Origin of the sequence: Phenylobacterium sp. CCH9-H3, from assembly GCF_001557235.1 — a bacterium.
In the GTDB taxonomy this organism is placed as follows: Bacteria; Pseudomonadota; Alphaproteobacteria; order Caulobacterales; family Caulobacteraceae; genus Phenylobacterium.
In genome coordinates this window covers 1-54,741 of the sequence record NZ_LSJI01000057.1, presented here as the reverse complement: position 1 = coordinate 54,741, position 54,741 = coordinate 1, and the positions used below count along the sequence as shown (strand labels likewise).

Annotated in this window: 55 protein-coding genes and 1 pseudogene (1 of these 56 only partly in view); 34 read left to right on the top strand and 22 right to left on the bottom strand. The window is 71.0% G+C overall.

Features of this window, described 5'->3' with window-relative positions:
* The 3 genes in view from AX721_RS04980 to AX721_RS04970 are tightly spaced (at most 58 nt apart) and all read left to right on the top strand, a layout consistent with a single transcriptional unit that may run on beyond the window.
* On the top strand, positions 1-855 hold the 3' portion of the coding sequence (locus AX721_RS04980; protein WP_068874920.1) for a pitrilysin family protein. The gene continues 414 nt to the left of window position 1, outside the view; the window shows 855 of its 1,269 coding nt (coding positions 415-1,269); its start codon lies beyond the left edge, outside the window; its stop codon occupies positions 853-855.
* A 58-nt stretch (positions 856-913) separates the two neighbouring features.
* Positions 914-1,525: a GNAT family N-acetyltransferase gene (locus AX721_RS04975; protein WP_068874919.1), complete on the top strand. Its 612-nt coding sequence runs from the start codon at positions 914-916 to the stop codon at positions 1,523-1,525.
* Positions 1,526-1,563: 38 nt separating this feature from the next.
* Positions 1,564-3,222 carry a bifunctional diguanylate cyclase/phosphodiesterase gene (locus AX721_RS04970; RefSeq protein ID WP_068874918.1) on the top strand — a complete coding sequence of 553 codons (1,659 nt, stop codon included), beginning with the start codon at positions 1,564-1,566 and terminating at the stop codon, positions 3,220-3,222.
* 125 nt (positions 3,223-3,347) lie between these two features.
* Here the strand turns inward: AX721_RS04970 and AX721_RS04965 are convergent, their stop codons facing one another.
* Positions 3,348-3,911 carry a YqgE/AlgH family protein gene (locus AX721_RS04965; protein ID WP_068874917.1) on the bottom strand — a complete coding sequence of 188 codons (564 nt, stop codon included), beginning with the start codon at positions 3,909-3,911 and terminating at the stop codon, positions 3,348-3,350.
* A gap of 126 nt (positions 3,912-4,037) precedes the next feature.
* Here AX721_RS04965 and AX721_RS04960 point away from each other — a divergent pair, with 126 nt between their 5' ends.
* Entirely contained in the window at positions 4,038-4,520 is a 483-nt protein-coding gene (locus AX721_RS04960; protein ID WP_068874916.1) for a peroxiredoxin, read from the top strand.
* A gap of 57 nt (positions 4,521-4,577) precedes the next feature.
* Here the strand turns inward: AX721_RS04960 and AX721_RS04955 are convergent, their stop codons facing one another.
* A complete protein-coding gene (locus AX721_RS04955) occupies positions 4,578-5,606 on the bottom strand; it encodes a calcium-binding protein (protein ID WP_068874915.1) in 1,029 nt (342 codons plus the stop codon).
* A 168-nt stretch (positions 5,607-5,774) separates the two neighbouring features.
* Here AX721_RS04955 and AX721_RS04950 point away from each other — a divergent pair, with 168 nt between their 5' ends.
* Both AX721_RS04950 and AX721_RS04945 read left to right on the top strand, forming a co-directional pair.
* Positions 5,775-5,987, top strand: a complete 213-nt coding sequence (locus AX721_RS04950; protein WP_068874914.1) for a DUF4287 domain-containing protein — start codon at positions 5,775-5,777, stop codon at positions 5,985-5,987.
* Between the two features lie 55 nt (positions 5,988-6,042).
* Positions 6,043-6,411, top strand: coding sequence for a hypothetical protein (locus tag AX721_RS04945; RefSeq protein ID WP_068874913.1), 369 nt, complete (start codon positions 6,043-6,045; stop codon positions 6,409-6,411).
* Here the strand turns inward: AX721_RS04945 and plsY are convergent.
* The gene (plsY, locus tag AX721_RS04940; RefSeq protein ID WP_068874912.1) at positions 6,408-7,073 is read right to left on the bottom strand and encodes a glycerol-3-phosphate 1-O-acyltransferase PlsY; all 666 of its coding nucleotides are present in this window, start codon (positions 7,071-7,073) and stop codon (positions 6,408-6,410) included. The two genes, AX721_RS04945 and plsY, sit on opposite strands and share 4 nt — an antisense overlap.
* A 136-nt stretch (positions 7,074-7,209) precedes the next feature.
* On the opposite strand from plsY, the gene AX721_RS04935 reads away from it, so the two are divergent.
* Positions 7,210-7,602 (top strand): GFA family protein, encoded by a 393-nt coding sequence (locus tag AX721_RS04935; protein ID WP_068874911.1) that lies wholly within the window; start codon positions 7,210-7,212, stop codon positions 7,600-7,602.
* A gap of 10 nt (positions 7,603-7,612) precedes the next feature.
* Here the strand turns inward: AX721_RS04935 and AX721_RS04930 are convergent, their stop codons facing one another.
* Positions 7,613-8,245, bottom strand: coding sequence for a DNA-3-methyladenine glycosylase (locus AX721_RS04930; protein WP_197422466.1), 633 nt, complete (start codon positions 8,243-8,245; stop codon positions 7,613-7,615).
* Positions 8,246-8,261: 16 nt separating this feature from the next.
* On the opposite strand from AX721_RS04930, the gene AX721_RS04925 reads away from it, so the two are divergent.
* The gene (locus AX721_RS04925) at positions 8,262-9,443 is read left to right on the top strand and encodes an amidohydrolase family protein (RefSeq protein WP_068874910.1); all 1,182 of its coding nucleotides are present in this window, start codon (positions 8,262-8,264) and stop codon (positions 9,441-9,443) included.
* Here the strand turns inward: AX721_RS04925 and AX721_RS04920 are convergent.
* Together AX721_RS04920 and AX721_RS04915 are read right to left on the bottom strand one after the other, a co-directional pair.
* Entirely contained in the window at positions 9,440-11,305 is a 1,866-nt protein-coding gene (locus AX721_RS04920; RefSeq protein ID WP_082765338.1) for an ATP-binding protein, read from the bottom strand. The genes AX721_RS04925 and AX721_RS04920 overlap by 4 nt on opposite strands.
* Before the next feature lie 96 nt (positions 11,306-11,401).
* Positions 11,402-13,147, bottom strand: a complete 1,746-nt coding sequence (locus tag AX721_RS04915; protein ID WP_068874908.1) for an acyl-CoA dehydrogenase — start codon at positions 13,145-13,147, stop codon at positions 11,402-11,404.
* Positions 13,148-13,200: 53 nt separating this feature from the next.
* Here AX721_RS04915 and AX721_RS04910 point away from each other — a divergent pair, with 53 nt between their 5' ends.
* The 3 genes from AX721_RS04910 to AX721_RS04900 are packed head-to-tail and all read left to right on the top strand — an operon-like array spanning position 13,201 to position 16,228.
* Positions 13,201-13,875, top strand: a complete 675-nt coding sequence (locus AX721_RS04910; protein WP_068874907.1) for a YceI family protein — start codon at positions 13,201-13,203, stop codon at positions 13,873-13,875.
* Positions 13,872-14,795, top strand: coding sequence for an L-threonylcarbamoyladenylate synthase (locus AX721_RS04905; protein WP_068874906.1), 924 nt, complete (start codon positions 13,872-13,874; stop codon positions 14,793-14,795). The genes AX721_RS04910 and AX721_RS04905 overlap by 4 nt, the downstream gene beginning before the upstream one ends.
* A 23-nt stretch (positions 14,796-14,818) precedes the next feature.
* Positions 14,819-16,228 carry an FAD-binding oxidoreductase gene (locus AX721_RS04900; protein ID WP_068874905.1) on the top strand — a complete coding sequence of 470 codons (1,410 nt, stop codon included), beginning with the start codon at positions 14,819-14,821 and terminating at the stop codon, positions 16,226-16,228.
* Here the strand turns inward: AX721_RS04900 and AX721_RS04895 are convergent.
* Positions 16,225-18,081, bottom strand: coding sequence for a CHASE3 domain-containing protein (locus AX721_RS04895; RefSeq protein WP_068874904.1), 1,857 nt, complete (start codon positions 18,079-18,081; stop codon positions 16,225-16,227). The genes AX721_RS04900 and AX721_RS04895 overlap by 4 nt on opposite strands.
* Before the next feature lie 86 nt (positions 18,082-18,167).
* On the opposite strand from AX721_RS04895, the gene yaaA reads away from it, so the two are divergent.
* Complete coding sequence (gene yaaA, locus AX721_RS04890) at positions 18,168-18,965, top strand: peroxide stress protein YaaA (RefSeq protein ID WP_068874903.1); 798 nt, start codon at positions 18,168-18,170, stop codon at positions 18,963-18,965.
* On the opposite strand, the gene AX721_RS04885 is transcribed toward yaaA, so the two are convergent.
* On the bottom strand, positions 18,956-19,804 hold the full coding sequence (locus AX721_RS04885; protein WP_068874902.1) for a pyridoxamine 5'-phosphate oxidase family protein: 849 nt from the start codon (positions 19,802-19,804) through the stop codon (positions 18,956-18,958). The two genes, yaaA and AX721_RS04885, sit on opposite strands and share 10 nt — an antisense overlap.
* Positions 19,805-19,808: 4 nt before the next feature.
* Entirely contained in the window at positions 19,809-20,423 is a 615-nt protein-coding gene (locus tag AX721_RS04880) for a glutathione S-transferase family protein (protein WP_068874901.1), read from the bottom strand.
* Between the two features lie 75 nt (positions 20,424-20,498).
* Here AX721_RS04880 and AX721_RS04875 point away from each other — a divergent pair, with 75 nt between their 5' ends.
* Together AX721_RS04875 and AX721_RS04870 are read left to right on the top strand one after the other, a co-directional pair.
* A complete protein-coding gene (locus AX721_RS04875) occupies positions 20,499-21,398 on the top strand; it encodes a LysR substrate-binding domain-containing protein (protein ID WP_068874900.1) in 900 nt (299 codons plus the stop codon).
* A 72-nt stretch (positions 21,399-21,470) separates the two neighbouring features.
* Positions 21,471-22,454 carry a nitronate monooxygenase family protein gene (locus AX721_RS04870; protein WP_068874899.1) on the top strand — a complete coding sequence of 328 codons (984 nt, stop codon included), beginning with the start codon at positions 21,471-21,473 and terminating at the stop codon, positions 22,452-22,454.
* On the opposite strand, the gene AX721_RS04865 is transcribed toward AX721_RS04870, so the two are convergent.
* Positions 22,451-23,008, bottom strand: coding sequence for a hypothetical protein (locus AX721_RS04865; protein WP_068874898.1), 558 nt, complete (start codon positions 23,006-23,008; stop codon positions 22,451-22,453). The two genes, AX721_RS04870 and AX721_RS04865, sit on opposite strands and share 4 nt — an antisense overlap.
* A gap of 115 nt (positions 23,009-23,123) precedes the next feature.
* Between AX721_RS04865 and AX721_RS04860 the strand changes: the two genes are divergently transcribed.
* The 4 genes from AX721_RS04860 to AX721_RS04845 all read left to right on the top strand — a co-directional run bounded on the left by AX721_RS04860 (position 23,124) and on the right by AX721_RS04845 (position 26,450).
* Complete coding sequence (locus AX721_RS04860) at positions 23,124-24,092, top strand: SPFH domain-containing protein (protein ID WP_197422468.1); 969 nt, start codon at positions 23,124-23,126, stop codon at positions 24,090-24,092.
* 3 nt (positions 24,093-24,095) lie between these two features.
* Positions 24,096-24,554 carry an NfeD family protein gene (locus AX721_RS04855; RefSeq protein ID WP_068874896.1) on the top strand — a complete coding sequence of 153 codons (459 nt, stop codon included), beginning with the start codon at positions 24,096-24,098 and terminating at the stop codon, positions 24,552-24,554.
* A 169-nt stretch (positions 24,555-24,723) separates the two neighbouring features.
* Complete coding sequence (locus tag AX721_RS04850; RefSeq protein WP_156467013.1) at positions 24,724-26,040, top strand: hypothetical protein; 1,317 nt, start codon at positions 24,724-24,726, stop codon at positions 26,038-26,040.
* 116 nt (positions 26,041-26,156) lie between these two features.
* Positions 26,157-26,450: a DUF1330 domain-containing protein gene (locus AX721_RS04845; protein WP_068874894.1), complete on the top strand. Its 294-nt coding sequence runs from the start codon at positions 26,157-26,159 to the stop codon at positions 26,448-26,450.
* Here the strand turns inward: AX721_RS04845 and AX721_RS04840 are convergent.
* The 6 genes from AX721_RS04840 to AX721_RS04815 all read right to left on the bottom strand — a co-directional run bounded on the left by AX721_RS04840 (position 26,447) and on the right by AX721_RS04815 (position 32,359).
* Positions 26,447-27,988: an acetolactate synthase large subunit gene (locus AX721_RS04840; RefSeq protein ID WP_068874893.1), complete on the bottom strand. Its 1,542-nt coding sequence runs from the start codon at positions 27,986-27,988 to the stop codon at positions 26,447-26,449. The two genes, AX721_RS04845 and AX721_RS04840, sit on opposite strands and share 4 nt — an antisense overlap.
* Positions 27,989-29,764 carry a feruloyl-CoA synthase gene (locus tag AX721_RS04835; protein WP_068874892.1) on the bottom strand — a complete coding sequence of 592 codons (1,776 nt, stop codon included), beginning with the start codon at positions 29,762-29,764 and terminating at the stop codon, positions 27,989-27,991.
* 104 nt (positions 29,765-29,868) lie between these two features.
* Positions 29,869-30,354 carry a BLUF domain-containing protein gene (locus tag AX721_RS04830; protein WP_068874891.1) on the bottom strand — a complete coding sequence of 162 codons (486 nt, stop codon included), beginning with the start codon at positions 30,352-30,354 and terminating at the stop codon, positions 29,869-29,871.
* A gap of 67 nt (positions 30,355-30,421) precedes the next feature.
* Positions 30,422-31,639: an RNA polymerase sigma factor gene (locus AX721_RS04825; RefSeq protein WP_068874890.1), complete on the bottom strand. Its 1,218-nt coding sequence runs from the start codon at positions 31,637-31,639 to the stop codon at positions 30,422-30,424.
* Between the two features lie 3 nt (positions 31,640-31,642).
* Positions 31,643-31,903, bottom strand: a complete 261-nt coding sequence (locus AX721_RS04820) for a YciI family protein (RefSeq protein WP_197422465.1) — start codon at positions 31,901-31,903, stop codon at positions 31,643-31,645.
* A gap of 102 nt (positions 31,904-32,005) precedes the next feature.
* Positions 32,006-32,359 carry a YciI family protein gene (locus AX721_RS04815; protein WP_068874889.1) on the bottom strand — a complete coding sequence of 118 codons (354 nt, stop codon included), beginning with the start codon at positions 32,357-32,359 and terminating at the stop codon, positions 32,006-32,008.
* Positions 32,360-32,454: 95 nt separating this feature from the next.
* On the opposite strand from AX721_RS04815, the gene AX721_RS04810 reads away from it, so the two are divergent.
* Positions 32,455-33,813, top strand: coding sequence for a serine hydrolase (locus tag AX721_RS04810; RefSeq protein ID WP_068874888.1), 1,359 nt, complete (start codon positions 32,455-32,457; stop codon positions 33,811-33,813).
* A 4-nt stretch (positions 33,814-33,817) separates the two neighbouring features.
* Here AX721_RS04810 and AX721_RS04805 read toward each other — a convergent pair whose 3' ends face one another.
* Both AX721_RS04805 and AX721_RS04800 read right to left on the bottom strand, forming a co-directional pair.
* Entirely contained in the window at positions 33,818-35,161 is a 1,344-nt protein-coding gene (locus AX721_RS04805) for a dihydroorotase (RefSeq protein ID WP_068874887.1), read from the bottom strand.
* Positions 35,154-36,125 carry a glycosyltransferase family 9 protein gene (locus AX721_RS04800; RefSeq protein ID WP_068874886.1) on the bottom strand — a complete coding sequence of 324 codons (972 nt, stop codon included), beginning with the start codon at positions 36,123-36,125 and terminating at the stop codon, positions 35,154-35,156. The genes AX721_RS04805 and AX721_RS04800 overlap by 8 nt, the downstream gene beginning before the upstream one ends.
* A 61-nt stretch (positions 36,126-36,186) precedes the next feature.
* Here AX721_RS04800 and AX721_RS04795 point away from each other — a divergent pair, with 61 nt between their 5' ends.
* Entirely contained in the window at positions 36,187-37,020 is an 834-nt protein-coding gene (locus AX721_RS04795) for a folate-binding protein YgfZ (RefSeq protein ID WP_068874926.1), read from the top strand.
* 60 nt (positions 37,021-37,080) lie between these two features.
* Here the strand turns inward: AX721_RS04795 and AX721_RS04790 are convergent, their stop codons facing one another.
* Positions 37,081-37,959 carry an alpha/beta fold hydrolase gene (locus AX721_RS04790; protein WP_068874885.1) on the bottom strand — a complete coding sequence of 293 codons (879 nt, stop codon included), beginning with the start codon at positions 37,957-37,959 and terminating at the stop codon, positions 37,081-37,083.
* A gap of 52 nt (positions 37,960-38,011) precedes the next feature.
* Here AX721_RS04790 and AX721_RS04785 point away from each other — a divergent pair, with 52 nt between their 5' ends.
* The 5 genes from AX721_RS04785 (at position 38,012) to AX721_RS04765 (ending at position 44,086) form a co-directional block, all read left to right on the top strand.
* Positions 38,012-38,602 carry a DNA-3-methyladenine glycosylase I gene (locus AX721_RS04785; protein ID WP_068874884.1) on the top strand — a complete coding sequence of 197 codons (591 nt, stop codon included), beginning with the start codon at positions 38,012-38,014 and terminating at the stop codon, positions 38,600-38,602.
* On the top strand, positions 38,602-39,267 hold the full coding sequence (locus tag AX721_RS04780; protein ID WP_068874883.1) for a ribonuclease HII: 666 nt from the start codon (positions 38,602-38,604) through the stop codon (positions 39,265-39,267). The genes AX721_RS04785 and AX721_RS04780 overlap by 1 nt, the downstream gene beginning before the upstream one ends.
* A gap of 200 nt (positions 39,268-39,467) precedes the next feature.
* Entirely contained in the window at positions 39,468-41,663 is a 2,196-nt protein-coding gene (locus AX721_RS04775) for an ATP-binding protein (RefSeq protein WP_197422464.1), read from the top strand.
* 82 nt (positions 41,664-41,745) lie between these two features.
* On the top strand, positions 41,746-42,825 hold the full coding sequence (locus AX721_RS04770) for a site-specific DNA-methyltransferase (RefSeq protein ID WP_068874881.1): 1,080 nt from the start codon (positions 41,746-41,748) through the stop codon (positions 42,823-42,825).
* Between the two features lie 112 nt (positions 42,826-42,937).
* A complete protein-coding gene (locus AX721_RS04765; RefSeq protein WP_068874880.1) occupies positions 42,938-44,086 on the top strand; it encodes an MFS transporter in 1,149 nt (382 codons plus the stop codon).
* Here AX721_RS04765 and mutY read toward each other — a convergent pair.
* Positions 44,083-45,129 carry an A/G-specific adenine glycosylase gene (gene mutY, locus AX721_RS04760; RefSeq protein WP_231733172.1) on the bottom strand — a complete coding sequence of 349 codons (1,047 nt, stop codon included), beginning with the start codon at positions 45,127-45,129 and terminating at the stop codon, positions 44,083-44,085. The two genes, AX721_RS04765 and mutY, sit on opposite strands and share 4 nt — an antisense overlap.
* A 44-nt stretch (positions 45,130-45,173) precedes the next feature.
* On the opposite strand from mutY, the gene AX721_RS04755 reads away from it, so the two are divergent.
* The 9 genes from AX721_RS04755 to AX721_RS04715 all read left to right on the top strand — a co-directional run bounded on the left by AX721_RS04755 (position 45,174) and on the right by AX721_RS04715 (position 53,327).
* Positions 45,174-45,713 (top strand): DUF721 domain-containing protein, encoded by a 540-nt coding sequence (locus tag AX721_RS04755; protein WP_068874878.1) that lies wholly within the window; start codon positions 45,174-45,176, stop codon positions 45,711-45,713.
* 117 nt (positions 45,714-45,830) lie between these two features.
* The gene (locus tag AX721_RS04750) at positions 45,831-46,457 is read left to right on the top strand and encodes a DsbA family protein (protein ID WP_068874877.1); all 627 of its coding nucleotides are present in this window, start codon (positions 45,831-45,833) and stop codon (positions 46,455-46,457) included.
* Position 46,458: 1 nt separating this feature from the next.
* Complete coding sequence (locus tag AX721_RS04745) at positions 46,459-47,088, top strand: DsbA family protein (RefSeq protein WP_068874876.1); 630 nt, start codon at positions 46,459-46,461, stop codon at positions 47,086-47,088.
* 6 nt (positions 47,089-47,094) lie between these two features.
* The gene (smc, locus tag AX721_RS04740) at positions 47,095-50,538 is read left to right on the top strand and encodes a chromosome segregation protein SMC (RefSeq protein ID WP_068874875.1); all 3,444 of its coding nucleotides are present in this window, start codon (positions 47,095-47,097) and stop codon (positions 50,536-50,538) included.
* Between the two features lie 164 nt (positions 50,539-50,702).
* Positions 50,703-51,056 (top strand): hypothetical protein, encoded by a 354-nt coding sequence (locus AX721_RS04735; RefSeq protein WP_068874874.1) that lies wholly within the window; start codon positions 50,703-50,705, stop codon positions 51,054-51,056.
* Positions 51,057-51,072: 16 nt separating this feature from the next.
* The gene (locus tag AX721_RS04730; RefSeq protein ID WP_068874873.1) at positions 51,073-51,858 is read left to right on the top strand and encodes a F0F1 ATP synthase subunit A; all 786 of its coding nucleotides are present in this window, start codon (positions 51,073-51,075) and stop codon (positions 51,856-51,858) included.
* A 50-nt stretch (positions 51,859-51,908) separates the two neighbouring features.
* A complete protein-coding gene (locus AX721_RS04725; protein ID WP_068874872.1) occupies positions 51,909-52,133 on the top strand; it encodes a F0F1 ATP synthase subunit C in 225 nt (74 codons plus the stop codon).
* Positions 52,134-52,206: 73 nt separating this feature from the next.
* Positions 52,207-52,824: an ATP synthase F0 subunit B' gene (locus AX721_RS04720; protein ID WP_068874871.1), complete on the top strand. Its 618-nt coding sequence runs from the start codon at positions 52,207-52,209 to the stop codon at positions 52,822-52,824.
* Complete coding sequence (locus tag AX721_RS04715) at positions 52,824-53,327, top strand: F0F1 ATP synthase subunit B (RefSeq protein ID WP_068874870.1); 504 nt, start codon at positions 52,824-52,826, stop codon at positions 53,325-53,327. Before AX721_RS04720 ends, AX721_RS04715 begins: the two co-directional genes overlap by 1 nt.
* Before the next feature lie 217 nt (positions 53,328-53,544).
* Here AX721_RS04715 and AX721_RS04710 read toward each other — a convergent pair whose 3' ends face one another.
* Together AX721_RS04710 and AX721_RS04705 are read right to left on the bottom strand one after the other, a co-directional pair.
* Complete coding sequence (locus AX721_RS04710) at positions 53,545-53,925, bottom strand: PGPGW domain-containing protein (protein WP_068874869.1); 381 nt, start codon at positions 53,923-53,925, stop codon at positions 53,545-53,547.
* A 215-nt stretch (positions 53,926-54,140) separates the two neighbouring features.
* Positions 54,141-54,741: pseudogene (locus AX721_RS04705) on the bottom strand (aminomethyl-transferring glycine dehydrogenase subunit GcvPB); the annotation flags it as partial.

Genomic DNA, 54,741 nt, shown 5'->3' with positions numbered 1-54,741 from the left:
CTGGTGTTCGAACTGGCCCAGGCCGCCGCCTTCGCCGGACAGCCGCTGGGCCGGCCGATCCTGGGCACCGTGCAATCGATCAAGGCGGCCACGCCACAGACCCTGGGGGCCTGGCGCAGCGCTCTGTATGCGCCCGAGACGCTGGTGGTCAGCGCCGCCGGGGCGGTGGACGAGGACGACCTGCTGCGGCTGGCCGAGCGCGACTTCGGCGGGGCCGCGGGCGAGGGGCTGGCGGCGGCCGAGCCGGCGGCGTTCGCCGGGGGGACCACCACCGTGGCCAAGCGCCTGGAGCAGGCGAACCTGGTGTTCCTGCTGCCGGCGGTGGGCGTGAAGGACCCCGACTACTTCGCCCTGCGCCTGCTGGCCGAGATCCTGGGCGGCGGCATGGCTTCGCGGCTGTTCCAGGAAGCGCGCGAGGCGCGGGGCCTGGCCTACGCCATCGACGCCTATTCCGAGACCTATGCCGACACCGGCATCCTGGGCGTGTTCGCGGGCTGCGACGCCAAGGACGCCGGTGAGCTCGCCGAGGTGACGGCTCAACAGATCCGCCTGCTGGCCGATCCGGTCGGCGACGTCGAGCTTTCGCGGGCCAAGGCCCAGCTCAAGGGCTCGATGTTCATGGGCCGGGAGTCGGCGCTGGCGCGCGCCGAACAGGCCGCCGGCCAAGTGCTGCTGTTCGGCGAGACGCTGGACCCGGAGGCCGTGGCCGCCGAAGTCGACGCCGTGACGGCCAGGCAGATCGCCGATCTGACGGCCAAGATCCTGACCCCTGGCCGATCGGCCACCGCCATCCTGGGGCCAAAGGCCTCGCTGCCGGCGGCGGAGCGGTTCGAACAGGTCCTGTTCGGCGCGTGAGCGGAGCCGAAAGCCGCGCCTCTTGACCACGCGCCGAATTGCGCGAGGCTCGGCGTCCATGGCCCTGCTGGACTGGATCGCGCCGGAAAGCGGCCTTCGCGTCGAAGGCCAGGGAGTCTGGCTGCGTCCGCCGCGCGCCGGCGACTTCGCCGAGTGGCGCGAGCTGCGCGCCCAGAGCCGGGGTTTCCTGCAGCCGTGGGAGCCCACCTGGCCGGCCGACGACCTCTCCCGCGCCGCCTTCCGCCGCCGCCTGCTGGCCTACGCCCGCGACCGGGAGATCGGGCTGGCCTATCCCTTCTTCATCTTCCGCAGTTCCGACGACGCCTTGACCGGCGGCATCACCCTGTCGAACGTCCGGCGCGGCGTGGCCCAGATGGGGTCGGTGGGCTACTGGTGCGGCCGGCCGTTTGTTCGACAAGGGCTCACCCTGGCCGCCGTCCGGGCGCTGTCGGAGTTCGCCTTCCGGACCCTGGGCCTCCACCGCCTGGAGGCGGCGTGCATCCCCGACAACCAGCCATCCCGGACCCTGCTCAGGAAAGCGGGGTTCCAGGAGGAGGGATTCGCACAGGCTTATCTTAAAATTAACGGCGATTGGCGAGATCATGTTCTGTTCGGCCTGGTGACCCCCTATCGGGATCGCGAGGGGCCGGACGAGGGGGTGTCGGTCTAGGCCCGCGCCCCGAAACACGGACTCGAATTCGGGACGGAATGGCCAACGACCGTTGGATGTGGGACGCGACGGCCACGCTCGAGGCGCTCGGGGCGGCGGAGGTCGCGCTGTGGGTCTGGGAGCCGGAGAAGGACCGCTTGCGCCTGACCGGGGCCACCCGCGCCCTCGGCCTCGGCCCGCTTGCGCCCGACTGTTCGTCCGCCGCCCTCCGCGCTCTCGCCCTGCCCCAGGACCGCGCCATCGCCGAGGACATCCTGCGCCAGCAGGCGCCGGGCGGTGAGGTGGCCGTCCGCCTGCGCCTGCGCGGCGGCAGCCCCTGCATCTGGCGGGGCGTGTGGCTGGAGGAGGGCGTCCGCGCCGCGGGCGTGGTGGCCGCCGAGGTGCGGTTCGCCGCCTCGGGCCTCGACCACCTGACGGGCCTGGCCGACCGCAAGAGCTTCATCACCCTGGCCCGAGAGCGGCTGCAGGCGCCGGGTCAGTACGAACTGATCGTCGCCGACCTGGACCGGCTGCGCCGCCTGAACGAGGCCCTGGGCCACGAGCGCGCCGACCTGGTGCTGGCCGCGCTGGGCTCGCGCCTGGCCGCCGCCTTCCCGCCCGGCGCCCTCCTGGCCCGCATCGGCGAGGACGAGTTCGCCGCCCTGGCCCCCGTCACCGCCTCGCCGGGCGCCGAGACCCTGCGCCGCGCCCTGGAGCAGCCGCTGCGCGTGGCCGGATTCGACATCCACCCGACCCTCTCCATCGGCGCCGTCGAGGCGCCGGGCGGCGAGGAGGCGCCGGAGGCCGCCGAGCTGCTGCGCCGCGCCGAGCTCGCGGTGGAGGCGGCCAAGAGCAACGGCCGCGGCGGCGCGGCCGCCTATGGCCGCAGCCTGGAGACCGACGGCCTGTCGCGGCTGGCGCTGGAGGGCGACCTCAAGGGGGCCCTGCGCCGGGGCGAGCTGACGCCCTTCTACCAGCCCATCGTGCGCCTCTCGACCGGCGCCCTGTCCGGCTTCGAGGCCCTGGTCCGCTGGCGCCACCCGCGCCGGGGCCTGTTGATGCCCGAGCAATTCCTGCCGCTCTGCGACGAGATGGGCCTGATGCCCGAGCTGGGCGCCATGATGATGCGCGAGGCGTCCCGCCAGCTCGGGACCTGGCGCAAGCGCCACCGGGCCGCCGGCGAGCTGACCGTGGCGGTGAACCTGTCCACCGGCGAGCTGGAACGTCCCGATCTGGTGTCGGACGTGGAGCACATCCGCCGCGAGACCGACCTGCCGCCCGGCGCGCTGAAGCTGGAGGTCACCGAGAGCGACGTCATGCGCGACCCGGACAAGGCCGCCGTGATCCTGCGCTCGCTGCGCGCGGCGGGCGCGGCCCTGGCTTTGGACGATTTCGGCACCGGCTTCTCGTCGCTGAGCTACCTGACCCGCCTGCCGTTCGACACCCTGAAGATCGACCGCTACTTCGTGCGCACCATGGCCACCAACGAGGGGTCGGCCAAGATCGTCTCCTCGGTGGTGAAGCTCGGCCAGGACCTGGACATGGAAGTGGTGGCCGAGGGCGTCGAGAACGCCGGCATGGCGCGCCACCTGCTGTCGCTGGGCTGCGACTACGGCCAGGGCTTCGGCTATGCGCCGGCGCTGTCGGCCCAGGAAGCCGAAGTCTATCTCAATGAGAGCTACGTCGACGGCGCAGCGCCGGTGAAGGCGAGGGGCTAGCTCCAATTGCTCCCGCTCGGGGGAGCTGTCGGCGAATGCCGACTGTGGGGGGCCTCAACGGCCGTGGATAACCCCCTCCACCGCGCCGCGGTCCCCTCCCCCAAAGGGGGGAGGAACTTTGAGTCTCAGGCCTGCCCGGCCTCGGCGCTCAGGAACTGCGGGTCGATGCCCAGCTTGCCCAGGGCGCGGGCCCACTTGGTGTCGTAGTCGTCGTCGAAGACCAGGGCCTCGTCGGCCTCGACGGTCAGCCACACGTTCTGCCGAATCTCCTTTTCCAGCTGGCCGGCGCCCCATCCGGCGTAGCCCAGGGTCAGGATCGCGCGCCGCGGCTGGGGCGCGCGCCGGCCCATGGCCTCCAGCACCTCCCGGGTGGTGGTGAGCGACAGGCCCCCGCCCAGGTCGAGGCTGTGCTCGGCGTGGTAGTCATCGGTGTGGACCACGAAGCCGCGCTCCATCTCCACCGGGCCGCCCAGCAGCACGAGGTCCTCGTCGAGGTCGGCGTCACTCTCGATCTCGAGCCGCTCCAGCAGGTCGGGCACCGTCAGGCCTTCGATCGGCCGGTTCACCGCGATTCCCATCGCGTGGTCGTGATCATGGGCGCACAGCAGCACCAGCGACCGCTCGAACCGCGGGTCGCCGATCCCCGGCATGGCGATGAGCATCTGCCCCGAGAGGAAACCACCTTCCATCGCTCCACAGATTCTGCCGGATGATGGCGACATCAAGGGGGGAAACACCTATCTGCGGAAATCGAGGTTACCGCAGGGCCTCGTTCCCGTTATCTGCACATCGAAACCGCTCAAGGGAGACCTCCGATGACGATCAAGGTTGGCGATAAGCTGCCCAACGTGACCCTGACCCAGGCCACGGCCGAGGGGCCGAAGCCCGTCCAGACCGAGGACTTCTTCAAGGGCAAGACCGTGGCGCTGTTCGCCGTGCCGGGCGCCTTCACGCCGACCTGCTCGGCCAAGCACCTGCCGGGCTTCAAGCAGCACGCGCCGGACCTGAAGGCCAAGGGCGTCGATGAGATCGCCTGCCTGTCGGTCAACGACGCCTTCGTCATGCGCGCCTGGGGCGAGGACCAGGCGGTGGGCGAGGACATCGTCATGCTCGGCGACGGCAACGGCGCCTTCACCGACGCCGTTGGCCTGGCCATGGACGGCAGCAAGTTCGGCATGGGCAAGCGCTCGCAGCGCTATTCCATGATCGTCAAGGACGGCGTGGTCAGCGAGCTGAACGTCGAGGAGGGCGGCGAGTTCAAGGTCTCCTCCGCCGACTACATGCTGGCCCAGCTCTAAGCGGGGCGGGTCCGACCGTAGCGGGCGTCGGCGCTATCTTTCGCCGGCGCCCGCGGACTACGCGCCGAAGATCCAGCCGGCGCCGAGGCTTGAAAGCTGGACGTTGAGCAGCACCAACTTGCCGCCGCCCACCATGTCGACGTGGACGTCGGCTCCCTGCTGGCTGGTGGTGTACTGCGTACCCGGATCCAGTTGCACCCGGTCGCCCTGGGCGCGGTTGAAGTCGGTGACCACGTCGAGGTCGGCCGCGCCGAAGGTGTGGAAGATGTCCGCGCCCGCGCCGCCGGTCACCCGGTCGCCGCCGCGGTCACCGGACAGGTAGTCATCGCCGCCGCCGCCGCTGATGAGGTCGTCCTGCTGCCCGCCGCGGACGATGTCGTTCCCCTCGCCGCCGTTCAGCGTGTCGTTTCCGAGGTTGCCGTAGACGAGGTCCGCGCCGAGGTCGCCGGACAGGGAGTCGTTATCCTTGCCACCCACGACCCAGTCGTCGCCAGAACCGCCGCCGGCCGTGTCGTTCCCGACGTTGCCGTTGATGTCGTCGAACCCTTGGGTCCCGAAGATCTCGTCGTTGCCCTCGTCGCCGCGGAGATAGGCGGCGTGGTTGGGCGAGACCACGGAGAGGTCGCCGCCGAGGATCCGATCGTCCCCCGCGCCGCCATAGATCGTGTCGGAGCCACCGATCCCATTGATGGTGTCGGCGCCGTCGTAGCCACGCAGCAGGTCCGAGGTCACTTCACCCCGGACCGAGTCGGCCCCGGAGAGGACGTAGGCGAGCGCCCCGGGCGTATTCGCGGCATAGAGATACTGATTGGCCAGGGTCGCCGTGATGTTGATCCCGTTCAGACCGATCGAGCTGGCGATGAAGCGGTCCGGACCCGGCTGGTACTCAACGAACGAGATGCCGGTGATCGTGCCGCCATTCAGCTGAGACGCGCCGTCGTAGGTGAGGTTCGAACCGTTGAGCCCCACGAGGAGGAGCCCCCCGGACAGCTGAAGGCGGCTCGACGTCGCGTCGTCGATGCCCAGCCCGAACAGCCGCTCGAGGCGGAAGAGATCGATATTGCCCTTGATGAATGCTTCGGCCACCTGAGCGCCCCCCAACGCAAAAGTGCGACCGGAGGTAGCCGACGCTGCCGTCAAGGCAAAGCTTGAATTCGACTCCCCGGTCCTGCGATGCGGAAAAAACCTCGGCGCGCGTGTCGGGCGGGTCACGGGCCGTTCGTCATCAGAAGAGACAACAAGGAGGATCGCGCCGTGGCGGAGGAGCGGATCAAGGGACCCCAGTCCTACTTTCCCTCGATCGAGAAGACCTACGGTCGTCCGATCTCGGAGTGGCAGGCGCTGGTTCGCCAGCGGTGTCCGGCGAAGCACATGGAGCTGGTCACCATGCTGAAAAGCGAACACGGCATGGGACACGGTCACGCCAACGCCATCGTCGCGCACACGCTGGCGGAAGACCGCGGGTGAAGGGCGAGCGAAGCGCGGGAGCGGGACTGTCGTGCTCAGCACAGAGGGGGACGTGATGGCGAACGACGGTCACTACCTGGCGGTCTTCACCAGCGACAAGAACGGCCCGCGGTGGCGGGACTGGTACGCCATGACCGACGAGGAGCGGCAGCGGACGGACGAGGTGGGGCTGGCGGCGCTGGCGGCCTGGGACGAGGCGCACCGCGACGCGATCGTCTATCCGGGTGGACCGCTGGGGCCGACCAAGCGCACCACGGCCGAGGGCGTGACGGACGTGGTCAACCTGCTGACGGTGTTCGTGGTCGTGCGCGCGCCGTCGCACGAGGCGGCGGCGAAGCTGTTCGAAGGCCATCCGCACTTCACGATCTTTCCGTGCGACGGGGTGGAGGTGATGCCGCTGCTGGGCCCGAAGCCGCGGGACTAAGCGCGCGGCGCCTGGCCCAGGCGCGGCTCCGTTCCGGCGAGCAGGCGCTGGATGTTCGCGCGGTGGCGGGCGACGACGTAGAGGGCGCCGGCGATCACCAGCAGCCGATAGGCGAGGGGGTGGTCCAGGCCGACGACGAGGGCGACGGCGGCGACGGCGGCGAGCATCGAGCTCAGGGACGCGATCCGCGAGATCGCCAGCGCCACGGCGAAGACCGCGGCGGCGCCCAGGCCGACGGGCCAGGACATGGCCAGGAGGACGCCAAGGCCCGCAGCGGCGGACTTGCCGCCGGTGAAGTTCAGCCAGACCGAGCGACTGTGGCCCAGCACCACGAGCAGGCCGGCCGCGCAGACCATCCAGGTCGCCCAGGCCTGCGGATCGAGCCCCGCCGGAGGCGCGGCGGACGGCGACGCCTGGAGCCACGACTGGATCCCGCGGACGAGGGCGATCGCCGCCGCGCCCTTCAGCACGTCGACCAGGAGAACCAGCAGGCCTGGTCCCTTGCCCAGGACCCTCAGGGCGTTCGTGGCCCCGACGGACCGGGAGCCAAGCTCGCGGATGTCGATGCCCTTGAGCGTCCGGCCGGCCAGATAGGCGGTGGGAATGGAGCCGAGGAAGTAGGCCAAGACCATGCCGACCAGGTTCGCGGTCCAGAAGATCATGCCGGCCTCTCCGCACCCGGGCAGTCATCGCCCCCCGGGGGCCAGCCGCCGTGGACTCTCGCACAGGCTGCCCAGCGGGGGGCAACCCGGCAACCCCGAACCGCGTTCGAGGGAGCCGCAAGGAAGGAGATACGGCTTGGAACGCTTTACCGGCGGGTGCCTCTGCGGCGATGTGCGGCTGGTGGCGACGGGGCGGCCGAACCGGGTTGCCATCTGCCACTGCCTGGACTGTCGCAAGCATCACGGCGCTCTGTTCTATGCCGCCGCGATCTTTCCGAAGGATGCCGTGACGATCGAGGGTGAGACGCGCGACTACGCGGGCCGGCGCTTCTGCCCCCGCTGCGGCTCGTCGGTCTTCGCCGTGTTCGAGGACGAGATCGAGGCGCACCTGGGAGCCCTGGATGCGCCCGACCAGCTGACGCCAAGCTACGAAAGCTGGACCACCCGCCGCGAGGCGTGGCTGCCGCGGTTTCCGCAGACGCGTTGCTATGAACGCAACCGGGGCGACGGCGGAGACCCTGAGGGCTGACGGCCGCGGCTCACGTCCGGTCGCGGCGCTTCCGCGCCGAATCCGCGCCCGGTGGAAACGGCCGGCTGAGGAAGCGGGAGCCCGCTTCGCCGAAGCGCCAGGGGACGTCGGCGGCCTTGGTGATGCCGATGCGCGGGCCGGCGACGACACGGGACGCGCGGCCGGGACGGAGCTCGAAGGGCGGCCGGTCCAGAGCCAGGCCGTTGTGCTCGCGGGTGACGGCGAGGGCGGCGCAGAGCTTGCCGGGGCCGGAGCAGAGCGCGCGGGGATCGCCCAGGCCGCGGCGCTGGGCCATGACGTCCAGGCCGGCCGTGGGCTCGACGGCCCGGATCAGCACCGCCCCGCCCGGCGCCTGCGACCAGCAGACGAAGTTCATGCACCAGTGGATGCCGTACGAGCGGTAGACGTAGAGGTGGGCCGGCGGCCCGAACATCACCGCGTTGCGGGGCGTGGGACCTGCATAGCTGTGCGAGGCGGGATCCTCGTGGTGGTAGGCCTCGGTCTCCACGATCCGCCCGCCCACGCCATCCACGAACACCGACCAGCCGATCAGGTCGACCGCCACCTCGGCCGGGTGGCGGGTCCAGAAGCCTTGACGGTCGGCGTTCGAAGGGTCGGAATGTTCGGCAACAAACGAGCTCATCTTGGGAGGATGCGCCATGGCTTATGTCGAGGGCCAGACCGTTCACGACGCCGACAGCCACATCATGGAGCTGCCGGGCACGATCAACCGCTACCTCGACCCGCGGTTCCGCCAGGCGTTCATCGACAAGACCGGGCGCAAGGACGTGCTGCCCGAGTGGTTCGCCAAGGCGGCCGAGAAGGCGCGGGACCCGGAGTTCCGGGCCGGCGCCGAGGCCAACATCCTGCTGCGCAAGAATTACGAGGCGCTGGGCGCGTTCGATGCCGCCGACCGGCCGGCGACGCTGGACTACCTGGGCTTCGCGAGCCAGCTGGTGTTCACCACCGCCTGCCTGTCGAACTTCGGGCTGGAGCAGATGGGCGAGGTCGAACTGGCTGTCGAAGCGGCCCGCGCCCACAATCGGATGATGACCGAGTTCTGCGCGGTGGACCGGCGGCTGCTGGCCACCGGCTACGTGCCGCTGGTCGACCGGGCGCGGGCGCCGCAGATCGCGCGGGAGGCCATCGAGCTCGGCGCCAAGGGGCTGGTGGTTCCCTCGCGCCATCCGCCGGGCTTCTCGCCCAGCCACCGGGAGCTGGACCCGCTGTGGGCCGTGGCGCAGGAGGCGGGGCTGCCGATCCTGTTCCACGTCGGCGGCGAGGAGAAGATGCACAAGGACTACCTGGAGAACGGGCTGCCCTTCGTGAAGGACTTCCACGGCGGGGACGAGAACTTCACCTCCCTGACCTTCATGGCGATCCCCCTGAGCATCTGGCAGACTCTGTCGGCGCTGGTGATCGACGGCGTGTTCGACCGGTTCCCGAGGCTGAAGTTCGGAGCCATCGAACTGGGCGCGTCGTGGCTGCCCAGCCTGATGAAGTTCCTGGACTCCGGCTGCGCGGCGTTCGGCCGGGAGGAGCGGCTGCAGACGCTCTCCGACACGCCCAGCGCCATCCTGCGCCGCCAGCTGCGGGTCACGCCCTATCCGCACGAGGACGTGGCGTGGATCATGGCCAACGCGGGGACCGAGATGGTGCTGTTCTCGTCCGACTTCCCGCACATCGAGGGCGGGCGCAATCCACTGAAGCGGTTCAATGACAGCCTGGCCAGCGTGGACGCGGCGGGCCGGCGGGCGTTCTACCGCGACAACTTCATCGACCTGATGGGCCGGGGCCTGGACCCCGTCCTCCACGATCTGCCGGCCTTGCAGGCCGCTTAGGCGACGCGGGAGATCTCGACCGGTCCGGCGCTGACCGCGCGGACGATGGCGCCGAGCAGCTCCTGGAGCTGGATCGGCTTGGCGGCGTGTTCGGTGAAGCCCTGGTCGAGGTAGCTCTGGCGTCCGCCCGAGGTGACGTCGGCGGTCAGGGCGATGACCGGGACCGCCTGGTTGGGGCCGGGGGCCAGGCGAAGGGTCTGCAGGACATCGAGGCCGGTCAGGCCGGGCATCTGGATGTCGGTCAGCACGAGGTCGAAGCGCTCGTCGTTCAGCGCCCGCAGCGCCTCGGCGCCGGACGTGGCCTTGGCGACGGTGTGGCCGAGGCTGGTGAGGAGCTGGTCGAGCACCAGGAGGTTCACGTCGTTGTCGTCGACCGCGAGAATGCGGAGCGTCTCGACGGCGAAGGCCTGCGGCTCGTTGGTGTCGGGCGTGGCGGGATAGGCGGCGTCTTCGACCACTTCCAGCGGCAGCTCGAGGTGGAAGGTCGATCCGCGGCCGAGCTCGCTCTCCACCCAGACGCGGCCGTTCATCAGCTCGACCAGCTGCTTGACGATCGCGAGGCCCAGGCCGGTGCCGGTGAAGCGCCGCGCCTCGGACTCGTCGGCCTGGGAGAAGCGGTCGAAGAGCTGGGGCAGATGCTGGGGCGCGATGCCAGGGCCCGTGTCGCGAACCGCCAGGTGCAGGCGCACCGTGTCGTCGTCCCAGACGGCCGCCTCGGCGATCACCTGGACCGAGCCGGCGTCGGTGAACTTCAGCGCATTGCCGACCAGGTTGAACAGGACCTGGCGCAGGCGCAGGGCGTCGACGAACACCATCTGGGGCACGTCGGCGCCGAGCCGCAGCTGCAGCGCCACGCCGCGCTCGTCGGCCCGGGGGGCCCAGAAGCTCACCAGCCGATGGAGCAGGTCGTGCAGATCCTCGGCCGCCGGGACGATCTCGAGCTTGCCGGCGTCGATCTTGGAGACGTCCAGGATGTCGTTGAGGATCGAGAGCAGGTACTCGCCGCTGTCGATCAGCACGTCCAGCCGGCCGGACTGGACCGGGTCGACGGCGTCGCGCTTCATGAGCTGGGCCATGCCGAGGACACCGTTCATCGGCGTGCGGATCTCGTGGCTCATGGTGGCGAGGAAGTTGGACTTGGCGCGGTTGGCGGTGCGTGCGGCCTCGCGCGCGGCGTCGGCGGCGGTTCGCTCCGCCACCGCCTGGTCCCGCGCGGCGGCCAACTCGTCCACCAGCTCCACATTGCCGAGGAAGGCGGCATGCCAGGTGGAGATGGCGCGGTTGGTCCGTTCCGCGATCAGGGTCAGGATGACGGCCAGCACCAGGAAGCCGCTGCCGACGGCCGCCGCCGTGGGCAGGTCGAAGCGCAGGAAGATCATCGCCGCGATCTGGAGCAGGACCGGTCCGGCCAGGCTCCACAACACCGTGCGCGAGAGGGCGCCGGCGCCGGTGGCCACGAGCAGCAGCGTCATGAGCTGGAGGCCGTAGAGCAGGTGCTCGGGCGGCCCGCCGTTCCACGCCATGGCCATGGTCGGGGCGGTGTAGAAGACGACCCGCGCCACGCACAGCGCGCCGAGCTTGCGGAAGCCGCGCTTCTCGTCGGCCGTCGCGCTCTGCCTGAGCCAGCGGCGGACCAGGATCTGCTGGACGGTGTCGATGGCGCAGCTGCTGGCCAGCATCACGCCCGCCAGCATGGGATGGCCCAGGAACCAGATCCCCGCGGCGGCCACCAGGTTGAAGGCGAAGTGGATGGGAAGCGGCAGCCACAGGCCGCCGACGGTCAGCTGATAGGCCGTGTAGCGCGCGTCGACGACGCCGTCCGCCACGGCTGGCGCACCGCTCCGAGACTTGGCCTTCGACATTACGCCCCTACCCTTTCGCGGGACCCTAGGACCCAAAGGTAAACTGTCCGAGAATCGGCGTTATCTCAACCCTAAGGCGAGTTGGCCGCCTCGGCTCTACCCAGCGAGGGCCGCGGCTGTGATCGTGGCCATATCCTCTGCGCCCTCCTCGGCGATGGCGTCGGCCAGGCCCGGCGCCAGGGCGAGCACCTGGCTCGCATAGAGCCGGGCCAGCGCCCCCTTGCTGGCGAGCCAGGGATCGTCGGATCCGGCCGCCGCCAGGGCCTGGCGGCCCAGAATCCAGCCCCCCACGACGTCGCCGGCCAGCTTCAGGAACGGCGTGGCGGCGGTGAGGGCGGCGGCGTTGGCGGCGCCCAGGACGCCGTCCGTGGCCCGCTCCAGCGCTGCGATCCCCGCCGCGAGGCGGCGGCCGACCGTTGCGAGCTCCGCCGTTTCGGTGAGCAGTTCGGCGGTAAGCGCCATCTCGGCGCAGAGCGCCTTGAGGGTCGCGCCGCCATTGAGCCGCACCTTGCGGCCGATCAGGTCGAGGGCCTGGATGGCGTTGGTGCCCTCGTAGATCGGGGCGATGCGCGCGTCGCGGTAGTGCTGAGCCGCGCCGGTCTCCTCGATGAAGCCCATGCCGCCGTGGATCTGCACGCCCAGCGAGGCGCACTCCACACCCACGTCGGTGGACCAGGCCTTGGCGATCGGGGTGAGCAGCTCCTGGCGCGCCTTGGCCGCGGCGCGCTCCTCGTCCGTCTCGGCGAGGCGGGCGACATCGGCGAGGACGCCGGTGGTGAGGCAGATGCCGCGCGCCGCCTCGATCTTGGCCTTCATCAGCATCAGGGTGCGCCGCACGTCGGGGTGGCCATAGATCGCCCCGTCCGCGTCCCAGGTGGTGCGGCCCTGCTTGCGCTCCTGGCTGAACGCCAGCGCCTGCTGGAAGGCGCGTTCCGCGATGCCGACCCCCTGTACGCCCACCTGCAGGCGGGCCGCGTTCATCATGACGAACATGTGGGCCAGGCCCTGGCCCAGCTCGCCGACCAGTTCGGCCTGGGCGCCCTCGTACAGCATCACGCAGGTGGGCGAGGCGTGGATGCCCAGCTTGTGCTCGATGGATCCGGGGCGGAAATCGTTGCGGCCGCCGAGCGAGCCGTCGTCCTTCACCTCGAACTTGTTGGCCAGGAAGAGGCTGATGCCCTTCACCCCGGGCGGCGCGTCGGGCGTGCGGGCCAGCACCAGGTGGCAGATGTTGTCCGCTGCGTCGTGGTCGCCCCAGGTGATGAAGATCTTCTGGCCGGTGAGGCGATAGCCGCCCTTGCCGTCGGGCTCGGCGCGGGTGGTCAGGGCGGCGAGGTCGGACCCCGCCTGCGGCTCGGTCAGGACCATGGCGCCGGTCCACTCGCCGGAGACCATCTTCGGCAGGATCAGGCGCTTCTGGCGTTCGGTGCCGTGCAGGGCGAGGGCTTCGATGGCGCCCTGGGTGAGCATCGGGCACAGGCCGAAGGCCATGTTCGCGGCGTGCACCATCTCGAACACGGCCAGTTCCATGGCCTTGGACAGGCCCTGGCCGCCGTGCTCAGGCTCGGCCGAGAGCGAGTTCCAGCCCTGCTCGACGAAGTGGCGATAGGCGTCGGCGAAACCCGTGGCGGCGGTGACCTTGCCGTTCTCGTAGCGGGCCCCTTCCAGGTCGCCCTTGCGGTTCAGCGGCGCGAGCTCGTTGTCGGCGAAGGCGGCCGCGGCTTCCAGCACCGCCTGGACCGTGTCGTCGTCGAGATCGGGGAAGGCGCGGGCCAGCAGCTGCGGATGGCCGACGGTCTTGAGCGCGAAAGCCAGGTCTCGGACGGGAGCGCGGAAGGTCATGCGGGCGGCCTCTCGAAAAAGCTGCGCCGGGTTCTAGAGGTTCGGCGCGCGGGATGCGACAGTCTTCCGGCCGCCAAGCCGCGCCCGCGCGCGGATGGCCGATCCGGGAAGGGGCCCGCCTGCCGAGCCGCGCCGCCATCGTCTGCGCCCTGGCCACCCTCATCCTGCTGGCGCCGGCCTCGCGCGTCGTCGCCGAGCCCAGCCGCGACCCGGCCCGCGCGCCGGCGGGCGGCTATGTCCTGGATCCGCGGCGTTCGAGCCTGACGGTGAAGCTCGCCTATCTGGGCGGCCTTACCCGCAGCACGGTGCGCTTCACGCGACTCTCCGGCGGCTTCGCGTATGATCCCGCCACCTGGCGCAGCACGCGGGTCAGCATCGCCGTCGATCCGGCCTCGGCCGAGTCGGTGGATAGGGTCGCGGGACGCCGGGTGAAGAGCGCGCTGGAGCCCGAGAAGCATCCCGTCATCCGGTTCACCTCGAACGGCGTCGCTGGCGGCGCCGACGGGCGTGGGCGTCTTGAGGGCGACCTCACGCTGCACGGGGTCACCCGCCCGATCCTGCTGGACATCGTCTTCGACGGCGTGGGGGCGGAGCCGCGGTTGCGGTTCTCCGGCGGCGGACGCATCAAGCGCTCGGACTTTGGCGTGACGGCCGCTAGACCCTTCGTCGGCGACATGCTGGACCTCGCGTTCGAAGTCGAGTTCGTCAGGAAGCAGGCGGGACCGTGAGCGATCGGCAGGCGGAGGTGGAAGCGGCGGCCAGCGCCATTCGCGGCGGCGGCCTGGTGCTGATGCCCACGGAGACCGTCTATGGCCTGGCGGCCGACGCGGCCAACGCGCGGGCGGTGGCGGCGGTCTACGAGGCCAAGGGACGGCCCAGCTTCAACCCGCTCATCGCCCACGTGGCCGACCTGGAGATGGCGCGCCGGATCGCCCGTTTCGATGCCCGGGCCGAGGCGCTGGCGCGGCGGTTCTGGCCCGGCCCGCTGACCCTGGTGCTGCCCGTGATCGACACCCAGGCGGTGTGCGACCTGGCGCGGGCGGGGCTGGACACGGTGGCCGTCCGCGCGCCGGGACATCCGCTGGCCCATGCGCTGATCGAGGCGGTGGGCGGGCCGGTCGTGGCGCCCTCGGCGAACCGGTCCGGGCGTCCCAGTCCCACCACCTTCGCCGACGCCGTCGAGGAGACCGGCGCCGCCGCGGCCGCGGCGCTGGACGGCGGACCGTGCGGGATCGGACTTGAGTCCACGGTCGTGGCCCTGCTGGACCAGCCGCGGCTCCTGCGCCCGGGGGCGGTGACGCGGGCCGAGATCGAGGCGGTGGTCGGGGCTCTGGCCGAGGCGGAGGCCGATGCGAAGCGCTCGCCCGGCCGGCTGACGCGGCACTATGCGCCCAACGCGCCGGTGCGGCTGGATGCGGCGAGGCCCGCCCCTGGCGAGGCCTGGCTGTCGTTCGGCCCGGGCGCGCCGGGCCCGTTCAACCTCAGCCCGAGCGGCGACCTGCGCGAGGCGGCTGCGAACCTCTTCGCCTATCTCCGCGCCGCCGACCGCACCGGGCCGGCGGGGATCGCGGTGGCGCCGATCCCGCACGAAGGCCTGGGCGAGGCGATCAACGACCGCCTGAAGCGCGCGGCGGGCTTTGTCGGCTAGGCCCGCGGGGCTAGATTGACCCCATGACCGCCCCCGTCCCCGCCGATGTGATCTCGCGCCTGAAGGCGGTGCTGGGCGCCGGCGGCTGGAGCGAGGACGCTGAGCGCATCGCGCCGAAGCTGGTGGAATGGCGCGACCGCTGGGTGGGCCAGACGCCGTTCCTGGCCTTGCCGAAGACCACGGCCGACGTGGCCGCGGTGGTGGGGATCTGCTTCGAGGCGGGTCAGGCGATCACGATCCAGGGCGGCAACACCGGGCTGGTCGGCGGCCAGATTCCGCAGGGCGAGGTGCTGCTGTCCACCGAACGGATGAAGGGCGTCCGCGAGGTCGACCCCTTCGACGACGCCCTCACGGCCGAGGCGGGGGTTACGCTGGCGGAGGTGCATGCGGCGGCGGCCGGAGTGGGGCGGCGCTTTCCGCTCGGGCTGGCGTCAGAGGGCTCGGCGACCGTGGGCGGCGTGGTCTCCACCAACGCCGGGGGGACCCAGGTGCTGCGGTACGGCATGGCCCGAAACCTGGTGCTGGGCCTGGAGGCGGTGCTGCCGAACGGCGAGGTCTGGAACGGCCTGAAGCGTCTGCGCAAGGACAACACCGGCTATGACCTGAAGCAGTTGCTGATCGGGGCGGAGGGTACGCTGGGCGTGGTGACGGCGGCGGCGCTCAAGCTGTACCCGGTCATGGCGTCCCGGGCCGTGGCGATGATCGGCGTCGGCAGTCCGGAGGACGCCATCCGCCTGCTCGCCCGGGCCAAGGACGAGACCGGCGGCGCCGTGGAGGCCTTCGAGCTGATGGGGCGCCTGGGCCTCGACTTCGCGCTGCGCAACATCGCCGGCACGCGCGACCCGCTGGCCGAGCCGCATCCCTGGTACGTCCTGGCCGAGTTCTCGTCGGGAGAGCCGGGTTCGGCGGAGGCGGCCATGGAGCGGTTCCTGGCCGAGGGGCTGGAGGCGGGCCTGGTCCGCGACGCCGTGGTGGCCCAGAGCGATGTCCAGGCGAAGGCGCTGTGGGCGATCCGCGAGAACCAGTCGCCCGCTCAGAAGCCCGAAGGCGCGACCTGGAAGCACGACATCGCGGTGCCGGTGAGCCGGGTGGCGGCGTTCCTCGCCGAAGCGACGGCGGCCATGCAGGCCTTCGCCCCCGGCGCGCGGATCGCCGCTTTCGGCCACGTAGGGGACGGCAACATCCACTACGACGTCCTGCGGCCCGATGGCGGCTCGGACGCCGAGCACGCCGCGCGGCGCGACCAGGGCTCGCGCATCGTCCATGACCTCGTGGCTTCGATGGGCGGTTCGATCAGCGCCGAACACGGGCTGGGCGCCATGAAGACCGCCGAGGGCGCGCGTTACAAGAGCGAGGTCGAACTCGCGGCCCAGCGCGCCATCCGCCACGCGCTGGACCCCAAGCGCATCCTGAATCCGCGGGTGCTGTTCTAGCTGTCCAGCACCTGGCGGACCTTCAGCGCCACCTGCTCGATGGTGAAGGGCTTGGCGATGAAGGCGACGTCGGCGTCCAGCATGCCGTTGTGGACGATGGCGTTGCGCGTGTAGCCGGTGGTGTAGAGCACCTTCAGGCCCGGGCGCTCCGCCCTGGCCTTGTCGGCGAGCCGCCGGCCGTCGAGGTCGGGCATCACCACGTCGGTGAACAGGAGGTCGACGCGAGGCTGGAGGGCGAGAACCGTCAGCGCCTGGGCCGCGTCCGAGGCCTGGACCACCGTGTAGCCGAGCTCGCGCAGGGCATCGACACTGAGGTGGCGGACGCGCTCGTCATCCTCCACCACCAGGATGATCTCCTCGGGCCTGCCGTGCGGCAGCTCGCCGACGGGGCGCGGCTGGCCATCGGTGGCGTCCAGTTCGCCGGTGTTGCGGGGCAGGTAGATCTTGATCGTCGTCCCCACGCCGGCCTCGGAATAGATCTTCACGTGGCCTTGGCTCTGCTTGACGAAGCCGTGGACCTGGCTGAGGCCGAGGCCGGTGCCGCGGCCGACGCCCTTGGTGGTGTAGAACGGTTCGAAGGCGCGCTCGACCACCTCTGGGGGCATGCCGGTGCCGGTGTCGCTCACCGAGATCATCACATACTGGCCGGGATGCACCTCCTGGTGGGCGGCGGCATAGGCGTCGTCGAGGTGCGCGTTCGAGGTCTCGATGGTCAGCCGGCCGCCTTCGGGCATCGCGTCGCGGGCGTTGACGCACAGGTTGACGATGGCGTTCTCGAGCTGCGCCGGATCGGCGAAGGTGCGCCAGAGGCCGCCCGCCAGGACCGTCTCCACCCGCAGGTTCTCGCCGATGGTCCGGCGGAGCAGCTCGGACATGCCGCCTACCAGCTTGTTGACGTCCAGCACCCGCGGTTCCAGCGGCTGCAACCGGGAGAAGGCCAGGAGGCGGGCGGTGAGCTGGGCGGCGCGACCGGCGCCTTCCAGGGCGCTGTCGATGCAGGCCTCGGCCTTGGCGACATCCTTGGAGAGGCGCCGCTTGGCGAGGTCCAGCGAGCCGATGACGATGGCCAGCATGTTGTTGAAGTCGTGGGCGATGCCGCCGGTGAGCTGGCCGATCGCCTGCATCTTCTGGAACTGGCGGACCTGGGCCTCCGCCGCCTCGCGGCTTTCGCTCTCGACCCGCAGGTTGGCGTTCGCGACCTCCAAGGCACGGGCGGACTCAAGCGCGCCCCGCAGGCGCCGGCGCCCGTCCGCGAACGCGAAGGCGCCTAGCGCCACGACGGCGAGGCCGCTGACGAGGAGGGCGATGCGCAGGCGCAGCCCTTCCATCCGCAGTTGTTCGGAGCGGGCCGCCAGCAGGCGCTCTTCCGCGGCCCGCATCTGGACCATCAGTTCGCGAAGCTGCTCCATCACGAACCGCCCTTCGTCGAAGCGGTCGGCGAGCTGGGCAGGCGGCGTGCCGGCCTGGAAGCGGGCCAGGTTTTCGCCCAGGTATGTGAGGCGGCGGCGGGCGAGGGCCCTGAACCGGGCGATCCGCTGCGCCTGGGCCGGATTGTCGCCGAGCATGCGCTGGAGTTCGGCGATGTCGCCGTCCAGCCGCGCGCGGGCCAGCTCGTAGGGCTTCAGGAATTCGGTCCGGCCGCTGAGAATGTAGCCCCGCTGGCCGGTCTCGGCCTCCTGGACGAGGGAGGCGGCGTCGGCAAGACGCTTCTCGACCTCCAGGGTGTGGCGGACGAGGCTGGCAGCCTGTTCCTGCCGTGCGGTCAGCCAAACGGCGCCGAGGACCGACAGGGTCAGCATCGTGAAGCCGATCAACAATGCGATCAGCGGCTTATCTGTCCGAACAGCGCCCATGCAGCACTCATGGCCGAGCCTCAGCAGGCGATCAAGCCCGGCGCGCCCGCCTTGGCGCCGCGGCCAAGTCGCGGCAAAGGACGCCGATGCTGATCGTGCTCTCTCCGGCCAAGGCGCTGAACTTCGACGCGCCGCCCGCTTCCGCGCCCCTGACCCTGCCGCAGATGGCCGAGCAGACGGCCGAACTGGCGAAGACCACGAGGAAGCTGCGAGTCGTCGACCTGAAGCGGATGATGTCGCTGTCCGACGCCCTCGCGAAGCTGAACCGCGAGCGGTTCCAGGCCTTCGACCCCGAGAGCGAGGAGGGCCTGCAGGCGGCCTTCGCCTTCAACGGCGACGTCTACCTGGGGCTGAAGGCGCGGGAGCTCGACCGCAAGGCCCTGGGCTGGGCGCAGGACCACGTGCGGATCCTGTCCGGGCTCTATGGCGTGCTGCGGCCGCTGGACGCGATCCAGCCCTATCGGCTGGAGATGGGTGTGCGCATCAAGACCCGGCGCGGGCAGAGCCTCTACGACTTCTGGGGGTCGCGGATCGCTGAGGCGCTGGACGAGGCGGCGGCCGGCCACAGGGACGGGACGATCGTGAACTGCGCCAGCAGTGAATACTTCGGCGCCGTGGACCGGACCGCGCTCAAGGCTCCGGTGCTCTCGTGCCGCTTCCTGGAAGAAAAGGACGGCGAGGCCCGGATCATCTCGTTCTTCGCCAAGCGGGCGCGGGGCGCCCTGGCGAGATACGCCATCGACAACCGGATCGAGCGGTCGGCGGACCTCAAGGGATTCGACATGGACGGCTACCGGTTCCAGCCGCACCTGTCGTCGGACCAGGAGTTCACCTTCCTGCGGCCCCAGCCTCCGCCGCCCGTGCGCGGCAAGGCTCAGGCGTAGAGGCCGGCGGGCCCGCGCCAGCCGCCGGTGACCGTGAAGCGCCAGGTCCGCTCGGCGCCCGGCAAATCGTGCTCGCTCCAGGCCACCTCGGCGGTCCCCTGCAGGTGCAGCAGCTCGCCAGCCGCGAAGTCCACGAACAGCAGGGCCGCCCGCGGCTCGAGCAGCAGGTTGCCCAGGGTGTTGAAATAGCGGTTCCCCCGATAGTCGGGGATGGTCAGGATGTCGCCCGCCACCTGGACGAAACCCGGCGGCCCGCCGCGGTGCGAGACGTCGACGCCGCCGTTCTCCACGCCCGGCCCGCTGGTGGTCGCCACGAAGAAGGTGTCCGCGGCCGCGATCTGCTTGCGGGCCCGCGCATCCAGGCCGGCCAGGGGTTCGGCCTCGATGGCCACGCGGCGGTCGGCCATTACGTGGCGGGGGTGGATATACTGGGGGCAGTTGCCGAAGCTCTGGCGCACCCGGACCGTCAGGCCCTGGTCGTCGGCCTGCTCGACCACGCCGTTGGCGCGGTTGCGGCGGCGCGTGTCGGGCTGGATGCCCAGCAGGCCGACGGGCGCGCCCGGCTCCATCCGCCGGCCCGCGGGATCGGCGCTGCGTGCGGCGATGGCCAGCGTCGTGGGGTCCGGGCTTGAGACGAAGCCGGGGCGGCCGGTGAGCAGCGTGGCCATCGGGGCGCCGTCCGCGTCCAGGGTCGCGGCGACCATGAACGGCAGGCTGGCGAAGAACTCCCGGTGCTGGTCGGGCATGAAGCTGCGGATGCCCGCCCCGCCCGGGATGTGGTCGGCGCCCGAGAGCGTCTGGGCGCGAAGCTCGCCGACGTGCCAGGGGGTGTCGTCCATGGCCTTAGGCCGGAACCGGCGAACGGGGCATGGCGGCGACGCCCGGGAGCGCCTCGAACCGTGCGATCCAGGCCCGGACGGCGGGATAGGGCGCCAGGTCCACGCCGCCTTCCGGCGCGCAGGCCACGTAGGGGTAACAGGCCACGTCCGCCAGGGTCGGGCGGTCGCCGGCGAGCCAGTCGGCTCCGGTGAGCGCCCCATCCATGAAGCCGAGTAGGCGGGCGGCGACGGCGTGGGCGTCGGCCAGGTCGGTCTTCAGGCCGAACAGGTGCACGGCGCGCGCATTGGCCGGGCCGAAGCGGACCTCGCCCGCCGAGATCGAAAGCCAGCGCTGGACCCTCGCGGCCTCGACAGGCGTCTCCGGCAGCCAGGCGCCCGAGGGATCGTAGCGCTTGGCCAGGTAGACGAGGATGGCGTTGGAATCGGCCAGCACCACGTCGCCGTCCTCCAGGACCGGGATCTGACCCAGGGGGTTCAGGCGGCGGAAGGCGTCGGTGTCGCGCTGGTCGCGCCCGGCTTCCACCGTCGCATAAGGGAGGCCCAGCAGGCCCAGGAAGACGCCCACCTTGTGGACGTGGCCGGAGAGGTGGACGCCGTGCAGGCGGATCTGACTGGTCATGAACGCAAGCTAGGCGTTGCGATCTGCATGCAGAAGCGGGCAAGATCGCAAGTCAGAATTGCGGAAAATGGAATAATGGATCGGCTGGACGAGCTGGCGGTGTTCGTCGCCGTTCTGGAGACGGGGAGCCTTGCGGCCGCGGCGCGCCGACTGCGGCGCTCGCCGGCCGCGGTGACGCGGACCCTGGCGGCGCTGGAGGGCCGGATCGGGGCGCGCCTGGTGGAGCGGACGACGCGCCGGCTCGCGGTGACCGAGGCCGGGCGGCGGCTGGCCGTCGAGGCGCGCGCGGTCCTGGCGGCGTATGAGGCGGCGATGAGCGGCGAGGACGACGGCCCGCTCCGCGGAACGTTGCGGATCAGCGCGCCGCTGGTGTTCGGCCGCCGCCATGTGGCGCCGCTGCTGGCCCGGTTCCTGGACGCCCATCCGCAGGTCGCCGCCGAGCTGGTGCTGAACGACCGCAACCTCGACGTGATCGACGCGGGCCTGGACGTGGCGGTGCGGATCGGCGCCCTGGCCGACTCCAGCCTGGTCGCGCGCCGGGTCGGGGAGGTGCGCCGGGTGGTGGCAGCCTCGCCGGCCTATCTCGCACGCCGGGGGACGCCGGCCGGACCGGCCGACCTCGCCGAGCACGACATCGTCTATTCCAGCACCCAGCCGGGGCCGACCGAATGGCGTTTCGACGGGCCGGGCGGGAGTCAGACGGTGCGCCTGCGCCCGCGGCTGATGATCAACGCCATCGAGCCGGTGGTCGCCGCGGCGGTCGAGGGGCGGGGCGTGACGCGGGTCTTCTCGTACCAGGTGGCCGACGAACTGGCGGACGGGCGGCTGGTCCGGCTGCTGGCGGCCCACGAGCCGGCGCCGATCCCGGTCCAGCTGGTCACCGTGAGCGCGCGGCTGGCGCCGACGCGGGTGCGGGCGTTCCTGGACTTCGCCGCGGAGGGTCTGTCGCGCCTGCCGGTGATCCGCCCGGCCTGACCTCGCGTCACGGTTTCCAACGATAACCTGGGGCGCCATGCTCCCGCGCAACGAACGACGGGAGGATGTCCGATGGCCCTGCACACCAAGCTCTGCGACCTGCTGGGGGTGAAGCACCCGATCATGCTGGCGGGCATGGGCGGGGTCTCGTACGCCGAGCTGGCGGCGGCGGTCTCGAACGCCGGCGGCTATGGCGTGCTGGGCATGGCCGGCCGCGGGCCGGACTTCATCCGCGAGCAGATGCGGCAGGTGAAGACGCTCACCGACAAGCCGTTCGGGGTCGACCTGCTGGCGGCCTCGCCCGAGAGCCTGACAGCGTCGGTGGACGTGATCATCGAGGAGGGCGCCTCCAGCTTCGTCGCCGGCCTGGGCGTGCCGATGCCGATCCTGGAGAAGCTGAAGAAGGCCGGCCTCAAGGTCATGGTGGTCTGCGGGGCGGTAAAGCATGCGGTGAAGGCGGAGCAGGCCGGCTGCGACGCGGTGATCTGCCAGGGCGGCGAGGGCGGCGGCCACACCGGCCTGGTCGGCACCATGCCGCTGGTGGCCCAGGCGGTGGAGCAGGTGAAGATCCCGGTGGTGGCCGCGGGCGGCCTCTATGACGGGCGGGGGCTGGCGGCGGCGCTGAGCCTGGGCGCCGTGGGCGTCTGGATGGGCACCCGGTTCATCGCTTCGGCCGAGGCGCACGCGGGCCAGATGTACCGCGACGTGATCGTGGAGGCCTCCGACGAGGACACCATTCGCACCCGCAGCTATTCGGGCAAGCCGATGCGCGTGAAGAAGAACCCCTACGTCGAGGACTGGGAGACCCGTCCGGGCGAGATCCAGCCGTTCCCGCAGCAGGCGATGCTCTCGACCCGCGAGGGGGTGATGGGCGGCATCGGCGGCCAGATCGAGGGCCTGGACATCGACCGCTCGTGCTTCGCCATGGGCCAGTCGGCGGGCGGGGTCCGGGACGTCCTGCCGGCGGCGGAGATCGTGGCGCGGATCATGGCCGAAGCCGAAGCCGCCATCGACCGCGTCTCGGCGATCCGGCGCGGCGCGGCGGTTCCAGCCTAAGCCGCCTCGGCTAGGTAGGCGACCGGATCGCGCAGGAAGCCCCGGGCCTCGCCCAGACAGCCCTGCCAGGCGGCGAGATGGGTGACGGCGCTGTCGCGGGTGTCGGACTTCACCAGCATGGCGGCATAGATGGCGTGCGCCTTGCCGGCCTTGTCCTGGTAGATGCGGCAGAAGACCGAGGTCTGGTTGAAGCCGTTGATCTGGGCCAGGGTCGGCGAGCCGCCGTCCAGCAGGCTGTCGAACAGCGCCGCCTGGCAGGCGCGCCCTTGCGGATTGCAGCCGGCGAACTGCAGCGAGAAGTTCGCCGCCGTGGAGGTGACGGTGACGAACACCGAATCCTCTTCCTTGCGGCCGGTCTGCACCTTGGCGCCAGCCTCGCCCAGGATCGCCATCAGGCCCTGCGGGTTCTGCGCGTCGTAGGTCGCGGCAGGCTTCGGCGCGGGCCTGGCGGGCGCGGGCTTTGCGGCGGGGGTCTTGGCCGCGGGCGCCTTGGGGGCCGGGGCGGCGGCGAGGCAGGCGAGGGCGGCCGGGACGAGCAGCAGGTGTCGGATCATGGCGGACCGCTAACAGACCCTCGATCTTGGCGCGAGCATGTCCGTCCGGTTTCCGTGGCGGCGGGCCGCAACCCCCGATAAGCTCACGACGGTCTCTGGGGAGGGCAGGATGGATATCGGGCTGATCGTCGCACTGGTGTTCCTGGCGCTGGCGGTGGTGGTGGCGCTGGGCGCCATCAAGATCGTGCCGCAAGGGCGCGAGTACACCGTCGAACAGTTTGGCCGCTACACGCGGACTCTCAAGCCGGGCATCAGCTTCCTGACGCCGTTCGTCGAGGGCGTCGGCCGGCGGGTCAATATGATGGAGCAGGTCCTGGACGTGCCGCGCCAGGAGGTGATCACCAAGGACAATGTGATGGTCCAGGTGGACGCCATCGTATTCATCCAGGTGATGGACGCCAGCCAGGCGGCCTACCGGGTGGACAACCTGAACTACGCCATCTCGCAGCTCACCATGACCAACCTGCGGACGGTGGTGGGCTCGATGGAGCTGGACGAGGTGCTGAGCCAGCGGGACCTGATCAACACCCGCCTGCTGGACGTCATCGACCAGGCCACGACGCCCTGGGGGGTGAAGGTGGCGCGGATCGAGATCAAGGACCTGACGCCGCCGCCGGACATCACCAACGCCATGGCCCGCCAGATGAAGGCCGAGCGCGAGCGGCGCGCCGTGATCACCGAGGCCGACGGCGAGAAGTCGGCCGCCATCGCCCGCGCCGAGGGGCAGAAGCAGTCGGCGATCCTGGAGGCCGAAGGCCGCAAGGAGGCCGCGTTCCGCGACGCCGAGGCGCGCGAACGCTCGGCGCAGGCCGAGGCCAAGGCCACCGAGCTGGTCTCGGACGCCATCGCCGCCGGCGACGTCAACGCCATCAACTACTTCGTCGCTCAGAAGTACGTGGAAGCTTTCGGCAAGCTGGCGGAGAGCCCGCAGCAGAAGACGGTAATCGTCCCGGCCGAGATGGGCGCCCTGGTGGGCACCGTGGGCGGGATCGGCGAGCTGGTGAAGGCGATCGGCGCCGATGGTCCGCCACCGCCGCGCGCGCCGGCCCGGGGCCGCGGGTCGGTTCCTCCGACGGGGGCCTGAGGCGTGGACGCGGTCACGGGCCTGCTGGCGGAACAACCGTTCTGGATCTGGGCCGGCCTCGCCGCCGCGATCCTGGCGGTGGAAGTCTTGACCGGCTCGGGATGGCTGCTGTGGGCCTCCGCGTCGGCCGCGGCCACCGCGGCGGTGGTCGGTCTCGCGAACATCAGCGTGCCCACCGCCCTGCTGGTCTTCGCCCTCCTGACCATCGTCTCGACCCTGCTGGCGCGGCGCTACCTTCCGCGTCAGGTGGTTGGGCCGGCGGGCGACATCAACGACAATGTCGCGCGGCTGGTGGGCGACGAGGGCTCGGCGGTGACGGCCTTCGTGCGCGGCGCCGGCCGGGTCTTCATCGACGGCAAGGAATGGGCGGCCGAACTGGACGACGGCGAGGCGCTGGAGGCCGGAGCGAGCGTCAAGGTGGTGGGCGTGGAAGGCGCCCGCCTCCGCGTGCGCCGCATCTGAGGCCAAGGCCGCTCCCGGGGCGTCGCCGAACGCTGTGCTGTCAAGCTAAGCCATTGGAAACAAGCCATAGTTCGGCCCGGTTCGCCGGGCAGCTTGACCCCGGCGACATGGCCGCGTTTATGTGCCGCAAAATAACGACCCCCCGGTCACGACCCAGGAGAAGACACAGGTGAAGACGCCTAAAGCAATCGGGCTGGCGATGGCGATGGTCGCCGCGCTGCTGGTCCCGGCGGCGGCCATCTCGCAAGGCAAGAAGCCGGCCGCGATCCCTGAGGCCGCCCGCAAGGCCGGCAAGGCCCAGGCGCCGGAGGTGGTGCAGGCCGCGGGCCTCTCCTGCCAGGTCGACGACGCCCGCCTGATCGGCGAGGACAAGAAGAGCAAGACCTCCTACTACGAAGTCTCGTGCGGCGCGGGCCAGATGGGCTACGTCCTGCAGAAGCCGGCCGAAGGCGCGATCATCGCCTACAGCTGCATCGAGGCGAACACGCCGCCGGCCCCCGGCCAGGCGCCGTCGGCCCCCTGCATCCTGCCCGGCAACTCGGACCCCAAGGCGGTCCTGCAGCCCCTGCTGAAGGCCGCCGGCGCCGACTGCATTCCCGAGCAGGCGCGCGGGATCGGCCAGACCAAGACCAACACCTACATGGAAGTCGCCTGCCAGGGCGGCCAGGGCTACATCGTGCTGGCGAGCGTGCCGTTCGACAGCGCGAAGCCCGCTCAGGCCCAGAACTGCCTGATGTACGACGACGCCGAAACCAACATCAAATGCACGCTGAGCGACAAGGCGACCCGGATCGCGGTCGTCGACAAGTATGCCGGCATGGCCAACAACGGCTGCGCCGTGAAGGACCGCCGCTTCGTGGGCGTGTCGAAGGACAACTCGACGTTCTACGAAGCCTCGTGCCAGGACGGTAAGGGCTATATCTACAAGGTCGCCGCCGCGGGCACGCTGACCGAGACCTACGAGTGCGCCAAGGCCACCCAGATCCTGGGCGGCTGCACCCTGACGGACGCCCGCCAGGCCCAGAGCGAGCAGGCCGGCCTCTACACCAAGCTGGTGACCAGCGCCGGCGGCAAGTGCGACGTCGACAAGTACGCCCTGTTCCCCTCCAAGCCAGGCGAGGAAGTCGTCGAGCTGGTCTGCAAGGACGGCTCGGGCGCCATCCTGATCTCGAAGGCCGGCCAGAAGGGCCAGGCGCTGGACTGCGCCCGCGCCCCGATCGCCGGCTACAAGTGCTCGCTGACCAAGCCGGAGGCGGCCTACGCCCTGCTGACCGCCGACCTCAAGAAGTTCAACTTCAACTCCTGCGACGTCTCGAACAGCCGCGTCGTCGGCAAGACCGAGAAGGGCACGACCTATGTGGAAGTGGCCTGCGCCGACAAGCTGAAGGGCTATATGATCGAGTACCAGGACACGCCTGCCGTCACCGCCGTCCAGGCGATCGGCTGCGCGTTCGCCGGCAACTGCAAGCTGCCCGGCAACACCTAGGCGTTTCGGCCAAGGCCGGAATCACGAAGGCCCGCGGAGCGATCCGCGGGCCTTTTGCTTGCCGAACCTTGGGGCAGGGCCGCGAGGTTGGCGCGCGCATTCGAAGGAGAGACCCGATGCCGGCCTATGTGATCTTCATCAAGAACAAGACCACCGACCCCGAAGAGCTCAAGACCTACGGCCAGAAGGCCGCCGGCGCCCGGGGGGACCATCAGATCACGCCGCTGGCGTTCTACGGCCCCCTGGAGGTGCTGGAGGGCGACGCGGCCGAGGGCGTGGTCCTGCTGCAGTTCCCGGACAAGGCCGCGGCCCGTGCCTGGTACGACAGCCCGGCTTACCAGGACGCCAAGCAGCATCGCCTGAAAGGCGCGGACTATCGCGTCATCCTGGCCGAAGGCCTTGGCGGCTAGATCTTCGCCTCGATGAACATCGGGCCGCGCTGGCCCATGGCGCCGGCGAAGGCCTTTTCGAACTCCTCGGCGGTGGCGCAGCTCACCGCCGGGAGACCGAGGCCCTTGGCCACCGCCACGAAGTCGATGTTGGGATCGCCCAGGTCCAGCAGCTTGCGGGCCGAGGGTCCGGCCTCGCCCGCGCCCGTGCGCTGCATCTCGATGTTCAGGATGCGGTAGGTGTAGTTGGCGAACACCACCACGGTGATGTCGAGGTTCTCGCGCGCCATCGTCCAGAGCGCCTGCACCGTATACATCGCCGAGCCATCGCCGTTCAGGCTGAGCACCTTGCGGTCGGGCGCGGCCACGGCGGCGCCGATGGCGAGCGGCAGACCGATGCCGATAGCGCCGCCGGTCAGGGCCAGCAGGTCGTGCGGGCGAGCGGTGGCGGTGTTGGCGGCGATGCCGGCGCCGGACGTCACGGCGTCGTCGCAGATGATCGCGCCCTCGGGCATGTGGCGGGCGATGGACGCGCCGATCGTGTAGGCGGTCTGCTTGCCGGTCGGGGCCGCATCCGGCAGGACGAGAGCCTGGCTTGGCCCTTCCTTGGGCGCGCCCAGCGCATCGGCCAGGGCGGCCAGGCCCGCGACCGCATCCTCGCCGCGCTCGGCCAGGGTCAGGGTCTCACAGCCCTCGGGGACCAGCACGCTGGGGCGGTTGGGATAGGCGAAGAACGCCACCGGCATGGTCGTGCCGGCGTAGACCATCAGGTCCACGCCCTCGAGCTCGGCCAGGGCCATCTCGCCGAAATACTGCATCTTCTTCGGCAGGAAGCCGCCAGCGCCCCGCGGCTGGCGCGCGACGAAGGTGTCGGAATAGATGGTGACGCCGGCCGCCTCCAGACGCGCGGCCTGCTTCAGCGCGTCTGCGCGGACGGCCTGGCCGCCCAGCAGGACGACCGGCTTCTTCGCCCCCTTGATGGCCTTAGCCGCGGCGTCGACCGCCGATGCCGCGGGCGCGGACCGCGCGGGCTTCTGCGCGATCACGGGCTCGCCCTGGGCCGGCAGCCAGGCGGCGTCGGCGGGCAGGATCAGGCTGACCGGGCCGCCGGGCGGGCCGTAGCTGGCGGCGACCGCCTCGGCGGCCAGGCTGGCCACCGTCTCGGGCGTGTCGGCCGACTTGGCCCAGATGGAGTTCGGCTTCACCAGGGTGGCGATGTCGGAGTTCAGCGGCGCATCGTACTGGCGGTGATAGGTGGCGTGGTCGCCGATCACGTTGACGATGGGGGTGAAGGCCCGCCGGGCATTGTGCAGGTTGGCGACGCCATTGCCGTAGCCGGGGCCCAGGTGCAGCAGGGTGCAGGCCGGCTTGTCCGCGATCCGGCCGTAGCCGTCGGCGGCGCCGGTGGCCACGCCCTCGAACTGGCACAGCACCGGGCGCATGGCCGGCACGCCGTCCAGGGCGGCCACGAACTGCATCTCGGACGTGCCGGGGTTGGCGAAGCAGGCGGTGACGTCGTTGGCCACCAGGGTCGAGATCAGGGCGTCGGCGCCGTTCATCTAGAATTCCATCACGTCGGAGGGAGCGGGGTCGGCGAAGAGCCGGTCTATGGCCCCGGCCCGGTGGGTGCGGGCGAGGCTCTGGGCGATGTAGCCCTTGTCGGTGATCTCGCCCGAACTGGCGTCGGGCGCGTCCGGCAGCACCAGGGCGCGGGCCACGCGGCCGCCGGAGCCCTTGGCGCGAGCGTTGAACGCCGCGAGGCCCGCGCGCACGGCGTCCTCGATCTCGGCCCGCGGGCGAGTGGGGTTGGGATAGAGCAGCAGGCCCACCGCGTCGCGGTTCTCGCCGCAGACCACCGCGTCGGTCACGGCGTCGCCGATCGCCCCCACGGCACCGATCCGCAGCTCGCCCACCGAGACGAAGGTGCCGGAGGCCAGCTTGAAGTTCTCGGACAGCCGGCCGTCGAAGATCATGCCGGCTTCGGGATTGGCCGGGTCGACGAACCGCGCGGCGTCGCCCAGCCGGTAGAAGCCTTCCTCGTCGAAGGCCGCGGCGGAGAGCTCGGCGCGGCCCAGGTAGCCGGGCGTCACCTGCGGTCCCTTGACCCGGAAGTCGAGCTTGCCCGCCTCAGGAACCAGGCGCACCGAGGTGCCGGGCAGGGGCAGGCCGATCATCCCCATGCGGGCATTCGGCCAGTGGACGTTGCAGGCGGTGGGGCCGGTCTCGGTGGCGCCGTAGCCGGAGCCGAAGCTGATCCGCTCGCCCACCGTGCGCACGGCCACCGCCTGGATCCGGTCGGCCGTCGCCTGGCCCAGGGCCGCGCCGCCGTATTGCAGCAGCCGAACCCGGGAGAAGAAGGCGCGGGCCAGGCCGTCGTCCTGCTCCAGGGCCTCGGCGAACAGCATCCAGGCGGCGGGGACCATGTTCTGGTAGGTGGGCGCAACCTCGCGCAGGTTGCGGATCGTCTCGCCGAACTTCGCCGCCGTCGGCTGGCCCGCGTCGATGTAGAGCGAGCCGCCCCGGTGGGCCGAGTAGTGCAGGATCGCGTTGGCCCCCAGGCTGTGGCTCCAGGGCGCCGAATGGACCATGACCGGCGGGTCCGGATCGTCGAAGCAGGCGGTAATCTGGGCCGCGTTCAGGCTCATGGTGCGATGACTGTTGATCACCGCCTTGGGCAGGCCCGTGGAGCCTGACGTGAGCAGGTACTTCGCATGCTGGTCGGGCGCGGCGGACGGGTCCGCCGGGCTCGACGCGTAGAGCCGCTCCAGCAGGATGTCGCCGGGGCGGGGGTTGGCGGCGGCGATCACCGGCAGACCGGCCAGAACATCCGCGGCCAGGCCCTCGGAGAACAGGGCGGCGTCCTCCGTGTAGACGGCGGCAGGCTTCAGGACTTCGCAGGCGTGGGTAAGCCGCGAGATGTTCGCGCCCGGCAGGCCGTACTGCGGCGAGACCGGCGCGATCGGCATGCCCTGGCCCATGGCGGCATAGGCGATCAGGGCGTGGTCGATGGCGTTGCGGGCCAGGATCAGCAGGGGGCGCTCGCCGACGACGCCCAGGGCCTGCAGCCCGCCGGCGAGGGCCGCGATCCGCTGCCAGGCCTCGGCGAAGGTCACGGCGCGCCAGCCCTCGCCCGAGCGCTCGGCCAGCCAGATCCGGTCCGGCCCGGCCGCGGCCCAGTGCCCGAGGGCGGCGGTGACGGTCTGGAACTGCGTCGAGTACGGCGTGGGGTTGGTCAGCACGAATTCGCCGCCGGGGCGCGCCTCGACGGTCAGGCGGCGCGGCGCGTAGCGCGGATCCCGGAAGGGGGCGGTCGAGATGTTGAGCTCGGCGTCCATGGCGCGAGCGTTACGGGGGCCGGGCGGGAAAGGGAAGCCTGTCTTTGGCCCGGCGGGGCCCGTCGGCTGGGGCAGGCCGCCAAGCGTTGCGCGCCGGTTCGTCCTCAACCCGTCGGCGACGCACGCCCTCGGCCGGAATAGGAGGCGACGAGCTCGGCGTGGGCCGCATCGAGCTGGCGGGCGTGGCGCGCGGCAAGACCCTGGAGGTGCTGCAACAGGGCGCCGGCCTCTGCTTCGCGCAGGTCGAAGTCGATATCGGCCGGTCCGAGGAGCGTGTTCTCGAGGCCGGAAAGGGTCAGGCCGCACATCGACCACCGGGGGAAGTCCCGTTCATCGATGCTGATGAGCGACCGCAGCCGGATGTGGGCGTGGCGCTCGTCCCGCAGGATCCGCTCGTAACAGGCGATCACCTGCGCGTCCGGGCCCTCCAGCACCTGCACGAAGCTCTCGCCGTCGGCGAACAGCAGGCCGGTGACCGCATCGAGCCGGTTGCGATGGGCCGAGACGATGAGGATGTCCTGCATCGCCCCGGCAAGGCTGGCGGCGGCCGTGTCCGAGATCCGGCTGACGTAGAGGAGGCGGCAAAGCATCGGCGATCCATGTGCGGCCAGCCGACCAATAGGCCCTGGGCGGGACGATGCAACCGCGGCCCCGGCGTCACGCCACGTCAAGGTCCCGACGTCGGCGCTCGAGCCACAGGCGCTCGGCAGGGGGCGGTTCCAGGGCCAGCGCCGCGGCGTAGGCGTCGCGCGCCTCGTCGCGACGTCCGCTCCTCGCGCTGAGGGCGGCCCGGGCGGCCTGGTAGGGCAGCCAACCCTCCAGGCCCTCGATCCGCGCGAGCTCGGCGAGGCCCGCGTCCGCGCCGCGCGCCTCGCCGATGGCCACGGCCCGATTCACGGCTACGGCGGCATGGGGGCGAACCTCGGCCAGGACGTCATAGAGCGCGGCGATGGTCGGCCAGTCCGTCGCGCCCGTCTCGGCGCGGGTGCAATGGGCGGCGTGGATGGCGGCCAGGATCTGCCGCGGGCCGCTGCGGCGAAGGGCGGCTGCGCGGTCGAGGAGCTTCGCGCCCTCGGCGATGAGGTCGCGGCGCCACAGGCGGACCTCCTGCTCGGGTGGCGGGACCATGGCGCCCGCATCGTCCAGCCGGGCCGGACGGCGCGCCTCGGCGAACCGGACAAGGGCGGCGAGACCCAGGACCTCGGGCTCGCCGGGGACCAGTTCGGCCAGCAGGCCGGAGAGGCGCAAGACCTCAGCGGCGAAGGGCGCGGCGTCGCGATCGGCCAGCGCGGCGTCCTCGTAGGCCTGGGCATAGGCGATCTCGAGGGTGGCCAGGACCGCCTCGAGCCGCTCCGGCCAGGCGGCGCGGGTGGGGACCTCGAACGGCACGCCGGCGCCGGCGATCTTGCGTTTCGCGCGCGTGATCCGCTGCAGCATGGCCGGCTCGGCGGTGAAGAAGGCGCGGGCCAGGCGCTCCGTGGACAAACCGCAGACGACCTTGAGCGTGAGGGCGGCGCGGCTGTCCGCCGCCAGCGCGGGATGGCAGCACACGAAGATCAGCTTCAGCAGCTCGTCGGGTATGGGCTCGTCGGCCGCCATCAGCGCCTCCTCCGGGGTGGGCGGTGGCTCGGGCGCATCGAGCACCGCCCGCGCGCGCACGGCGGCCCGCCGCTTGGCGTCGATCGCCCTCCGCAGCGCGGCGCGCCACAGCCACGCGGCGGGATCGCGCGGCGCCTGGTTCGGCCAGGCCACGAGCGCGGCGGCGGCGGCTTCGGCGAACGCCTCTTCGGCGAGGTCGAGGTCGCGCAGGCGCCCGGCCAGAGCAGCCACGACCCGCGGACGGGCGACGGAGATGTCCTGGCCGAAGCGTCGCATGGGTCAGTAAACAGCCAGAGGGCGGACCTCGACCTTGCCGCCGTCGACGACCGGGACGCGCCGCGCGATGGCGAGCGCCTCGTCGAGGTGGGGCGCGTCGATCAGATAGTAGCCACCCAGGTGTTCGCGGGTCTCGGCGAAGGGGCCGTCGTGGAGGGTCTGCTGACCGCCCCGGGTCACGACTGTGGTGGCGGTGGAGGTGTCCTGAAGGCCGGAGCCGCCCTTCATCACTCCCCTGGCGCGGAGCTCGGCGGCCAGGGCCATGTGCTTCGCGACAATGTCGGTCAGCGCCGCCTGGCCGGTCTCGCCCTCGCGCCTTCGGGTTCATAGATCAGGATCATGTATTGCATCGGTTCCTCCGCCGGATCAGTGGGCGACCACCGGGCGGACCTCGACCTTGCCGCCCGGGATGATCGGAACCTTGCGGGCCCAGGCGGTCGCGGCTTCGAGGTCGGGGACATCGATCACGTAGAAGCCGCCCAGGTGCTCGCGGGTCTCGGCGAAGGGACCGTCGTGGACCGTCTTGGCCCCGTCCGCATCGGTGCGCACCGTGCGGGCGGCGCGGGTCGGCTGCAGCTCTTCGCCGGAAAACTCGACGCCCGCCGCCACCAGGTCCTCGGCCAGCTTCATGTGCTGGGCGATGATCTCCGCGAGGGTCTTCTGGCCCGCTTCGCCCTCGTAGGCGCCTTCGGGCTCGTAGAGCATCAGCATGTATTTCATTTGGGTCCTCTCCGGCGTTGAAGTTTGCGCGACGCGCAAGCGTGCGTCACCGGGGAGACGGGCGTCGTCCGCCCGATTCGACAGGGGTCTGCCACATGCGGTCGATTTTTCTGGCGGCCATGGCCGCGGCGGTTCTGGCCAACAGCGCGACGGCGGCGGAGGACCCGCACGTGCGGGCGCTGGCGGCGGGCTACAAGGCCGCCTTCCTCTGCAGCGGGGTCTTCAACGCCGGCCGGCCCGAGGCCGAGATCGCGGCCGACGACCTGGAGGGGATATATCCGGATTACCAGGCGCTGGTGCGGACGCTGCCGGCGGTGGTCGACCGGCAGGCGAAGACGGTGAGCGTGGCGTTCGATCCGAAGCTGCCGCCGCGGATCGCGGCCTGGCGGCCGAGTCTGGGCTGCGCGCAACTGCCGATCGGGGCGGGGGCGGAGGCCGTGGCGAAGCTGCCGCGCCTGGATATCCAGCCGCCGCCGGCCGGGAAGGCGAACTGGCCCGACGGCGACGAGAAGGCCACGGCCAGGACGCCGAAAGCTCTGGAGCCGCTGCTGGCGCAGGCGTTCGACCCGGGCGTCTACGGCGGCAAGACCACCGCGGTGGTGATCGTGAAGGACGGGAGGATCGTCGGCGAGCGCTACCGGCCCGGCTATGATCTGCACACGCCGCAGCGGACCTGGTCGGCCGCCAAGAGCCTGACCGCCACAGTGGTCGGCCGGGCGGCGCAGCTGGGCAAGGTGAACGTCGAAGCGCCGGCGGACATCCCGGAGTGGCGGGCGCCGGGCGACCCCCGGGCCGCCATCACGATGGCCCAGCTGCTGCACATGGGCTCCGGCCTCTGGACCGACGGGCCGGGCAACCGCACGGACGAGGTCTATGTGGGGGGCGGCCTGGTCACGGAGTGGGCGACGCGGATGCCGCTGGAGGCCGCGCCCGACAGCCGCTTCCGGTACGCGAACAACGACACGCTGCTGGCGGCGCGCAGTGTGCGCGCGGCCCTGGGCGATGGGCCGGACGCGCTGGCGTTCCCCTTCACCGAACTGCTCTGGAAGATCGGCATGCGCCACACGACGCCGGAGACCGACTGGCAGGGGAACTACATCCTCTCCAGCCAGGTCTGGACCACGGCCCGGGACCTGGCGCGGCTGGGCCTGCTCTACCAGAACGACGGGGTGTGGAATGGCGAGCGCCTGCTGCCGGAGGGCTGGTCGCGGTTCGTCGCCACGCCGGGGCCGGCGCAGCCCGAGAAGGGGCCGGGCTATGGTGCGTTCTTCTGGCTGTACGGTCCGGGGCAGGGCCTGCCGGAGGGGACCTACGGCATGAACGGCAACCGCGGGCAGTACGTGTTCATCGTGCCGTCCAAGAAGGTGGTCATCGTCCGCCGCGGCTTCGATTCCGCGGCGGCGCGGTTCGACGAGCAGAAGTTCGCCCGCGACGTGCTGGCGTCGCTGGACTGACGCCTCAGGCGTCGGCCGGCAGGGTCTCCAGGAACCGCACCGGCTCGCCCAGGCTGGGCGCGACGATCTCGTCGTCGCGCATGACCACCCGGCCGCGGATGATGGTGGCCTTGGGCCAGCCCTTGGCCTCGAAGCCGTCGAAGGGGGTCCAGCCGGCGCGGGTCGCCATCTGCTCGTGGGTGAGGGTGCGCCGGGCCTTGAGGTCCACGATCGTCAGGTCGGCGTCGTAGCCCACGGCCAGGCGGCCCTTGTCGGCCAGGCCGAAGATGCGCTGGGCGCCGTGGCTGGTGAGGTCGACCAGGCGCTCCAGGCTGAGCTTCCCGTCGGCCACGTGGGTCAGCATGACCGGCAGCAGAGTCTGAACGCCCGGCATGCCCGAGGGCGAGGCCGGGTAGGGGCGGGCCTTCTCCTCGCGGGTGTGCGGCGCATGGTCGGAGCCCAGGACGTCGGCTACTCCGTTGGCGACGCCGACCCACAGGCCCGCCCGATGGGCGGCGTCCCGGATCGGCGGGTTCATCTGGGCGAAGCCCTTCAGCTGTTCGTAGGCCTCCGGTCCGGCCAGGGTCAGGTGCTGGGGCGTGACCTCGACGGACGCCACGTCCTTGTGGCCGGCGAGGAAGGCGATCTCCTCCTTGGTCGTCACGTGCAGGACGTGGATGCGCTTGCCGGTCTTGCGGGCCAGGCGGACCAGCCGCTCGGTGGACTGGATCGCCGACTGGGCGTCGCGGACCTCGGGGTGGCTGGTCCAGTCGCCGGTGCGCGCCAGGGGGCGGCGGTCGGCGAGGCGGTATTCGTCCTCGGAATGGAAGGCGGCGCGGCGATTGATACTGCGTAGCACCCGCTCGACGCCCTCGTCGTCGGCCACCAGCAGGGTGCCGGTGGAGGCGCCCATGAAAACCTTGATCCCGCAGCAGCCCGGCAGGCGCTCCAGCTCGCCCAGGAAGGCGGCGTTCTCGTGCGTGCCGCCCACGTAGAAGGCGTGGTCGCAGTGCATGCGGTGGTTCGCGCGCTTCAGCTTGTCGGCCAGGGCGTCCGGGTCGGTGGTGGTCGGCTCGGTGTTCGGCATTTCGAACACCGCGACCACGCCGCCGAGCACCGCGCATCGGGAGCCGGTTTCCAGGTCCTCCTTCCACTCCAGGCCGGGCTCGCGGAAGTGGACCTGGGTGTCGATGACGCCCGGCATGACCGTCAGGCCGGTGGCGTCGAACACCTCGCCCGCCGAGGCCTGGGAGAGGTCGCCGATGGCCGCGAACTTGCCGCCCCGGATGCCAATGTCGGCCGCCCCGCGCCCCGCGTGGTTCACCACTTCGCCGCCGCGGACGATCAGGTCGTAGGTGGTGTCAGGCATTCCGGGGTTCCGTGGCTTTCAGGAGGTCGTTGGCGGCGGCGAGGACCGTCTTCACCGGCAGGTCCATCATGTGACACAGCGCCTGGCCGAAGCCAGGGTCAACCGCCTGGATCTGTTCGAACGAGCGAGGGCCGCGCACCACTCGCGCGTGCTCGCCCCAGGGCGCATAGAGGCGCTCGTCGGAGGGGCCGAACAGGCCGATGGTCGGGCAGCCGGCGGCGGCGGCAAGGTGCATGGCGCCGCTGTCGTTGCCGATGAACAACCGCGCCCGCTTCAGGCAGGCGAAAGCGGTCAGCAGGTCGACCTTGCCGGCCAGGTTGATGAAGCGTCGGCCAGCGGAATCCTTCAGCGACCGCGCCAGGCTCTCGTCGCTGGGCCCGCCCAACACCATCAGCCGCCCGCCCGCCAGCGGCCCGTAGCCGTGCAGCAGGGTCATGGCCACCTGGCTGAACCGCTCGACGGGCCAGGTCTTGCCCACCCAGTTGGCCGCCGGCGCCATGGCCAGGATGGGACCGGCGCCGCGGGTCAGCTCGTCCGCATAGGCCTCGACGTCGGCATTGGTGAAGATGTGGGGCGCCGCCGGCTCGTCCTCGATCTTCAGGACCTTCGCCGCCTCCAGCACCTTGTGCGCCGGTTGGACGCTCTTGCGATGGATGGCGCGGCGCTTGGTCGACAGGAAGCGCGAGATACCCGAGCCGCGCAGGTCGACGATCAGGCCCCAGTTGGTCTGGCGCACCTTCTGCCAGAGCTCGAACCAGTGGCTCCCGCTCTTCGACTTCTCCAGGACGATCACCCGGGCCAGGTTCGGAACCGCGGCGAACAGGGGCGCGGCGTCAGGACCGGCGACGATGGTGAAGCGGGCGTTGGGGATCTCGTCGGCCAGCCGCTTGATCAGGCCGGACGACAGCACGGCGTCGCCGATCCGGGTGGCCGTGATGAAAAGGATCGGGAAGGAAGCCGACATCGGCATTCCTATACGCATGCGGCCGCTGGCGCTCCACACCGCGCGGCCCCAAATTGTCGGGATGTCGCAGACTGTCACCTTCGCGCACTTGCCAAGCCGTTCGCTCATCGCCCTCTCCGGCCCCGACTGGCGCAGCTTCCTGCAGGGGCTGATCACCCAGGATGTCGAGACCCTGGCGGTGGGCGAGGCGCGGTTCGGGGCCCTGCTGACGCCCCAGGGCCGGTTGCTCTACGACCTGTTCGTGGTCCCGAGCGGCGACGGCGCCTGGCTGGACGTCGAGGGCGCGCACCGCGACGCCCTGATCCAGCGCCTGACCCTCTATCGCCTGCGGGCCAAGGTGGAGATCGCGGCGGACGATACGCAAGTGAGCATCCTGTTCGGCGGCGATCCGCCGGACCGGGCGGGGTGGGTCCGCGACCCGCGGCTGCCGGAGCTGGGCTGGCGCGGCTATGGGGTTAAGGCCCCGCCGGGCGCGCAACTGGCGAGCGAGGCCGAGCGGGAGGCCCAGAAGCTGGCCCTGGGCGTGCCGGGTCCGGCGGACTGGGGCACGGACAAGACCTATCCCATCGAAGCCAATTTCGACCTGCTGAACGGTATCGACTTCAAGAAGGGCTGTTTCGTCGGCCAGGAGACCACGTCGCGGATGAAGCGCCGGGGAACCATCAAGAACCGGATGCTGCCGCTGGTGTTCGACGGGCCGGCGCCGGCGCCCGGGACCGAGGTGTTGAACGGCGAGCTGCGTGCGGGCGAGGTGCTCTCTGGCGGTGACGGGCGCGCTATCGCCCTCGTGCGACTTGATCGGGCCCTGGGGGCGGACCTGACCGTCCACGGCCGGCCGGCGCGGGCGGAGGTTCCGGACTGGATGGCCGGCGCGATGGCGGAGTCCGCGGCTTAGCCACGGCTGTCATCCCGGTCTTCGCGTGCCGCGAAACCGGGATGACAAAGGGTGATATGTTTACCGCTCTCCGAAGAACGCCCGGAGCAGCGCCAGCGTCTCCGCCGGCTTTTCCTCCGGGATGAAGTGGCCGCAGTCGAGGGACTGGCCGCGGACGTCGTCGGCCCATTCGCGCCAGATGGCGAGGGTGTCGTACCAGGCGGCGAGGGCGCCCTTGCCGCCCCAGAGCACCTGGATCGGGCAGGCGACCTTGCGGCCGGCGGCCTTGTCCTCGTTGTCCAGGCGGCGGTCGTAGCCGGCGCCGGCGCGGTAGTCCTCGCACATGGCGTGGACGACGGAGGGCGTTCGCACCGCAGCAGCGTAGTCGGCGTAGGCCTCAGGGTCGAAGTCTCGGCCCGCGTCGGGGTACTGGAGGCCGAAGAAGAAGGACTCCGGATCGGCGCCGATGAGGCGCTCGGGCAGCGGGTAGCGCTGGGCCAGAAACGGCCAGTGCCAATAGCCCAGGGCGAACCGGCGATCGGCGCGGGCCCAGACCTCGCCCGTCGGGATGATGTCGAGGATCGACAGCCGACGCACGGCCTGGGGGTGGTCGAGGGCGAGGCGGTAGGCGACACGTCCGCCCCGGTCGTGGCCGGCCACGTCGAAGGTCTCGAAGCCGAAATGGCGCATTACGGCCATGGCATCCCGGGCCATGGCGCGCTTGGACGCGGTCTCATGGTCCTCACTGGCAGGCGGCGCGGTCGAGCCGCCGTAGCCGCGCAGGTCGAAGCAGACGACGGTGAAGTCGCGCGCCAGACCCTCGGCGACCTTGGCCCACATCATGTGCGTCTCCGGATAGCCGTGCATCAGCAGCACCGGCGGCCCCGAGCCGCCGCGGCGAACGCGGAGCGAGACCTCGCCGGTCTTCACCTGCGACAACTGGAAGCCTTCGAACGCCATCGAAACTTTGGCCCCTTGTTTCCAGCCGCCGGCTGCGCTGAGAGTGCCGCCGATGACTGGGACCCTGACTCGGTGCGAATGGCGCGGCATGGCCGGCGACCCGCTGTACGAGGCCTATCACGACACCGAATGGGGCGTGCCGGAATATGACTCCCGCGCGCTGTGGGAGAAGCTCGTCCTCGATGGGTTCCAGGCGGGGCTCGCCTGGATCACGATCCTGAGGAAGCGCGAGGCCTTCCGTGCGGCCTTCGACAATTTCGACCCGGAGAAAGTGGCCCGCTACGGCGAGGCCGACCGCGCCCGGCTGATGGCCGACGCCGGCATCGTCCGCTCCAACGCCAAGATCGACGCGGCCATCGAGAGCGCGAAGATCTATCTGCAGATGCAGGCGCGCGGCGAGGATTTCTCGGACTTCTGCTGGGGCTTCGTGGGCGGCAAGCCGATCCAGAACCGGTGGAACGCCTTCGGGGAGGTCCCCGCCCAGACCGAGCTGGCGGTCGAGGTGTCGAAGGCGTTGAAGGCTCGGGGCTTCAAGTTCGTCGGCCCGGTGATCGTCTATGCCTGGATGCAGGCCGTGGGGATGGTCAACGACCACTTCACCTGCTGCTTCCGGCACGACCAGGTGAAGACGCTGGCGCGCTGATGGCCAAGGGTCCCACGCTTCTCCTGGAAAAGACCTTCGTCGGCGGCCCGGTGTGCGGCGTGGACGAGGCGGGGCGCGGCCCGTGGGCCGGGCCGGTCAGCGCGGCCGCGGTGATCCTGCACGACAACCCGCGGAAGATCCCCAAGGGCCTGGACGATTCCAAGAAGCTGACGGCCAAGGCGCGCGAGGCGCTGGAGATCGAGATCAAGGCCAAGTCCCTGGCCTGGGGCGTGGGCTTCGCCAGCGTCGAGGAGATCCACGAACTCAACATCCTGCATGCCACCGGGCTCGCCATGTGCCGGGCGATCGAGGCCTTGAGCGTTCAGCCAACCTTCGCCCTGGTGGACGGGAACTACCGCTTCAAGCTGCCCTGCGAGGTGAAGACGGTGGTGGGGGGCGACGGCAAGTCCAAGTCGATCGCGGCGGCCTCCATCCTGGCCAAGGTCGCCCGCGACCGGCTGATGATGGAGATGGATGCGCTCTATCCGGGCTACGGCTTCGCCAGCCACAAGGGCTACAACGCCCCCACCCACGTGGAGGCCCTGGTGAGCCTGGGCCCGTGCGAGATCCACCGGCGCGCCTGGCGACCGGTGAAACTGGTGCTGGCGGGCAAGGATCCGCGGCTCGAAGGCGATCTTCAGGACGAGCTGCCGTTCGAGGGCTGAGCCCTCGCGTGACGCGCCGAGCCGACGATTCCGCGAATTTCTATTCCAGGATGTGATGCTGATTCGATCATCGTCTCGCGCGAAGTCGAGCAGTCAATCTTAACGCAGTTGGCGTAGCGTCGTCCCGATTTGAACCCGGGCAGTCCATGTTCTCCGTCCTGACGTGCATCTTGGTCGAGCATGACCTGAGGTTGGTCGTGTTGGCTGCGCTGACCTGCGCCCTGGGGTGCAGCGCGGCGTTCGGCTTCCATATCCGCAGCCTGAAGGCGCCGGGCGCGTCGCGCTGGGCCTGGATCGGGCTGACCGGGGTGGCGGCCGGTTGCGGCGTCTGGGCGACCCATTTCATCGCCATGCTGGCCTACCTGCCGCAGATGCCCACGGGCTATGAGATGTCGACCACGGCGCTGTCGTTGGGCATGGCGGTGGTCGGCATGGGGGCAGGCTTCGCGGTTCCCGTGCTGCAGTCGGGGCGGATCATCGCCTGGGCGGGCGGCGCTCTGACGGGCCTGTCGGTGGCGGCCATGCACTTCATGGGCATCAATGCGATGCGAGCCTCGGCCCGGATCGAGTGGGACCTGGCCTATGTGATCGCCGCGGTGGCGGTCGGCATGGTGGGCGGCGCGGCGGCGTTCGAGGCGCGCCGCCGGCTCAACGGCCGCGCGGGCTGGGTGGCGCCCGCCACGATCCTGTTGCTGGGCATCGTCGGACTGCACTTCACCGCGATGACCGCGCTGAAGCTCGTGCCCGATCCTTCGCTGGCCATACCGGAAGAGCTGATCGGCCGCGCACCGCTGGCCCTGGCCACGGCGCTGATGGCGGGCTTCATCCTGGCGGGCGCCTCCAGCCTGATCTGGATGGAAGGCCTCGGCCGGCGATCGACGCTGAACGGCCTGCGCGACGCGCTGCACGCGGTGTCGTCGGGACTGGCGTTCTTCGACGCTCACGGCCGCCTGGTCTCTTGGAACAGGGCCTACGGGGATCTGATGGCCAGCGCCGATGTGGCCCTGGCTGGGGGCGTAACGCGCGACGAGCTGATCGCCGGGGTCCTGGCCGCCGGCTGGGAGCCGCAGATCGACTACAGCCCCAAGCACCACACGCAGCCGCGCAAAGGCCGCTCGGCCAGCCTGGAGCTGAAGCTGCCCGACGGCCGCTGGATGCGCCACGAGGCCTTCACCACACAGGACGGCGGCGGGGTCTCCGTCGTGACCGACATCACCGAGGTCCAGGAGAGCGCCAGGGCCCTCGCCCAGGCCCGCGACGCGGCCGAGGCGGCGAACCGCGCGAAGTCGCAGTTCCTGGCCAACATGAGCCACGAGATACGCACGCCGCTGAACGGTGTGCTGGGCGTGGCGGACGTGCTGGCGAACAGTAAGCTTTCCGCCACCCAGCAGGAACTGGTGGGCGTGATCCGCACCTCCGGGGCGCTGCTGAACTCCCTGCTGGCCGACCTCCTCGATCTGGCCCGCGTGGAGGCGGGCGCCGCCGAGCTGCGCCCCGAGGTCGTGGCGCTGGACGAGCTGGCCCAGTCCGTCCGGGGCCTCTTCGCGCCACGTGCGCAGCAGAAGGGTCTTGCCCTGCGGGTGGAGATCTCGCCCGGCGCCGGGGCGCGGGTAACCTGCGACGCCACACGCCTGCGCCAAGTGCTGGGCAACCTGGTGAGCAATGCGGTCAAGTTCACCGACGCCGGTGAGGTCGCGATCGTCCTGGATCGCGAGGGCGATCGCGTGACGTTCCGCGTCCGAGACACCGGCGCGGGTTTCGACGAGGCGATGAAGGCCACGCTGTTTGGCCGCTTCCAGCAGGCCGACGACAGTTCGACCCGAAAGCATGGCGGCGCAGGTCTCGGCCTGGCGATCTGCCGCGAGTACGTGGCCCTGATGGGCGGCGAGCTGGATTGCGTGAGCATGCCGGGCCAGGGCTCTACCTTCATGTTCACCCTGGAGGTCCCGGCCCTCGCGCAGCCCCAGGTCGTGATGCCGGCCGAAGCGCAGCCGCCGGGCGAGTCGGGCCGCTTCCGGGTGCTGATCGTCGATGACAACCAGATCAACCGCCAGGTCCTGGCGCTGATCCTGGACTCCGCCGGCATCGAGCACGCGGAGGCCGAAGACGGGCAAGCCGGCGTCGAGGCGGCTGTCACAGGGGGCTTCGACGCCGTCCTGATGGATATCCAGATGCCGGTGATGGACGGCTTCGAGGCCACCCGGCGCATCCGTGCGTGGGAGGCGGAGCAGGGCCGCCCGCGCATGCCCATCCTCATCGTGTCGGCCAACGGTCTGCAGGCCCACGTGGACGAAGGCGCGCGCGCCGGCGCCGACGGCCACCTGAACAAGCCGGTCTCCGTGCCCCAGCTGCTCGGCGCCTTGGAACGACACGTCGGCGCCGCGCTCGCAGCCTGAGATCTGCCCAATCGGCCGTTGACGGCCTGTTCACCATGTTGGCCTGAAGATTCACGCCTTCTGTTGTGTTTGAGGTTGGGCCATGGGGCTGCCGGTTGACGCCATTCTGAACGGCGATTGCCTGGAGGAGCTGAAGAAGCTCCCCGACAGGTCGGTCGATCTCGTGTTCGCAGACCCGCCCTACAACCTCCAGCTTGGCGGCGACCTGCTGCGGCCGGACAACTCCAAGGTCGACGCGGTCGACGACCACTGGGACCAGTTCGAGAGCTTCGCCGCCTACGACGCCTTCACCAAGGCCTGGATGGCCGAGTGCCAGCGCGTGCTGAAGGACGACGGCGCGCTGTGGGTGATCGGCAGCTACCACAACATCTTCCGCGTGGGCGCGACGCTGCAGGACCTGGGCTTCTGGATCCTGAACGACATCGTCTGGCGTAAGTCGAACCCGATGCCGAACTTCAAGGGCACCCGCTTCACCAACGCGCATGAGACCCTGATCTGGGCCGCCAAGAGCCGGGGTGGCCGCCGCTACACCTTCAACTACGACGCCATGAAGATGGCGAACGACGAGTTGCAGATGCGCTCGGACTGGACCTTGCCGCTGTGCACGGGCGAGGAGCGGCTGAAGGACGACAAGGGCGACAAGGCCCATCCGACGCAGAAGCCCGAGGCGCTGCTGCACCGGGTGATCATGGCCTCGACGAAGCCGGGCGACGTGATCCTGGATCCGTTCTTCGGCACCGGCACCACCGGCGCGGTGGCGCGCCGCCTGGGCCGCAAGTTCATCGGCATCGAGCGCGAGGCCGAGTACGCGGCCATCGCCGAGGCGCGGATCGCCCGGGTGATCCCGGCCACGGCCGAGGAGATGGCGGTCACCGGCTCCAAGAAGTCGGAGCCCCGGGTGCCGTTCGGCAGCCTGGTGGAGGCCGGGCTGCTGCGGGCCGGCGACGTGCTCTACTGCCCCCGCGGCCAGAACGCGGCGCGGGTGCGGCCCGACGGGAGCTTGGTCGTGGGCGAGCTGTCGGGGTCCATCCATAAGATGGGCGCGATGGTCCAGTCGGCGCCGGCGTGCAACGGCTGGACCTACTGGCACTTCAAGACCGACAAGGGCCTGGCGCCCATCGACGTGCTGCGGGCCAAGGTCCGGGCGCAGATGCCGATCTGACCGGTTTCCGCCGCTGAGCGGGGGAAGTCGCTGGACCCCGTACCGGTTCTTCGGTCACCCTGATCCGAACAGGTGTTTTGAACGGGGGTGACGGCATGGGCAGGTCGCGGCGATGAATCCGCGCGTGTTCGTGCTCACCATGGTGACGTTCGCGTTCGGCTCGGCGGCGTTCATCTTCGCCGGCTTGCTCGAAACCATGGCGGCGGACCTGGGCGTCTCGACCGCCGTCGCCGGCCAGCTCCAGACCGCCTACGTCCTGACCTCCGCCGTGCTTGGCCCTGTGGCCGCCCATGTGCTGGCCAGGTTCGACCGCAAGCTTGTGGTGCTCGCAGGCCTCAGCTTCGGCCTCTTGCTGCACCTGGCCTGCGCCGTGACGCCGAACTTCGAGACCTTGCTGGGCCTGCGCGGCCTGGCGGGACTCGCCGGCGCCATGTCGGGGCCGGCGGCCAGCGTCGCGGCGGCCTCGATGGTCCCGCCCGAGCGGCGCGGGTCGGCGCTGGCGATGGTCGCCGGCGGCATGACCCTGGCCTTCGTGCTGGGCATCCCGATGGGCAGCGTGGTGGGCTCGCTGTTCGGCTGGCGCGCCACCTTCCTGTTCGCGGCGCTGCTCTCGGCCTCGGCGCTGCTGGCCGTGGCGCTGTTCCTGCCGCGGGCGCCCGCGCCGCCGAAGCGGGAAGGCGGCGCCGTCGCCGTCTCGGCGATCTGGCCGCTGTACCTGACCACCTTCCTGGTGTTCGCCGCCAACATGACGCTCAACCTCTACATCGCCCCCGTCGTGCGGGTCGGGGCTGGCGTGACCGGCGCCGGCGTCGGGGCGTTCCAGGCCATGATCGGCTTCGGCTCGATCATCGGCCTCTGGCTCGGCGGTCGCGCCGCCGACCGGAATGTCGGCAAGGCCTGGATCATGCAGGGCTTCGCGATCCAGGGCGTGGCCATGAGCCTCCACTTCGCCGCCACCCACCATGCGCTCCCGCCCGGCCTGCCGAGCCAGCTCCTGGTGGCGCTCGCGATCCTCGTGGCGGCGACGGCGCTGTTCTCGATCACGCCTGTCATCCAGTCGCGGCTGATCCAGATGACCGATGGGGCGCCCGTGGCGCTCGCCCTCAACGGCTCGGTGATCGCCGTCGGCCAGGCGCTGGGCTCGGCGGCGGGCGGGGCCTCGCTGGCCGCCTGGGGCGTGCCCGCCATCCCGGCGACGGCCCTGGCCCTGTCGCTGGCCGGCTTCGCGATCCTCAGCGTCGCCTTCCCGCGCCGTCGCTAGAGCAGGTTCGCCAGCGCCGTCCGCGCAGCCTTCAGGAACACGCTGGGCAGGGCGTCGAGGTCGCGGCGCGGGCTCCAGATCACGCCGGCCGCGTCTCCCTCTGCGCGGAGCAGGCGCAAGGTCAGGGTGAAGTGGGTGAAGCCGTGCTCCACCTCGCCCACGCCGCGCCAGGCGGCCGGGGCCGGCGCCGCCTCCGCCGCCTCAGCGTCGCTCCAGCGGGTCGCTCGCCAGTCGCTCGTGGGCAGGGCCAGCATGCCGCCGAGCAGCCCCTTGGGCGGACGGCGGACCAGGGCCACCTCTTCGCCCCGGGTCAGGACGTAGGCGACGCCGTGGCGATGCGGCCGCCCCGCCTTGGCGGTTCGTCGGGGATAGGTCTCGGGGGCGCCGGTCGCCAGGGCCGCGCAGTGCGACGCGACCGGGCAGCGGTCGCACAGCGGCGCCTTCGGCCGGCAGACGGTGGCGCCCAGGTCCATCAACGCCTGGGCCCAGTCTCCCGGGCGGTGGTCGCGAACCAGGCCGGCGGCCAACCGCTTCAGCTCGGGCTTGGCCTCGGGCAGCGGCGTCTCCACCGCGAACAGTCGCGCCATCACCCGCTCGACGTTGCCGTCGACGACATTGGCGGGCCGGTCGAAGGCGATCGCGCCAACCGCGGCGGCGGTGTAGGGGCCGAGGCCCGGCAGGCCGCGCAGGCCCTCCTCGGTGTCCGGGAAGACGCCCCCATGCTCGCGCGCCACGGCGCGGGCGCAGGCCAGCAGATTGCGGGCGCGGGCGTAGTAGCCGAGGCCCGCCCAGGCGGCCATGACCTCGCCGTCCGCCTCGCCCGCCAGGTCCGCGACCGTGGGCCAGCGGGCCGTGAACTTCAGGAAATAGGGCGTCGCATGCGGCACCGTGGTCTGCTGCAGCATCACCTCGGACAGCCACACCCGATAGGGATCGGCGCGCCCGCCGGCGGCATGGTCCGCCGGACCCACGCGCCAGGGCAGGTCGCGGGCGTTGGCGTCATACCAGGCGAGAAGCTGCGTGCGGAGGGTCTCGGGGTTCACGCGCCCGCCTACCATCCCGGCGTCCGGCGCGGTAGTAAGGAGCCATGGCCCGCCGACTTCCCACTCGCGAGGAAGCCCTCCGCATCCTGGCGGAGAAGAAGACGCGGCCGCCGTATCGGCCGGCGCCGCCGGCGGGGCGCGCCCTGAACCGCTTCGTGAAGGAACTCGACGCCAAGTACGGCCAGGGCGCGGGCGCGCTCACCACGCGCTGGCGCGAGGTGGTGGGGTCCGAGATTGCCCGGCGGACCGAGCCGGTGAAGCTGGTGCGCGGGCGCAACGGCGGCGCGTCGTCGCTGGAGATCCGCGTGGCCGGCCCGGCCGCCGCCATCATCCAGCACCAGGCTCACGAGATCCTGGCGCGCGTGAACGTGTTCCTCGGGCCCGAGGCCGTCCAGAAGCTGCGGATCGTGCAGGGGCCGCTGCAGCGCCAGGCCGAACCGCCGCCCCGGCGCCGCGCCGCGCCGCTGGACGCCGCGGCCGAGGCGAAGCTGGCGGAGGGCCTGGCCGGAGCGCCCGACGGGAAGCTGAAGGACGCGTTGCTGGCTCTGGGACGGGGTGTTCTGAAGCGCCAAGGCCAAGGTTGACACATATCCGCCGCGGTCCCATCGGCATCTGCCGGCCGGGCCCCTCTTGCGAGGGTTGCTTGGGGCGCGCGGGAATCGCGCTTTAATCCTTTGTTCAGAACTGCCGGAAGGTCTTCGATGTCGATCCTCAGCCGCCGTCTCCTGATGGTCGCCGCCGCCGCGGGTGCGGCCCTGGCGCTCGCGAGCTGCAACAATGCCGGGGGCGGCGGTGGCGCGGCCTCCACCGAAGCCATGACCATGGGCAAGGCCGACGCGCCGGTGCACATCGAGGAATATGCCTCGACCACCTGCAGCCACTGCGGCCGGTTCGCCATCGACGTCTTCCCCGAGTTCAAGGCCAAGTACATCGACACCGGCAAGGTGCGGTGGACCTACCACGAATTCCTGACGCCGCCCGAGGCCGTGGCTGCGGCCGGCGTGCTGGTCGCCCGCTGCGCCGGCAAGGACAAGTATTTCAGCGTGATCGATGCGCTCTTCCACAGCCAGGAAGAGATGTACCGGACCGGCGACGCCCGCGGCACGCTGCTGAAGGTCGCCCAGTCGGCCGGCATGACCGAGGCCCAGTTCAACGCCTGCGTCCAGGACGAGGCCGCGGCCAAGGCCCTCAACGCCCGGGTCGAGGCGGCCCAGAAGAACCGCAACATCACCTCGACCCCCACCTTCTACATCAACGGCAAGAAGCTGAAGGAGGGCGAGCTCTCGATGCAGGAGCTGGAAGCCGCCGTCGCCGGGGCGGGCAAGTAGCGTGACCAGGTTCACCCGCCGGGCCGCGATCGTCGCCGCAGCCGCTACGGCGGCCGGCGGGGCCGCGCCCGCCTGGGCCCAGTTCAAGGCCGCGCCGGGCGACATGAGCCTCGGCGACCCCAAGGCCCCGGTGCATGTGGTGGAATATCTGTCGCTCACCTGCCCGCACTGCGCGCACTTCCACGCCGACGTGTTCCCCGCCTTCAAGGCCAAATACATCGACACGGGGCGGGTGCGCTTCACGATCCGCGAACTGCTGACCGCGCCGGCCCAGGTGGCCGCCGCCGGCTTCATGCTGGCGCGGTGCGACGGCGGGAGGAGCTACTTCAAGATCGTCGACGAGGTGTTCCGCAGCCAGGCCCGCTGGCAGAGCGGATCGATCAAGCCGATCTTCGTGGAGATCGCGAAGAACAACGGCCTGACCGAGACCCAGTTCGAGGCCTGCATCACCGACCCGAAGGCCCAGGAGGCTTTGCAGGCGCGGCTGGAGTACGCCACGGGGACCGACAAGGTCACCGGGACGCCGACCTTCTTCGTGAACGGCGTGCAGCTGCCCAACCAGGAGACGCCGACCCTCGCCGATCTGGACGCCGCGATCGCCCGGGCGTCGAAGTCCACGGGGAGGCGCTAGCCGGCCGTGCACTTCCAGCGCCTCAGGCTCGCGGGCTTCAAGTCCTTCGTCGATCCGACCGAGTTTCGGATCGAGCCAGGACTCACGGGCATCGTCGGGCCGAACGGCTGCGGGAAGTCGAACCTGCTGGAGGCGCTCCGCTGGGTGATGGGGGCCAATTCCGCCAAGGCCATGCGGGCCGGCGGAATGGACGACGTGATCTTCGCGGGGGCTTCGAACCGGCCGGCGCGAAACCATGCCGAAGTCTCACTGACCATCGACAACGCCGAACGCCGGGCGCCGCCGGCCTTCAACGACCATCCCGTGATCGAGGTGGTGCGGCGGATCGATAAGGGCGCAGGCTCGACCTACAAGATCAATGGCCGGGAGGTGCGCGCGCGCGACGTCCAGCTCCTGTTCGCGGACGCCTCGACGGGGGCGAGCTCGCCGGCGCTGGTGCGTCAGGGCCAGATCTCCGAGCTGATCGCCGCCAAGCCGCAGAACCGCCGCCTGATCCTGGAGGAGGCGGCCGGCGTGTCGGGCCTGCACTCACGGCGGCACGAGGCGGAGCTGCGTCTGCGCGCCGCGGAGACCAACCTGACCCGGCTGGACGACGTGGCCCAGGAGCTGGAGGCCAACCTCGGCCGCCTGCGGCGCGAGGCTCGGCAGGCCGAGCGGTACAAGCGCCTGTCGGCCGAAATCCGGGCGCTGCAGGGCGCGGTGCTCTACGCCAAGTGGGCCGAGGCGAAGGCGGCGGCCGAACGCCTGGTGTCGGAGAGCCAGGCCGCCATCCGGGCTGTGGAGGAAACCGCGCGCGCGGCGGCCACGGCCACGGCTCGCGCCGCCGCGGCCGAGGCCGCGCTGAAGCCCCTGCGCGAGGCCGAGACCATCGCCGCGGCCATCCTGCACAAGCTGGCCATCGATAGGGATCGGCTGGAGCGGGAGGAGGAGGCGCACGCCGCGGAACTGGCGCGCCTCACCGGCGACCTCGAGCGCATCGACGCCGATCGCGCCCGCGAGGCCCACATCACCGACGACGCCGAGGTCGCGCTGAAGCGCCTGGCCGAGGACCTGGAGGCGCTGCGGCGTCAGATCGAAGCTGCGCCGGAGCGGGGGCCCGAGCTCGAGGCGGCGGCGCGGGCCGCCGAGGTCGCGCGGGCCGCCGCCGATGCGGAGGTCGAGCGCCTCGCCGGCGAGTTCGCGGCCCAGGAGGCCCAGCGCCGCGCCGCGCGCGCCAGGGTCGAGGAAGCCCAGGGGCGGCTCGCCCGCACACGGCGCGCCCTGGACCAGGCCAGGCAGGAGCGCCAGGCCCTGGGGCCGATCCTCAACCCGCAGGCCGCGGCCGCGCGCGCCGCGCTGGAGGAAGCGGAAGCCGCTCTTGCAGCCGCTCGCACCGCGCTGGACGCCGCGGAGGACGAGCGCGCCAAGGCCACCGAGGCCGAGGCCATCGCCCGCGAGGCGGCGCGCAAGCTGGAGGAACAGCTCGGACGGCTGACCGCCGAGGCCCGCGCCCTGGCGGCGCTGGTCGCCCAGGCGCGGCGCGGCGGCTTCGCGCCCGCCCTTGATTCGGTCTCGCCGGACCGCGGTTATGAGACGGCGCTGGCGGCCGCCTTCGGCGACGACCTGGACGCGTCGCTCGATCCGGCCGCCCCCGCCTATTGGGGCGGCCGCGAGGCGCCAGCCCCGGCCTGGCCCGAAGGCGCCACGCCGCTTGCGCCCCTCGTGAAGGTTCCGGCCGCCCTCGCCGCCCGCCTCGCCTACGTGGCCCTGGTGGATCGGGCAGACGGCGAGCGGCTGCAGAAGGCCCTACCCCCAGGCGGTCGCCTGGTCTCGCGCGAAGGCGACCTTTGGCGCTGGGACGGCTTCACGGCCCGGGCCGACGCGCCGAAGCCGGCGGCCGTGCGACTGGAACAGAGGACCCGCCTCAGCGAGGTCGAGACCGAGATCGAAAAGCTGGAGCCTCGCGCCCGCGCCGCGCGCGAGGCCGCCAACGCGGCGCAGGCCCGGGTGCGGGCCGCGGACGAAGCCCTGCGGACCGCCCGGCGCGAGCCGCCGGCCCTTGAGCAGCGCGCGGCCCAGGCCCGCACCGCGCTGGAGCGCTTCGACCGCGAGGCGGCGCTCAAGGAGGCGCGCGCCACGTCCCTGGACGACCTCATCGGCCGTTTCGAAGCGGAGTTCGCCGAGCACGAAGCCCAGCTCGCCGCGGTGGTCGCCGAAGCGGGCGACGAGGGGGAGGCGAGCGACATCGCCGAGCGCCTCGCCGCGGCCCGCGCCGCCGCCGGGCCCGCCCGCGAGGCCGCCGCCCAGGCGCGCTCCGCCTACGAGATGGAGATCCGTGAGCGCGATGGCCGCGCGCGCCGCCTGGAGACCCTGACCCGGGAGCACGATGACTGGACCCGCCGCTCAGGCGCGGCGGCCAAGCGGGTCGCCCAGCTCGACGAGGCGCGCGGCAAGGCGCACGCCGCGCTGGCGGCGGCCCAGGACGCGCCGTCCACGCTGGAAAGCCGCAAGTCGGCCCTGCTGGACGAGTTGGCCGCGGCCGAGGCCCGCCGGGCGAAGACGTCGGACGCGCTCGCCGCCGCCGAGCACGAGCGTGCGGAGGCCGACCGGGGTCTGCGCGCCTGCGAGGCCGCCGCGTCCGAGGCGCGGGAGGTGCGCGCCAGCCTCTCGGCCCACGCCGAGGCCGCCGTGCAGCGTCTGAAGGAGGTTTCCGAGAACATCCGCGAAGCCGCCAAGGTGGAGCCCGACGAGCTGGCCCGGAAGCTCGCCGACGAGGCCGTGGCGATCCCCTCCGACGCCGAGGGGATGGAGGCGCACCTCTTCAACCTGGAGCGCCAGCGCGAGGGCATCGGGCCCGTGAACCTGCGCGCCGAGGAAGAGGCGCAGGAACTGGCGGCGCGGCTTGAGACCATGAACGTCGAGCGGGCCGACCTGACCGGCGCCATCGCGCGCCTGCGTCAGGGCATCGACGAACTGAACCACGAAGGTCGCGAACGGCTCACGGCGGCCTTCGGCGTGATCAACGAGCACTTCAAGACGCTGTTTTCCGCGTTGTTCCAGGGCGGGCAGGCGGAACTGCGGCTGGTCGAGTCGGACGACCCGCTGGAGGCGGGGCTCGAAATCTACGCCTGTCCCCCGGGCAAGCGGCTGGCGACCATGAGCCTGATGAGCGGCGGCGAGCAGGCGCTGACCGCCTCGGCGCTGATCTTCGCCGTCTTCCTGGCCCAGCCGGCGCCCATCTGCGTGCTGGACGAGGTGGACGCGCCGCTCGACGACGCCAACGTCGACCGCTTCTGCAACATGGTCGACGAGATGTGCCGCCGAACCGAGACGCGCTTCATCGTCATCACCCATAATCCGGTGACCATGGCGCGCACCGACCGCCTGTTCGGCGTCACCATGGCCGAGCGGGGCGTCTCGCAACTGGTCTCGGTGGACCTGCGGCAAGCCGAGGCGATGGCCGCCCAGTGACGCAACGTCACGCCCGCACGATCATCGGGCGTTGATATAAATAAATAAAAACAAGAATTTACATGGTCTCGAACGAATCTTGACGCACTGCAAACGCGTCTATAGGTTCCGCGCGACCTGAAGCCCCGGCCATCCGGGGTGACGGGGCGCGAGGCCTCCCTTCCATGCCGCAGCATGACGAGACGCGCGAGGAAGCGCTCCGGCGCCTGAGCGCTCGGGCGGGGGCTCTGGAGGCCCGGACCGTCCAGACGCCACAGGACTATGGCGTCAAGGCGGCCGGATATGGATATCGCCTCCTCGGCGTGTTGCTGGGGGGACTGTTTGTCGGTTTGGGGTTCGGGGCGGCGGTCGACGCGCTGGCCGGAACGGGCCCCTGGGGAATGATCGTCGGAGTCCTGGTGGGCTTCGGCGTGTCGATCTGGATGGCGGTGGGCTCGGCACGCAAGATGTCGGCCGACCTCGAGCGGGAGCTAGGGCCCGCGCGAGACCTGCCCCCGGACGACGACGAGGAAGATTGAAGGAGTTCGAGGCGGCATGGCCGACCCGATGCATCAATTCGAGATCCACAAGATCGTGGATCTGCCGGACTTCGCGATCCCGGGCGTGGGCGTCATCGACATGGCGTTCACCAACTCGACGCTGGCCATGACCCTGGCGGCGGCGGGGATCGCGGGCTTCTTCGCCCTGGCGACGTCCAAGGGCGCCGTCGTGCCCGGCCGCCTCCAGATGGTGGGCGAGGCCGCGTTCAACTACATCGACAACCTGACGACCTCGATCATCGGGCATGAGGGGCGGAAGTTCTTCCCCTTCATCTTCACCCTGTTCCTGTTCATCCTGGCGATGAACCTGCTGGGCCTGTTCCTGGTGTTCACCGCCACCTCGCAGCTCGCCGTCACGGCGACGCTGGCGGCGATGACCATCCTGCTGGTCCTGATCATCGGCTTCGCCCGCAACGGCGCGAACATGTACAAGCTGTTCGTCCCGGCCGGTGTGCCCTGGTACATGCTGATCCTGGTGACGCCGATCGAGTTCATCTCGTTCCTGCTCCGTCCGGTCACCCTGGCGCTTCGTCTGTTCGGCAACATGCTGGGCGGCCACGTCGCCCTGAAGGTGTTCGCCGGCTTCGTCGTCTCGCTGGGCATGCTGGCGGCCGGCGGCGGGCTGGGCCTCCTGGGCATCCCGGGCGCCATGCTGTCGCTGGGCGGCGTCGTGGCCCTGACGGCCCTGGAGTTCCTCGTGGCCTTCCTTCAGGCCTTCGTCTTCGCGGTTCTGGCCTGCGTCTATCTGAATGACGTGGTCAACCTCGGCCATCATCACTGACGGCCGTTCTCCACCAACCCAAACGTTCAACGAACAACAGGACTTAAGACATGGATCCGGCAGCGGCTAAGTACATCGGCGCTGGTCTCGCCACCCTCGGCATGATCGGTGCGGGCATCGGCGTGGGCACCCTGTTCGGCGGGTTCCTGCAAGGCGCCACGCGCAACCCGTCGGCCGCCGGCGGCCAGTTCACCAACCTGATCCTCGGCGCGGCTCTGACCGAAGCCCTGGGCATCCTGGCCTTCGTGCTCGGCCTGCTCATCCTCTTCAGCTAAGCCCGCGCCCGTCGAGGGCGCGCGGCTTCGACGCGGCGCGCCTCCAGACGGACTACAAGGACTTACGAGCCTGATGGCCACCGAGACCCATTCTGCGTCGCCCGTCGACGCCTCCGACGGCGTATCCGCCGCCGAAGCCGCGCACGCTGCGTCCGACCACGGCGTCCCTGCCGGGACCACCGAGGCGGCCGGCCACGGCGAGGGCGGCGGCGGCCTGCCGCAGTTCCAGTTCGAGTACTGGGGCGGCCAGATCGTCTGGCTCCTCATCCTGTTCGCGATCCTCTACGTCCTGTTCGCCCGGGTCTTCGTCCCGCGCTTCCGGGCGGTGGCGGACACCCGCGCCCAGACCATCGCCGACGCATTGAGCGAAGCTCGCCGCGTCCAGGCCGAAGCCGACGCCAAGGCCGAGGCGGTGAAGGCCGACATCGACAAGGCCCGCGCCGACGCCCGCAAGCTGGTGGCCGACGCGCGCGCCAAGGCGTCCGACGAGATGGCCAAGACCCAGGCCGCGCAGGATGCTGAACTGTCGGCGCAGATCGACAAGGCCGAGGTGCGCATCCGCGGCCTGCGCGATCAGGCCATGACGAATGTGGGTGGGATCGCGGCGGAAACCGCCTCGTCGATCGTCGCCAAGCTTACCGGCAAGCCGGTTACGGCCGCTGAGGCCAAGGCCGCTGAAGGGGTCGCCTGATGCCCGCGTTCCTGAATCCCGCCGAGGCCGAGTTCTGGGTCGGCGCAGGCCTGCTGATCTTCCTGGCCATCGTCATCTTCGTGGCCAAGGCGCCCCGCGCGGTCGCCGCCGCCCTGGATGGCCAGGCCGCGAAGATCCAGTCCGACCTGGACGAGGCCGCCCGCATCCGGGAGGAGGCTCAGCGCCTCCTGCAGGAGCTGCAGGCCGAGCGTGACGCCGCCCAGCGTCAGGCCGAGGACATGCTCGCCGCCGCCCAGGAGCAGGTCCGCCTGTTCGAAGCCGACGCCAAGGCCAAGCTCGAGGAAAGCCTCGCGCGACGCCAGAAGCTGACCGAGCAGCGCATCCAGATCGCCGAGGCCCAGGCGGCGGCGGACGTGAAGGCCGCCGCCGCCGAACTGGCCGCCCAGATGGCCGAACGCGTGCTGACCCAGCGCCTTGCCGGCGCGAAGTCCGATCAGCTGATCGACAAGGCGATCGGTCAGCTGACGGGGAAACTGCAGTAGTTCGACGAGATCGGGCCCGCGCCCTTGCGGCGCGGTGGCCCGTGGCCGGACGCCTGGCGTTGGGGAACGCCGCGCGTCCGTCGCCTGTCCACGAACCCCACAATGACATGATCAGTCCGCGGCGCTCCACCTGGGGAGACGCGCCGGATTTCCGGACTGTGCATGAGCCTTGTGGGGTTCGTGGGCGCACCCCGCCGCCGGTGCGGCGCGAAGGTCGCTAGCGCCGGAAGCGTCGGCGGAGCGGCTTCACGAAGCGGATGCGCCGGGGCAGCAGAATACGCTCGACCCGCAGGGTCTGATGGTAGAACAGCGCCATGAACTCCGGGTCGCGTCGCAGCAGCCGCCGGATCGGCGACAGCATCCGCGGGTGGGCCCGGTGCAGCCGCACGAACTGGCGGCGCGCCTTGAACGAGTTCTTCAGCACGATCATCAGGCCGACCACGATCACCGGGATCCCGCCGGGGCCCGGCAGGGGGGCGATGGCGATGCCCGCCACGATGATCGCGAAGCCAAGCATCACCAGCCCGAACCGCTTGATGCGGCCGGCAATCTCGCGCGCGAGATCGTCCGTGGCGCGATAGACGCGCAGAGAGGGCATGGCGAATGACACTTGGATAGTCCTGGGGGGTGCGCGGCGGAACGGGGAGGACCCGCCGTCACGCACCTCATATGCGTACGTACGGGAGAATCGTAAAGACGAGGCGCCGTTAAATTTTCCTAACGTGCGCCTATTCCCCAGCTCATGGCGCCGGCGCCACACCTCGGTGCAGGACTGTCACAGATTGGCACAGGATCCTGTGCATTTCCCGTCACTTAGGCGCCGCCGGACTCCCGCTTCCAGACCAGTTTCGGCTTCCGGGCGGCCAGGGTCTCGTCCAGCCGCCGCATCGGGGCCAAGTGCGGTGCGCCCTTGAAGCGCTCGACGTCACCAAGCTTGGCCGTTTCGGCCAAAGCGCGCAGGGCCTCGCAGAAGCGGTCCAACTCGCGCTTGGACTCGGTCTCGGTCGGCTCGATCAACATGGCTCCGTGCACCACCAGGGGGAAGTACATGGTCATAGGGTGGAAGCCCTCGTCGATCATGGCCTTGGCGAAGTCGAGGGTGGTGATCCCGGTACCTTCGAGCCAGGCGTCGTCGAACAGCGCCTCGTGCATGCAGGGACCGTCGGGGAAGGCCGGGGTCATGACGTCGGAGAGGCGGGCCTTGATATAGTTGGCGCTGAGGACAGCGTCCTCGGCCACCTGACGCAGGCCGTCGGCGCCGTGGCTGCGCATGTAGGCGTAGGCGCGGACAAACATGCCCATCTGGCCCTGGAAGGCGGACATGCGGCCGAAGGCCTGGGCGGCGTCGGCGGCAGCCTCCTCGACCAGGTTGAGGCCGTCGGGGCCGCTGACGACCCAGGGGGCGGGGGCGAAG

Excerpts from the sequence above, each read along its gene's own strand:
- AX721_RS04805 (WP_068874887.1), bottom strand. The coding sequence starts at position 35,161 with ATGCCTGACACCACCTACGACCTGATCGTCCGCGGCGGCGAAGTGGTG.
- AX721_RS04785 (WP_068874884.1), top strand. The coding sequence starts at position 38,012 with ATGACTGGGACCCTGACTCGGTGCGAATGGCGCGGCATGGCCGGCGAC.
- AX721_RS04710 (WP_068874869.1), bottom strand. The coding sequence starts at position 53,925 with ATGCCCTCTCTGCGCGTCTATCGCGCCACGGACGATCTCGCGCGCGAG.
- AX721_RS04770 (WP_068874881.1), top strand. The coding sequence starts at position 41,746 with ATGGGGCTGCCGGTTGACGCCATTCTGAACGGCGATTGCCTGGAGGAG.
- AX721_RS04810 (WP_068874888.1), top strand. The coding sequence starts at position 32,455 with ATGCGGTCGATTTTTCTGGCGGCCATGGCCGCGGCGGTTCTGGCCAAC.
- AX721_RS04870 (WP_068874899.1), top strand. The coding sequence starts at position 21,471 with ATGGCCCTGCACACCAAGCTCTGCGACCTGCTGGGGGTGAAGCACCCG.
- AX721_RS04735 (WP_068874874.1), top strand. The coding sequence starts at position 50,703 with ATGCCGCAGCATGACGAGACGCGCGAGGAAGCGCTCCGGCGCCTGAGC.
- AX721_RS04900 (WP_068874905.1), top strand. The coding sequence starts at position 14,819 with ATGACCGCCCCCGTCCCCGCCGATGTGATCTCGCGCCTGAAGGCGGTG.
- AX721_RS04915 (WP_068874908.1), bottom strand. The coding sequence starts at position 13,147 with ATGACCTTCCGCGCTCCCGTCCGAGACCTGGCTTTCGCGCTCAAGACC.
- AX721_RS04960 (WP_068874916.1), top strand. The coding sequence starts at position 4,038 with ATGACGATCAAGGTTGGCGATAAGCTGCCCAACGTGACCCTGACCCAG.
- AX721_RS04780 (WP_068874883.1), top strand. The coding sequence starts at position 38,602 with ATGGCCAAGGGTCCCACGCTTCTCCTGGAAAAGACCTTCGTCGGCGGC.
- AX721_RS04725 (WP_068874872.1), top strand. The coding sequence starts at position 51,909 with ATGGATCCGGCAGCGGCTAAGTACATCGGCGCTGGTCTCGCCACCCTC.
- AX721_RS04830 (WP_068874891.1), bottom strand. The coding sequence starts at position 30,354 with ATGCTTTGCCGCCTCCTCTACGTCAGCCGGATCTCGGACACGGCCGCC.
- AX721_RS04920 (WP_082765338.1), bottom strand. The coding sequence starts at position 11,305 with ATGTCGAAGGCCAAGTCTCGGAGCGGTGCGCCAGCCGTGGCGGACGGC.
- AX721_RS04800 (WP_068874886.1), bottom strand. The coding sequence starts at position 36,125 with ATGTCGGCTTCCTTCCCGATCCTTTTCATCACGGCCACCCGGATCGGC.
- AX721_RS04795 (WP_068874926.1), top strand. The coding sequence starts at position 36,187 with ATGTCGCAGACTGTCACCTTCGCGCACTTGCCAAGCCGTTCGCTCATC.
- AX721_RS04825 (WP_068874890.1), bottom strand. The coding sequence starts at position 31,639 with ATGCGACGCTTCGGCCAGGACATCTCCGTCGCCCGTCCGCGGGTCGTG.
- AX721_RS04790 (WP_068874885.1), bottom strand. The coding sequence starts at position 37,959 with ATGGCGTTCGAAGGCTTCCAGTTGTCGCAGGTGAAGACCGGCGAGGTC.
- AX721_RS04970 (WP_068874918.1), top strand. The coding sequence starts at position 1,564 with ATGGCCAACGACCGTTGGATGTGGGACGCGACGGCCACGCTCGAGGCG.
- AX721_RS04820 (WP_197422465.1), bottom strand. The coding sequence starts at position 31,903 with ATGGCCCTGGCCGCCGAGCTCCGCGCCAGGGGAGTGATGAAGGGCGGC.
- AX721_RS04945 (WP_068874913.1), top strand. The coding sequence starts at position 6,043 with ATGGCGAACGACGGTCACTACCTGGCGGTCTTCACCAGCGACAAGAAC.
- AX721_RS04880 (WP_068874901.1), bottom strand. The coding sequence starts at position 20,423 with ATGACCAGTCAGATCCGCCTGCACGGCGTCCACCTCTCCGGCCACGTC.
- plsY (WP_068874912.1), bottom strand. The coding sequence starts at position 7,073 with ATGATCTTCTGGACCGCGAACCTGGTCGGCATGGTCTTGGCCTACTTC.
- AX721_RS04715 (WP_068874870.1), top strand. The coding sequence starts at position 52,824 with ATGCCCGCGTTCCTGAATCCCGCCGAGGCCGAGTTCTGGGTCGGCGCA.
- AX721_RS04845 (WP_068874894.1), top strand. The coding sequence starts at position 26,157 with ATGCCGGCCTATGTGATCTTCATCAAGAACAAGACCACCGACCCCGAA.
- AX721_RS04885 (WP_068874902.1), bottom strand. The coding sequence starts at position 19,804 with ATGGACGACACCCCCTGGCACGTCGGCGAGCTTCGCGCCCAGACGCTC.
- AX721_RS04835 (WP_068874892.1), bottom strand. The coding sequence starts at position 29,764 with ATGGACGCCGAGCTCAACATCTCGACCGCCCCCTTCCGGGATCCGCGC.
- AX721_RS04965 (WP_068874917.1), bottom strand. The coding sequence starts at position 3,911 with ATGGAAGGTGGTTTCCTCTCGGGGCAGATGCTCATCGCCATGCCGGGG.
- AX721_RS04720 (WP_068874871.1), top strand. The coding sequence starts at position 52,207 with ATGGCCACCGAGACCCATTCTGCGTCGCCCGTCGACGCCTCCGACGGC.
- AX721_RS04750 (WP_068874877.1), top strand. The coding sequence starts at position 45,831 with ATGTCGATCCTCAGCCGCCGTCTCCTGATGGTCGCCGCCGCCGCGGGT.
- AX721_RS04730 (WP_068874873.1), top strand. The coding sequence starts at position 51,073 with ATGGCCGACCCGATGCATCAATTCGAGATCCACAAGATCGTGGATCTG.
- AX721_RS04865 (WP_068874898.1), bottom strand. The coding sequence starts at position 23,008 with ATGATCCGACACCTGCTGCTCGTCCCGGCCGCCCTCGCCTGCCTCGCC.
- AX721_RS04910 (WP_068874907.1), top strand. The coding sequence starts at position 13,201 with ATGCGACAGTCTTCCGGCCGCCAAGCCGCGCCCGCGCGCGGATGGCCG.
- AX721_RS04925 (WP_068874910.1), top strand. The coding sequence starts at position 8,262 with ATGGCTTATGTCGAGGGCCAGACCGTTCACGACGCCGACAGCCACATC.
- AX721_RS04815 (WP_068874889.1), bottom strand. The coding sequence starts at position 32,359 with ATGAAATACATGCTGATGCTCTACGAGCCCGAAGGCGCCTACGAGGGC.
- AX721_RS04765 (WP_068874880.1), top strand. The coding sequence starts at position 42,938 with ATGAATCCGCGCGTGTTCGTGCTCACCATGGTGACGTTCGCGTTCGGC.
- AX721_RS04755 (WP_068874878.1), top strand. The coding sequence starts at position 45,174 with ATGGCCCGCCGACTTCCCACTCGCGAGGAAGCCCTCCGCATCCTGGCG.
- yaaA (WP_068874903.1), top strand. The coding sequence starts at position 18,168 with ATGCTGATCGTGCTCTCTCCGGCCAAGGCGCTGAACTTCGACGCGCCG.
- AX721_RS04975 (WP_068874919.1), top strand. The coding sequence starts at position 914 with ATGGCCCTGCTGGACTGGATCGCGCCGGAAAGCGGCCTTCGCGTCGAA.
- AX721_RS04840 (WP_068874893.1), bottom strand. The coding sequence starts at position 27,988 with ATGAACGGCGCCGACGCCCTGATCTCGACCCTGGTGGCCAACGACGTC.
- AX721_RS04895 (WP_068874904.1), bottom strand. The coding sequence starts at position 18,081 with ATGGGCGCTGTTCGGACAGATAAGCCGCTGATCGCATTGTTGATCGGC.
- AX721_RS04930 (WP_197422466.1), bottom strand. The coding sequence starts at position 8,245 with ATGAGCTCGTTTGTTGCCGAACATTCCGACCCTTCGAACGCCGACCGT.
- AX721_RS04875 (WP_068874900.1), top strand. The coding sequence starts at position 20,499 with ATGGATCGGCTGGACGAGCTGGCGGTGTTCGTCGCCGTTCTGGAGACG.